Source organism: Streptomyces mashuensis, assembly GCF_014654785.1.
GTDB classification, from domain to species: domain Bacteria; phylum Actinomycetota; class Actinomycetes; order Streptomycetales; family Streptomycetaceae; genus Streptomyces; species Streptomyces mashuensis.
On record NZ_BNBD01000009.1, the window covers coordinates 113,194 to 168,266 of the forward strand.

At 70.0% G+C, this 55,073-nt stretch carries 62 protein-coding genes and 4 tRNA genes (2 of these 66 only partly in view); 56 read left to right on the top strand and 10 right to left on the bottom strand.

Going from position 1 to position 55,073, the window contains the following annotated elements:
* The 11 genes from IE305_RS21300 to htpX form a co-directional block, all read left to right on the top strand.
* Positions 1–44: the 3' portion of an NADH-quinone oxidoreductase subunit A gene (locus IE305_RS21300; RefSeq protein WP_190131286.1), read on the top strand. The gene continues 373 nt to the left of window position 1, outside the view; only the last 44 of its 417 coding nucleotides appear in the window; its start codon lies off the left edge, out of view; the stop codon is at positions 42–44.
* Positions 45–88: 44 nt separating this feature from the next.
* Positions 89–601, top strand: coding sequence for a NuoB/complex I 20 kDa subunit family protein (locus IE305_RS21305; protein WP_229891328.1), 513 nt, complete (start codon positions 89–91; stop codon positions 599–601).
* A complete protein-coding gene (locus tag IE305_RS21310; protein WP_190131288.1) occupies positions 598–1,755 on the top strand; it encodes an NADH-quinone oxidoreductase subunit C in 1,158 nt (385 codons plus the stop codon). The genes IE305_RS21305 and IE305_RS21310 overlap by 4 nt, the downstream gene beginning before the upstream one ends.
* A complete protein-coding gene (locus IE305_RS21315; protein ID WP_190131289.1) occupies positions 1,752–2,720 on the top strand; it encodes a complex I subunit 1/NuoH family protein in 969 nt (322 codons plus the stop codon). The genes IE305_RS21310 and IE305_RS21315 overlap by 4 nt, the downstream gene beginning before the upstream one ends.
* Positions 2,721–2,722: 2 nt before the next feature.
* Positions 2,723–3,319 carry a NuoI/complex I 23 kDa subunit family protein gene (locus tag IE305_RS21320; RefSeq protein WP_190131290.1) on the top strand — a complete coding sequence of 199 codons (597 nt, stop codon included), beginning with the start codon at positions 2,723–2,725 and terminating at the stop codon, positions 3,317–3,319.
* Positions 3,316–3,918: an NADH-quinone oxidoreductase subunit J family protein gene (locus tag IE305_RS21325; protein WP_190131291.1), complete on the top strand. Its 603-nt coding sequence runs from the start codon at positions 3,316–3,318 to the stop codon at positions 3,916–3,918. Before IE305_RS21320 ends, IE305_RS21325 begins: the two co-directional genes overlap by 4 nt.
* Positions 3,918–4,274, top strand: coding sequence for an NADH-quinone oxidoreductase subunit NuoK (nuoK, locus tag IE305_RS21330; protein WP_190131292.1), 357 nt, complete (start codon positions 3,918–3,920; stop codon positions 4,272–4,274). Before IE305_RS21325 ends, nuoK begins: the two co-directional genes overlap by 1 nt.
* On the top strand, positions 4,271–6,271 hold the full coding sequence (locus tag IE305_RS21335; protein ID WP_190131293.1) for an NADH-quinone oxidoreductase subunit 5 family protein: 2,001 nt from the start codon (positions 4,271–4,273) through the stop codon (positions 6,269–6,271). The genes nuoK and IE305_RS21335 overlap by 4 nt, the downstream gene beginning before the upstream one ends.
* A gap of 17 nt (positions 6,272–6,288) precedes the next feature.
* Positions 6,289–7,851 (top strand): complex I subunit 4 family protein, encoded by a 1,563-nt coding sequence (locus IE305_RS21340; RefSeq protein WP_190131434.1) that lies wholly within the window; start codon positions 6,289–6,291, stop codon positions 7,849–7,851.
* Positions 7,851–9,383, top strand: a complete 1,533-nt coding sequence (locus IE305_RS21345; protein WP_190131294.1) for an NADH-quinone oxidoreductase subunit N — start codon at positions 7,851–7,853, stop codon at positions 9,381–9,383. Before IE305_RS21340 ends, IE305_RS21345 begins: the two co-directional genes overlap by 1 nt.
* A 166-nt stretch (positions 9,384–9,549) precedes the next feature.
* Positions 9,550–10,413, top strand: a complete 864-nt coding sequence (gene htpX, locus IE305_RS21350) for a zinc metalloprotease HtpX (RefSeq protein WP_190131295.1) — start codon at positions 9,550–9,552, stop codon at positions 10,411–10,413.
* 31 nt (positions 10,414–10,444) lie between these two features.
* Here htpX and IE305_RS21355 read toward each other — a convergent pair whose 3' ends face one another.
* Positions 10,445–10,687 carry a hypothetical protein gene (locus IE305_RS21355; protein WP_190131296.1) on the bottom strand — a complete coding sequence of 81 codons (243 nt, stop codon included), beginning with the start codon at positions 10,685–10,687 and terminating at the stop codon, positions 10,445–10,447.
* Positions 10,688–10,754: 67 nt separating this feature from the next.
* Complete coding sequence (locus IE305_RS21360; protein WP_190131297.1) at positions 10,755–11,315, bottom strand: DUF1697 domain-containing protein; 561 nt, start codon at positions 11,313–11,315, stop codon at positions 10,755–10,757.
* 167 nt (positions 11,316–11,482) lie between these two features.
* On the opposite strand from IE305_RS21360, the gene IE305_RS21365 reads away from it, so the two are divergent.
* On the top strand, positions 11,483–11,875 hold the full coding sequence (locus tag IE305_RS21365; RefSeq protein WP_190131298.1) for a YccF domain-containing protein: 393 nt from the start codon (positions 11,483–11,485) through the stop codon (positions 11,873–11,875).
* A gap of 103 nt (positions 11,876–11,978) precedes the next feature.
* Here IE305_RS21365 and IE305_RS21370 read toward each other — a convergent pair whose 3' ends face one another.
* Positions 11,979–12,467, bottom strand: coding sequence for a YajQ family cyclic di-GMP-binding protein (locus IE305_RS21370; RefSeq protein ID WP_190131299.1), 489 nt, complete (start codon positions 12,465–12,467; stop codon positions 11,979–11,981).
* A 189-nt stretch (positions 12,468–12,656) separates the two neighbouring features.
* Between IE305_RS21370 and IE305_RS21375 the strand changes: the two genes are divergently transcribed.
* Positions 12,657–12,738: transfer RNA gene (locus IE305_RS21375), tRNA-Tyr, on the top strand.
* A 61-nt stretch (positions 12,739–12,799) separates the two neighbouring features.
* Here the strand turns inward: IE305_RS21375 and IE305_RS21380 are convergent.
* Together IE305_RS21380 and IE305_RS21385 are read right to left on the bottom strand one after the other, a co-directional pair.
* Positions 12,800–13,468, bottom strand: coding sequence for an NAD(P)H-binding protein (locus IE305_RS21380; protein WP_190131300.1), 669 nt, complete (start codon positions 13,466–13,468; stop codon positions 12,800–12,802).
* A 21-nt stretch (positions 13,469–13,489) separates the two neighbouring features.
* Complete coding sequence (locus IE305_RS21385; protein WP_190131301.1) at positions 13,490–14,749, bottom strand: amidohydrolase family protein; 1,260 nt, start codon at positions 14,747–14,749, stop codon at positions 13,490–13,492.
* 231 nt (positions 14,750–14,980) lie between these two features.
* Between IE305_RS21385 and IE305_RS21390 the strand changes: the two genes are divergently transcribed.
* The 8 genes from IE305_RS21390 to IE305_RS21425 all read left to right on the top strand — a co-directional run bounded on the left by IE305_RS21390 (position 14,981) and on the right by IE305_RS21425 (position 19,806).
* A tRNA-Thr gene (locus IE305_RS21390) sits at positions 14,981–15,053 on the top strand.
* A 50-nt stretch (positions 15,054–15,103) separates the two neighbouring features.
* Positions 15,104–15,176, top strand: a tRNA-Met gene (locus IE305_RS21395).
* 86 nt (positions 15,177–15,262) lie between these two features.
* Positions 15,263–15,427: a 50S ribosomal protein L33 gene (gene rpmG / locus IE305_RS21400; RefSeq protein ID WP_004571794.1), complete on the top strand. Its 165-nt coding sequence runs from the start codon at positions 15,263–15,265 to the stop codon at positions 15,425–15,427.
* 98 nt (positions 15,428–15,525) lie between these two features.
* Positions 15,526–15,981 carry a MaoC family dehydratase N-terminal domain-containing protein gene (locus IE305_RS21405; protein WP_190131435.1) on the top strand — a complete coding sequence of 152 codons (456 nt, stop codon included), beginning with the start codon at positions 15,526–15,528 and terminating at the stop codon, positions 15,979–15,981.
* Positions 15,981–16,415: a MaoC family dehydratase gene (locus IE305_RS21410; RefSeq protein ID WP_190131302.1), complete on the top strand. Its 435-nt coding sequence runs from the start codon at positions 15,981–15,983 to the stop codon at positions 16,413–16,415. The genes IE305_RS21405 and IE305_RS21410 overlap by 1 nt, the downstream gene beginning before the upstream one ends.
* Before the next feature lie 159 nt (positions 16,416–16,574).
* Positions 16,575–17,123: a TetR/AcrR family transcriptional regulator gene (locus tag IE305_RS21415; RefSeq protein ID WP_190131436.1), complete on the top strand. Its 549-nt coding sequence runs from the start codon at positions 16,575–16,577 to the stop codon at positions 17,121–17,123.
* Between the two features lie 114 nt (positions 17,124–17,237).
* Complete coding sequence (locus IE305_RS21420) at positions 17,238–18,680, top strand: DHA2 family efflux MFS transporter permease subunit (protein WP_229891306.1); 1,443 nt, start codon at positions 17,238–17,240, stop codon at positions 18,678–18,680.
* Positions 18,681–18,750: 70 nt separating this feature from the next.
* On the top strand, positions 18,751–19,806 hold the full coding sequence (locus IE305_RS21425; protein WP_190131303.1) for a UDP-N-acetylmuramate dehydrogenase: 1,056 nt from the start codon (positions 18,751–18,753) through the stop codon (positions 19,804–19,806).
* Here IE305_RS21425 and IE305_RS21430 read toward each other — a convergent pair whose 3' ends face one another.
* Together IE305_RS21430 and IE305_RS21435 are read right to left on the bottom strand one after the other, a co-directional pair.
* Complete coding sequence (locus IE305_RS21430; RefSeq protein ID WP_190131304.1) at positions 19,807–20,829, bottom strand: adenosine deaminase; 1,023 nt, start codon at positions 20,827–20,829, stop codon at positions 19,807–19,809.
* An 88-nt stretch (positions 20,830–20,917) separates the two neighbouring features.
* Complete coding sequence (locus tag IE305_RS21435; protein WP_190131305.1) at positions 20,918–22,165, bottom strand: pyridoxal phosphate-dependent aminotransferase; 1,248 nt, start codon at positions 22,163–22,165, stop codon at positions 20,918–20,920.
* A 197-nt stretch (positions 22,166–22,362) separates the two neighbouring features.
* Here IE305_RS21435 and IE305_RS21440 point away from each other — a divergent pair.
* The 13 genes from IE305_RS21440 to tuf all read left to right on the top strand — a co-directional run bounded on the left by IE305_RS21440 (position 22,363) and on the right by tuf (position 39,666).
* Positions 22,363–22,435 (top strand) — tRNA-Trp (locus tag IE305_RS21440).
* Between the two features lie 109 nt (positions 22,436–22,544).
* Positions 22,545–22,835, top strand: a complete 291-nt coding sequence (gene secE, locus IE305_RS21445) for a preprotein translocase subunit SecE (protein WP_190131306.1) — start codon at positions 22,545–22,547, stop codon at positions 22,833–22,835.
* A gap of 81 nt (positions 22,836–22,916) precedes the next feature.
* Complete coding sequence (gene nusG / locus IE305_RS21450; RefSeq protein WP_190131307.1) at positions 22,917–23,804, top strand: transcription termination/antitermination protein NusG; 888 nt, start codon at positions 22,917–22,919, stop codon at positions 23,802–23,804.
* A 153-nt stretch (positions 23,805–23,957) separates the two neighbouring features.
* Positions 23,958–24,392, top strand: coding sequence for a 50S ribosomal protein L11 (gene rplK / locus IE305_RS21455; RefSeq protein ID WP_030412999.1), 435 nt, complete (start codon positions 23,958–23,960; stop codon positions 24,390–24,392).
* 77 nt (positions 24,393–24,469) lie between these two features.
* The gene (gene rplA, locus IE305_RS21460; RefSeq protein ID WP_190131308.1) at positions 24,470–25,186 is read left to right on the top strand and encodes a 50S ribosomal protein L1; all 717 of its coding nucleotides are present in this window, start codon (positions 24,470–24,472) and stop codon (positions 25,184–25,186) included.
* A gap of 440 nt (positions 25,187–25,626) precedes the next feature.
* Positions 25,627–26,157, top strand: a complete 531-nt coding sequence (rplJ, locus tag IE305_RS21465) for a 50S ribosomal protein L10 (protein ID WP_190131309.1) — start codon at positions 25,627–25,629, stop codon at positions 26,155–26,157.
* A 106-nt stretch (positions 26,158–26,263) separates the two neighbouring features.
* Entirely contained in the window at positions 26,264–26,650 is a 387-nt protein-coding gene (rplL, locus tag IE305_RS21470; protein ID WP_190131310.1) for a 50S ribosomal protein L7/L12, read from the top strand.
* 704 nt (positions 26,651–27,354) lie between these two features.
* Positions 27,355–30,837, top strand: a complete 3,483-nt coding sequence (rpoB, locus tag IE305_RS21475) for a DNA-directed RNA polymerase subunit beta (protein WP_190131311.1) — start codon at positions 27,355–27,357, stop codon at positions 30,835–30,837.
* Between the two features lie 127 nt (positions 30,838–30,964).
* Positions 30,965–34,864: a DNA-directed RNA polymerase subunit beta' gene (locus IE305_RS21480; RefSeq protein ID WP_190131312.1), complete on the top strand. Its 3,900-nt coding sequence runs from the start codon at positions 30,965–30,967 to the stop codon at positions 34,862–34,864.
* 426 nt (positions 34,865–35,290) lie between these two features.
* The gene (gene rpsL / locus IE305_RS21485) at positions 35,291–35,662 is read left to right on the top strand and encodes a 30S ribosomal protein S12 (protein WP_003948652.1); all 372 of its coding nucleotides are present in this window, start codon (positions 35,291–35,293) and stop codon (positions 35,660–35,662) included.
* A 2-nt stretch (positions 35,663–35,664) separates the two neighbouring features.
* Positions 35,665–36,135: a 30S ribosomal protein S7 gene (gene rpsG / locus IE305_RS21490; protein WP_190131313.1), complete on the top strand. Its 471-nt coding sequence runs from the start codon at positions 35,665–35,667 to the stop codon at positions 36,133–36,135.
* A gap of 39 nt (positions 36,136–36,174) precedes the next feature.
* On the top strand, positions 36,175–38,298 hold the full coding sequence (gene fusA, locus IE305_RS21495) for an elongation factor G (protein ID WP_190131314.1): 2,124 nt from the start codon (positions 36,175–36,177) through the stop codon (positions 38,296–38,298).
* A 174-nt stretch (positions 38,299–38,472) separates the two neighbouring features.
* Positions 38,473–39,666 carry an elongation factor Tu gene (tuf, locus tag IE305_RS21500; protein ID WP_190131315.1) on the top strand — a complete coding sequence of 398 codons (1,194 nt, stop codon included), beginning with the start codon at positions 38,473–38,475 and terminating at the stop codon, positions 39,664–39,666.
* An 82-nt stretch (positions 39,667–39,748) separates the two neighbouring features.
* On the opposite strand, the gene IE305_RS21505 is transcribed toward tuf, so the two are convergent.
* The 3 genes from IE305_RS21505 to IE305_RS21515 form a co-directional block, all read right to left on the bottom strand.
* Positions 39,749–40,600 (bottom strand): metallophosphoesterase family protein, encoded by an 852-nt coding sequence (locus tag IE305_RS21505; protein ID WP_190131316.1) that lies wholly within the window; start codon positions 40,598–40,600, stop codon positions 39,749–39,751.
* A gap of 56 nt (positions 40,601–40,656) precedes the next feature.
* Complete coding sequence (locus tag IE305_RS21510) at positions 40,657–41,664, bottom strand: ArsR/SmtB family transcription factor (protein WP_229891308.1); 1,008 nt, start codon at positions 41,662–41,664, stop codon at positions 40,657–40,659.
* A 139-nt stretch (positions 41,665–41,803) separates the two neighbouring features.
* A complete protein-coding gene (locus tag IE305_RS21515; protein ID WP_308440266.1) occupies positions 41,804–43,933 on the bottom strand; it encodes a PIG-L family deacetylase in 2,130 nt (709 codons plus the stop codon).
* Positions 43,934–44,507: 574 nt separating this feature from the next.
* Between IE305_RS21515 and rpsJ the strand changes: the two genes are divergently transcribed.
* From rpsJ to secY, 22 genes are all read left to right on the top strand, one after another.
* Positions 44,508–44,816, top strand: coding sequence for a 30S ribosomal protein S10 (gene rpsJ, locus IE305_RS21520; protein WP_003948644.1), 309 nt, complete (start codon positions 44,508–44,510; stop codon positions 44,814–44,816).
* Positions 44,817–44,829: 13 nt separating this feature from the next.
* A complete protein-coding gene (gene rplC, locus IE305_RS21525; protein ID WP_190131317.1) occupies positions 44,830–45,474 on the top strand; it encodes a 50S ribosomal protein L3 in 645 nt (214 codons plus the stop codon).
* A gap of 8 nt (positions 45,475–45,482) precedes the next feature.
* Positions 45,483–46,133, top strand: a complete 651-nt coding sequence (rplD, locus tag IE305_RS21530) for a 50S ribosomal protein L4 (protein ID WP_190131318.1) — start codon at positions 45,483–45,485, stop codon at positions 46,131–46,133.
* A complete protein-coding gene (gene rplW, locus IE305_RS21535; RefSeq protein ID WP_190131319.1) occupies positions 46,133–46,456 on the top strand; it encodes a 50S ribosomal protein L23 in 324 nt (107 codons plus the stop codon). Before rplD ends, rplW begins: the two co-directional genes overlap by 1 nt.
* Before the next feature lie 40 nt (positions 46,457–46,496).
* Complete coding sequence (gene rplB / locus IE305_RS21540) at positions 46,497–47,333, top strand: 50S ribosomal protein L2 (protein WP_121801995.1); 837 nt, start codon at positions 46,497–46,499, stop codon at positions 47,331–47,333.
* A gap of 12 nt (positions 47,334–47,345) precedes the next feature.
* Positions 47,346–47,627, top strand: a complete 282-nt coding sequence (gene rpsS / locus IE305_RS21545) for a 30S ribosomal protein S19 (protein WP_049718670.1) — start codon at positions 47,346–47,348, stop codon at positions 47,625–47,627.
* A gap of 43 nt (positions 47,628–47,670) precedes the next feature.
* Complete coding sequence (rplV, locus tag IE305_RS21550) at positions 47,671–48,018, top strand: 50S ribosomal protein L22 (protein WP_190131440.1); 348 nt, start codon at positions 47,671–47,673, stop codon at positions 48,016–48,018.
* Positions 48,018–48,839 carry a 30S ribosomal protein S3 gene (rpsC, locus tag IE305_RS21555; protein WP_190131320.1) on the top strand — a complete coding sequence of 274 codons (822 nt, stop codon included), beginning with the start codon at positions 48,018–48,020 and terminating at the stop codon, positions 48,837–48,839. The genes rplV and rpsC overlap by 1 nt, the downstream gene beginning before the upstream one ends.
* Before the next feature lie 5 nt (positions 48,840–48,844).
* The gene (rplP, locus tag IE305_RS21560; protein ID WP_004950450.1) at positions 48,845–49,264 is read left to right on the top strand and encodes a 50S ribosomal protein L16; all 420 of its coding nucleotides are present in this window, start codon (positions 48,845–48,847) and stop codon (positions 49,262–49,264) included.
* Positions 49,264–49,488: a 50S ribosomal protein L29 gene (gene rpmC, locus IE305_RS21565; protein ID WP_065963002.1), complete on the top strand. Its 225-nt coding sequence runs from the start codon at positions 49,264–49,266 to the stop codon at positions 49,486–49,488. Before rplP ends, rpmC begins: the two co-directional genes overlap by 1 nt.
* Positions 49,488–49,769 carry a 30S ribosomal protein S17 gene (gene rpsQ, locus IE305_RS21570; protein WP_190131321.1) on the top strand — a complete coding sequence of 94 codons (282 nt, stop codon included), beginning with the start codon at positions 49,488–49,490 and terminating at the stop codon, positions 49,767–49,769. The genes rpmC and rpsQ overlap by 1 nt, the downstream gene beginning before the upstream one ends.
* Before the next feature lie 109 nt (positions 49,770–49,878).
* Positions 49,879–50,247: a 50S ribosomal protein L14 gene (gene rplN / locus IE305_RS21575; RefSeq protein ID WP_087927567.1), complete on the top strand. Its 369-nt coding sequence runs from the start codon at positions 49,879–49,881 to the stop codon at positions 50,245–50,247.
* 3 nt (positions 50,248–50,250) lie between these two features.
* Complete coding sequence (rplX, locus tag IE305_RS21580; protein ID WP_190131322.1) at positions 50,251–50,574, top strand: 50S ribosomal protein L24; 324 nt, start codon at positions 50,251–50,253, stop codon at positions 50,572–50,574.
* Complete coding sequence (gene rplE, locus IE305_RS21585; protein ID WP_190131323.1) at positions 50,574–51,134, top strand: 50S ribosomal protein L5; 561 nt, start codon at positions 50,574–50,576, stop codon at positions 51,132–51,134. Before rplX ends, rplE begins: the two co-directional genes overlap by 1 nt.
* 2 nt (positions 51,135–51,136) lie before the next feature.
* Entirely contained in the window at positions 51,137–51,322 is a 186-nt protein-coding gene (locus tag IE305_RS21590; RefSeq protein ID WP_071964550.1) for a type Z 30S ribosomal protein S14, read from the top strand.
* Between the two features lie 209 nt (positions 51,323–51,531).
* Positions 51,532–51,930, top strand: a complete 399-nt coding sequence (gene rpsH / locus IE305_RS21595; RefSeq protein ID WP_190131324.1) for a 30S ribosomal protein S8 — start codon at positions 51,532–51,534, stop codon at positions 51,928–51,930.
* Positions 51,931–51,950: 20 nt separating this feature from the next.
* Entirely contained in the window at positions 51,951–52,490 is a 540-nt protein-coding gene (rplF, locus tag IE305_RS21600; RefSeq protein WP_190131325.1) for a 50S ribosomal protein L6, read from the top strand.
* Positions 52,491–52,493: 3 nt separating this feature from the next.
* Complete coding sequence (gene rplR / locus IE305_RS21605; RefSeq protein WP_190131326.1) at positions 52,494–52,877, top strand: 50S ribosomal protein L18; 384 nt, start codon at positions 52,494–52,496, stop codon at positions 52,875–52,877.
* A 41-nt stretch (positions 52,878–52,918) separates the two neighbouring features.
* Positions 52,919–53,524: a 30S ribosomal protein S5 gene (gene rpsE, locus IE305_RS21610; RefSeq protein WP_190131327.1), complete on the top strand. Its 606-nt coding sequence runs from the start codon at positions 52,919–52,921 to the stop codon at positions 53,522–53,524.
* Positions 53,524–53,706 (top strand): 50S ribosomal protein L30, encoded by a 183-nt coding sequence (gene rpmD, locus IE305_RS21615; RefSeq protein ID WP_099199427.1) that lies wholly within the window; start codon positions 53,524–53,526, stop codon positions 53,704–53,706. The genes rpsE and rpmD overlap by 1 nt, the downstream gene beginning before the upstream one ends.
* Position 53,707: 1 nt before the next feature.
* A complete protein-coding gene (gene rplO, locus IE305_RS21620; protein ID WP_190131328.1) occupies positions 53,708–54,163 on the top strand; it encodes a 50S ribosomal protein L15 in 456 nt (151 codons plus the stop codon).
* A 202-nt stretch (positions 54,164–54,365) separates the two neighbouring features.
* A protein-coding gene (secY, locus tag IE305_RS21625) for a preprotein translocase subunit SecY (protein ID WP_190131329.1) crosses the window boundary here: on the top strand, positions 54,366–55,073 show its 5' portion. The gene runs 606 nt beyond the window's last position; only the first 708 of its 1,314 coding nucleotides appear in the window; the start codon lies at positions 54,366–54,368; its stop codon lies off the right edge, out of view.

Consider the following 55,073-nt stretch of genomic DNA (forward strand, 5'->3'; position numbering starts at 1 on the left):
GCCTGTTGTACGCATGGAAGAAGGGCGTCCTGGAGTGGACGTGACACGCAGGAGCCTCGGGCCGCTGGCCCGCCTGGCCCCGGAGCCGATGAAGGTGGTCCTGAACTGGGGCCGCCGCTACAGCCTGTGGGTGTTCAACTTCGGGCTCGCCTGCTGCGCGATCGAATTCATCGCCGCGTCCATGGCGCGGCACGACTTCATCCGCCTCGGTGTCATCCCCTTCGCACCCGGGCCGCGCCAGGCCGACCTCATGATCGTCTCCGGCACGGTGACGGACAAGATGGCACCGGCGGTCAAGCGCCTGTACGAGCAGATGCCCGAGCCGAAGTACGTGATCTCCTTCGGCGCCTGCTCGAACTGCGGCGGCCCCTACTGGGACTCGTACTCCGTCACCAAGGGCGTCGACCAGATCATCCCGGTGGACGTGTACGTCCCCGGCTGCCCACCGCGGCCGGAGGCGCTGCTCCAGGGCATCATCAAGCTCCAGGAGAAGATCGCGAACGAGTCGCTGGCCGAGCGGTACGGCACGGCGCCGTCGGTGACGCAGCTCCGCAGCGGCCTGGTGCCGCCGCCGGCGCCCCCGGGGGAGGCCGGACGATGAGCTGGCTGCCCGCCTCCGTGGAGGAGCTGTTCGGCGAGGGCGCGACGGAGGAGGAGGCGTACGACCTCCTGACGGTGGACGTGCCGGCCTCGTCGTGGCTCGCGGCCCTGACGACCGCCCGCGACCGCCTGACCTGCACCTACTTCGACTGGCTGAGCGCGGTCGACGAGCCCGGCACGGGCTTCCGGGTGTGCGCGCACGTGGCGGCGCTGTCCCCGGTCCGCCGCCTGCTGCTGCGCACGACGGTGCCGCACGGGGCGCCGGTGCTGCCGTCCGCGGTGGACGTGTACGCGGGCGCCGCGTGGCACGAGCGCGAGACGCACGAGATGTTCGGCGTGACCTTCGAGGGCCACCCGCACCTCGCGCCGCTGCTGCTCCCCGACGGCTTCGAGGGCCACCCCCTGCGCAAGGACTTCGTCCTGGCGGCACGCGTGGCCAAGGCGTGGCCGGGCGCGAAGGAGCCGGGCGAGTCGGCGGAGGGCGGCCCCAAGCGCCGCCAGATGCTGCCGCCGGGCGTCCCGGACCCGAACGAATGGGGCCCCCTCAAGGGCCAGCTCCCCCCGGCCCCGGCCCGTCCGGCCCGCACGGCCCGCGCGGCAGCGGGCGAACGCCCGGTGCGCCGCACGCGCAGCGTGACCGAGGGCTCGGCGAGCCAGGCCCCGGAGACCGCCGCCCCGGAGTCCGCCGCCCCGGCGGCGCCGCGGCGTACGCGCAGCGCGTCGGAGGGCTCGGCGAGCCAGGCGGCGCCGCGCCGTATGCGCAGCGCGAGCGAGGGTTCGGCGAGCCAGACCCAGCCGGAGTCCGCGCCCCCGCGGCGTGCCCGTAGTGCGGGCGAGGGTTCGGCGAGCCGGCGCACCGAGGGCGCCGGTGGGACGCCGGCCCCGGAACGCCCCCGCCCGGCCCCCCGCTCGTCGGACGCCCCCTGGCACCACGCCCGCCCGGCGTACGACGCCGGAACGGCACCGGAGGAGCCGCAGGCCGGCACCGAGCCGGCCCCGGCACAGGCGGACGCACCGGCCCCCGAGCCGACCGCGCCCCCCGCGCCGGAGGCGCACCCCGCGCACCCCGCGCCGGAGGCGCCCCAGGCGCGCCCCCGCACCACCGGCGACGCGCCGGAGAACGACACCGACCCCGCCGGAGGCGACAGCGCATGAGCAGCGGCATTGTCGACGTCGTCGTGCGCCTGCTCGCCGTCTTCGTCGCGTTCCTCGTGCTGCCCCTCGTCGTCGGGCAGACCGAGCACAAGGTGATGGCCCACATGCAGGGGCGCCTCGGCCCCATGTACGCCGGTGGTTTCCACGGGTGGGCGCAGCTCGTCGCGGACGGGGTGAAGTTCGCGCAGAAGGAGGACGTCGTCCCCGCCGACGCGGACCGGCGGGTGTTCCAGCTCGCGCCCGCCGTCGCCCTCCTCCCGTACCTCCTCGTCCTCCTCGCCGTCCCCCTCGGACCCGGCGGGGCCGTCGGCCAGGTGCTGGACGCCGGCGTGTTCTTCGTCCTGGCCGTGATGGGCGTCGGAGTCCTCGGCTCCCTCATGGCCGGCTGGGCGTCGGCCAACAAGTTCTCCCTGCTCGGCGGCCTCCGCACCGCCGCGCAGCTGCTCGCCTACGAGCTGCCGATGCTGCTCGCCGCGGCGTCCGTCGCCATGGCCGCCGGCACCGTCTCGCTGCCCGGCATCGTCGACGCCTTCCACTGGTGGTGGGTGCCGTGGCAGATCGTCGGCGGGCTCGTGTTCTTCACCGCCGGCCTCGCCGAGCTCCAGCGGCCGCCGTTCGACATGCCCGTCGCCGACTCGGAGATCATCTTCGGTGCGTACACCGAGTACACCGGTCTGCGTTTCGCGCTGTTCCTGCTCGCCGAATACGCCGGCATCGTCGTCCTGTGCGGCCTGACCACCGTCCTCTTCCTCGGCGGCTGGCACGGCCCGTTCGGCGCCGACGGCCTGGGCTGGCTGTGGACGCTGCTCAAGACGGCCGTCCTCGCCTTCGTCGTCATCTGGCTGCGCGTGAGCTATCCGCGCCTGCGCGAGGACCAGCTGCAGAAGCTGGCCTGGACCGTCCTCATCCCGCTCGCCCTGGCGCAGATCGCGCTCACCGGCGTCGTCAAGGTGGTGATCCAGTAGCCATGGGTGTCCCCGGATCCGGCCTCGCCAAGGGCCTCGCCGTCACCCTCCGCACGATGACGCGCCGCTCGCGCACGCTCCAGTACCCGGACGTGCAGCCGGAGCTGCCGCCGCGCACCCGCGGCGTCATCGGGCTGTTCGAGGAGAACTGCACGGTCTGCATGCTGTGCGCCCGCGAGTGCCCCGACTGGTGCATCTACATCGACTCCCACAAGGAGACGGTGCCCCCGGCCGCCCCGGGCGGCCGTGAGCGCAGCCGCAACGTCCTCGACCGCTTCGCGATCGACTTCTCGTTGTGCATGTACTGCGGCATCTGCATCGAGGTGTGCCCGTTCGACGCCCTCTTCTGGTCGCCGGAGTTCGAGTACGCCGAGACCGACATCCGCGACCTCACCCACGAGCGCGACAAGCTGCGCGAGTGGATGTGGACGGTGCCGGAGCCGCCGGCCCTCGACCCGGCGGCCGAGGAGCCGAAGGAGATCGCCGCGGCCCGCAAGACCGCCGACAAGCTCGCGGCCCAGGCCGCAGCTCAGGCCGCCGCCCAGGACGGGACGCAGAACGGGACGCAGAACGAGACGCAGAAGGAGGACGACGCATGACGAGCGCACTCGTCACGGCCGCGCAGCCGGTGACGACGCACGGCTTCCTCTCCTCCTCCGGCGTCGAGATCGCCTTCCTCCTGGTCGGCCTGGTCACCCTCGGCGCGGCGGTCGTCACCGTCACCACGCGCCAGCTGGTGCACGCCGCCCTGTGGCTGGTGGTCGCGCTGGGCGGGCTCGCCGTGGAGTACCTGCTGCTGACGGCCGAGTTCATCGCCTGGGTGCAGGTACTGATCTACGTGGGCTCGGTCGTCGTCCTCCTCCTCTTCGGCCTCATGCTCACCAAGGCCCCCATCGGGCGCTCCCCGGACGCGAACGTCCCGAACCGCCTGCCCGCCCTCGGCGTCGCCGCCGCGGCCGCGGCGGCGCTCGTCTGGGTGGTCGCCGACGCCTTCCGCACGACGTGGATCGACCTCGACGGCGCGCCGCAGGGCACCACCAAGGTCTCCGGCGAGATCCTCTTCCGGCACTGGGTGCTGCCCTTCGAGGCGCTGTCCGTCCTGCTGCTGGCGGCGCTCGTCGGCGCCGTCGTCCTCTCCCGCCTCCGCAACCAGCAGGAGCAGCAGGAACAGGGGCAGCAGGAAGAGGAGCAGAGCTGATGCACCTTCTCTACCCGGCCGTCCTGGCCGCCCTCCTCTTCTGCACCGGTCTGTACGGCGTGCTCGCCCGCCGCAACGCGATCCTGGTGCTCATGTCGGTCGAGCTCATGCTCAACGCCGTCAACCTCAACCTCGTCGCCTTCGACGTCTGGCTGCGCGACGCCCTGCACGCCGGCCAGGCCCTCACCCTCTTCACCATCGCCATTGCCGCCGCCGAGATCGGCATCGGCCTGGCGATCGTCCTGCTCGTGTACCGCAACCGCGGCACCGCCGACGTCGACCGGCTCCGCGACCTCAAGGAGAGCGCGGCAGCCCCCGACCCCGACCACGAGCAGAAGGCGGAGGCCGCCGCGTGACCCTCACGACCACCGCCGTCCTGGTGCCCCTGCTGCCCTTCCTCGGGGCCGTCGCGGGCCTGTTCGGCGGGCGCCGGGCGCCCGGCCTCGTCCGTCCCCTGGCCGTCCTGCCCACCCTCGCCTCCGCCGTCCTCGCGGCCGTCGTGGCCTGGCGGCAGGGCGGCGGCACCGGCGAGCACGCCGTGGACGCCGCCACCCGGCTGACCCCCACCGGCTCCGTGCCCGTCGACCTCGCGCTCCACCTCGACGGCTTCGCCGTCCTCGTCGCCGTGCTCGTCGGCGCGGTCGCCACCTGCGTGCAGGTGTACTCGACCGCCTACCTGCGCAACGATCCGCGCTACCCCTCCTACGCGGCGCTCGTCTCCCTCTTCACCGCCGCGATGCTGCTCGTCGTCTACTCCGGCGACCTGATGGTGCTGCTGGTGGGCTGGGAGGTCATGGGCGTCTGCTCGTACTTCCTCGTCGGCCACTACTGGGAGACCGAGGCCGCCCGCGCCGCCTCCCTCAAGGCGTTCCTCGTCACCAAGCTCGGCGACGTGCCGTTCCTGATCGGCGTCTTCGCGCTGGCCGCCGACGCCGGAACGTTCCGCATCAACGGCATCCTCACCATCGCCGCCTCCGGCGGCCTGCACCACCCCACCCTCGTCGCGCTGCTGCTCCTGGCGGGCGTCGCGGGCAAGTCCGCGCAGTTCCCGCTGCACACCTGGCTCCCCGACGCGATGGCGGGTCCCACGCCCGTCTCCGCGCTGATCCACGCCGCGACGATGGTCGCCGCCGGCGTCTACCTCGTGGCGCGCCTCCTCCCCGTCTTCGCCGCCTCCACCGCGGCCCTGGCGGTGCTCGCCGTCATGGCCGCCGTGACCATGGTCGGCTCGGCGCTCGCCGCGCTCGCCCAGGACGACATCAAGCGCGTGCTCGCCTACTCCACCGTCGGCCAGCTCGGCTACATGACCGGCGCCCTCGCCGTCGGCGACCGCGGCGCCGCCGTCTTCCACCTCGTCTCCCACGGCGCCTTCAAGGCGCTCCTCTTCCTCGCCGCCGGTGTGATCATCCACGCCGCCGGCACCAACTCGCTGGCCGCCACCGCCCGCATGAACGGCCTGGCGCGCCGCGTGCCCGACGCGTTCTGGACGATGACCGTCGCCCTCCTCGCGCTCGCCGCCGTCCCCCCGTTCAGCGGCTTCTTCTCCAAGGAGGCCGTGCTGGGCGCCGCCGAGCACGCCGCCGGCGGGCACACCCCCGGCGTCCCCGGCGCCGTCGGCTGGACCGTCCTCGTCGCCGGCCTGGTCACCGCCCTCCTCACCGCCGCGTACGCCACGCGGCTGTGGCTGCTGGCCTTCCGCGGCCGTGGCCCCGAGGCCGCCGACCACGGCAAGGAACCGGTGGCCATGAACGCCGTGCTGTGGGTGCTCTTCCTCCCCACCGCCGCCCTCGGCCTGGCCACCCCCTACCTGGCCGACTGGTTCGACGGCCGCTCGCTCACCCCCGGACTCACCACCTCCGTCCTCTCCACCGGCTGCGCCGTGGCCGGCGCCGCCGTCACCTACGCGGCCTGGCGCCGCACCGGCACGCTGGCCACCCGCATCCCGCTGGGCGCCGTCGCCGCCGACCCCGGCGCCGCCCCCGCCGTCTCCGAGGCCGAGGCCATCGCCAGCCACGTGCCCGCGTACGGCGGCATCGCCGCGGCCCCCGACCCCGGCGACCCGGGCAGGCTGCTGCTCGGCCCCCTGCACCGGCACGCCGTCACCGGCTTCCACCTCGACGCCGTGTACGCCGCGCTCGCCGTGCGGCCCGTCCGCGCCGCCGCCCGCCTCGCCCGCTTCCTCGACCGCGAGGTCGTCGACGCGTACGTGCGCGGCGCCGGTGCCGCCCCCCGCCTGCTGGGCACCCTGGTCCGCCGCACCCAGACCGGGAACGTGCAGACCTACCTCGGCGCCCTGTTCGCCGGCTCCGTCGTCCTGGCCGTCGCCGCCGTCCTCGTCGCCACCGGAGCCTGATCATGAGTCACACCGTCATGCAGAGCCTCCTCGCCGCGATCGTCGTCCTCCCCCTCGTCGGGGCCGTCGCCGCGCTGCTGCCCGCCCCGCCCGGCCTCAAGGGCCGCGACCCGGGCCAGGCCGTACTGCGCCACGGCGTCACCGTCACGGGCGCCGTCCTCGCCCTGACCGTCGCCCTCGCCGCCGGCTTCGACCACGACCACCCGGCCCGTATGCAGGCCACCACCGACCTCAGCTGGATCCCGGCCCTCCACATCCGGATCCACCTCGGCGTCGACGGCATCTCGCTCCCCCTCCTGCTGCTGACCGCCCTGCTGACCTTCCTCGGCGCGCTCTACTCGTACTTCCGCCCGCCCACGGGCCCCGGGGCCCCCTCCCCGAAGGCGTACGTCGCCCTGCTCCTGGTCCTGGAGGCCGGCTCGCTCGCCAGCTTCGCCGTCCTCGACCTGGTGCTCTTCTTCCTCGCCTTCGAGACGGTGCTCATCCCGATGTACTTCCTCATCGCCCGCTGGGGCGGCGAGGACCGCGAGCGGTCCGCCTGGCGGTTCGTGCTCTACACGCTGCTCGGCTCCGTCGTGATGCTGCTCGGCCTCCTCCTCGTCGGAATCAAGGGCGGCACGTTCGACATGGTGGCACTCGCCACTGACAACGGCGCCGGCCTCAGCCACTCCACGCAGCTCCTCGCCGTCCTCGCCATCGGCACCGGACTGGCCGTCAAGGCCCCCATGTGGCCCCTCCACACCTGGCTGCCCGACGCCCACACCGCCGCCCCCACCGTGGGATCGGTGCTGCTCGCGGGCGTGCTGCTGAAGATGGGCACCTACGGGTTCGTCCGCATCCTGCTGCCGGTGGCACCCGACGGCATGCACGCCTTCGCCCCCTACCTGGCGGCGTTCGCGGCGGTCGGGATCATCTACGGCTCCCTCGTCTGCCTCGCATTGGCGCGCAAGGGGGCGCGTGGCGACCTCAAGCGCCTCATCGCGTACTCGTCCGTCGGCCACATGGGCTTCGTCCTCCTGGGCATCGCCACCCTCACGCCCACCGGCGTCAACGGCGCGCTCTTCGCCAACGTCGCCCACGGCCTCATCACCGGCCTCCTCTTCTTCCTCGTCGGCGCCCTCAAGGACCGCTACGGCACCAGCGACCTCGACAGCCTCTCCGGCACCACCGGCGCCGCACTCTACGGCCGCGCGCCCCGCCTGGGCGGCCTCCTCGCCTTCGGCGCCGTCGCCTCCCTCGGCCTGCCCGGCCTCGCCGGCTTCTGGGGCGAGATGCTCGCCATGTTCGGCGCCTTCCGCCCCGCCGACGGGCTGAGCCGGCCCGCGTTCGTCACCTTCATGGCCCTCGCCGGCCTCGGCACCCTCCTCACCGCCGCCTACCTGCTGGTGGTCGTGCGCAGGGTGTGCATGGGTGAGCAGAAGGAGCACAATGCGGTGCCGGCCTTCGCCGACGTCCAGGCGTACGAATTCGCCGCCTGGTCCCCGCTCGTCGCCCTGACCGTCGTCGCGGGCCTGTGGCCCGCCGTGCTCCTCGGCCTCACCGACCCGGCCGTCCAGCAGCTCCTCGGAGGTGGCAACTGATGGGCTCCCTGGCCCAGTCCGTCGACTGGCTCGCCATCGCCCCGCCCACCGTCACCGCCGTCGTGGCGCTGGCGGTCCTGGTCGCCGACCTCTTCCTGCCCGAGGCCCGCAAGCCGCTCCTCGGCGCCATGGCCGTCGGCGGCCTGGTCCTGGCCGGGCTCAGCCTGCTGCCGCTGCACGACGGCGACCGGTCCACCTTCTGCCTCACCGGCCCCGGCACCGGTATGGGCGCCGGCGCGCACGCCACGTGCAGCTACGCCGCCGACCACTTCACGCTCGTCATCCAGCTCCTCGTGCTGGGCGGCGCCCTCCTCGCGGCGCTGCTCTCCCTCAGCACCGTCGCCGACACGGCGCTGCCCGCGGGCGAGTTCTGGTTCCTGCTGCTGTCCTCCGCCGCGGGCGCCGCCCTGCTGCCCGCCTCCCGCGACCTCGCGACGCTCGTGGTGGCCCTGGAAGTGGCGTCCCTGCCGGCCTTCGCCCTCGTCGGCCTGCGGCGCGGCGACAGACGCTCGTCCGAGGCGGCGCTGAAGTTCTTCCTCTCGTCCGTCACCGCCACCGCCGTCACCCTGCTCGGCGCGAGCTTCGTCTACGCGGCCACCGGCACCCTGCACCTCACCCGCATCGCCGACGGCCTCGCCCACACCGACCCGCGGCTGACCGTCCTCGCCGAGGCCGGCGTGGCCCTCACCCTCGTCGGCTTCGCGTTCAAGACCGCCGCCGTCCCCTTCCACTTCTGGGTCCCCGACACCTACGTCGGCGCCCCCCTCCCCGTCGCCGCCTACCTGTCGGTCGTCGGCAAGGCGGTCGGCTTCACCGGCCTCATCCTCGTGACGGTCGTCGCCTTCCCGTCGTACGCCGACGTGTGGGGCCCGGCCCTCGCCGTCCTGGCCGCCCTCACGATGACCGCCGGCAACGTGGCCGCGCTGCGCCAGCGCCCCGACCGCCGCTCCAGCGCCGTACGCCTGCTGGCCTGGTCCTCCGTCGGCCAGGCGGGCTACCTGCTCGTGCCCATCGCGGCCGCCGGCTACACCGACGACCCGGCGCGCGCCATCGGCTCCACCGTCGCGTACGCCCTGATGTACGCCGCCGTGAACCTCGGCGCCTTCGCGGTCGCGGCACTCGTCGCCCGGACGAAGCCGCACAACCGGATCACCGACTACCGCGGCCTCTACGCCCGCCGCCCGCTGGCCGCGCTCGCGCTCGGCTTCTTCCTGCTGTGCCTGGCCGGCCTGCCGCCGGGCGTCATCGGCCTGTTCGCCAAGGTGACGGTGTTCTCGGCGGCCGTCGACGCGGGCCTGGGCTGGCTGGCGGTCGTCATGGCGGTCAACGTCGTGATCGCCCTGTACTACTACCTCCACTGGACGGCGATCCTCTTCCGCGTCCCGGAGGCCGAGCCGGCGGGCGCCGAGGCGGAGCCCGTGCGGGTGCCCGCGCCCCTCACCGCGGCCATCGCGGTGACCGCCGTCGCCGGCGTGGCCCTGTCGGGCGCCCCGGAGCTCGTGCTGCGGTTCGCGTCGAAGGCGCTGCTCTAGAGCGCTCCGGCGGGTCCGGAGCAGGGCCGCAGCAGGGCCGCGGGGCTGCCCCCCAGGCGGGTGCACAAGGGAACTAGCGCCGTTGCTGTGGCGTTGACCAGGGCGAAGGGTTCCACTGAAGAAGGTGGCCCCGAAGGTCCCCGCCGCACCACTTGGAGGGCGTACCGTGCACCGCCGGCACAACGGGCTGAGGACCGCCCTGCTCCTCGGAGGGCTGTCCGCGCTCATCATCGTCATCGGCAGCGCCTTCGGGCGCACGGGCCTGGTCGTCGCGGTCCTGGTGGCGCTCGCCACGAACGCGTACGCGTACTGGAACAGCGACAGGATCGCGCTGCGCGCGATGCGGGCCCGCCCGGTGAGCGAGTTCGAGGCGCCCCAGCTCTACCGCATGGTCCGCGAGCTCTCCACCGCCGCCCGCCAGCCGATGCCGCGGCTCTACATCTCCCCGACGGAGGCACCGAACGCCTTCGCCACCGGCCGCAACCCGCGCAACGCCGCCGTGTGCTGCACCGAGGGCATCCTGCGCCTGCTGGACGAGCGGGAGCTGCGCGGCGTCCTCGGCCACGAGCTCAGCCACGTCTACAACCGGGACATCCTGATCTCGTCGGTGGCAGGTGCGCTCGCCTCCGTGATCATGTTCCTGGTCAACTTCGCCTGGCTGATCCCGTTCGGCCGGTCGGAGGACGACGACGAGGGCCCGGGGCTCGCGGGCATGATCATGATCATGCTGCTGGGGCCGGTGGCGGCGTCACTGATCCAGCTGGCCGTGAGCCGCTCGCGGGAGTACGAGGCCGACGCCTCCGGCGCCCGGCTCACGGGCGACCCGCTGGCCCTGGCCGGCGCCCTGCGGAAGCTGGAGGCGGGCACGCAGCGGCTCCCGCTGCCGCCGGAGCCGCGCCTGGAGACGACGAGCCACCTGATGATCGCCAACCCGTTCCGGGCGGGCGAGGGCATGACCAAGCTGTTCTCCACCCACCCGCCGATGCGCGAGCGGATCGCCCGCCTGGAGCAGATGGCGGGCCACCGCTGAAGGACGCCGGCGCCGGCGCCGCCGGCCGGCGCTACGGCTGCGCGCCGACGCTGAGGATGAGCTCGCCGTCGTGCTTCCCGCCCTTGCACTGCTGGGTGACGGTGGGGGAGAGCAGCCCCCCGGAGAGCTGGTGAACGACCGTCCCGTGGCCGTCGACGCAGTCGTGGACGGTGGTGTCGCGCGGCGCGGCCGGGGCCGGGGTGCCGGCGAGGACGACGGCGACGGCGGCGAGGCCGGCTGCCACCAGATGACGAGTGATCAGTCGAGGGTTCATGGGACCACCATGCGGGGCTCGCGCCGCGGTGGCACGCCGCGTTGACCCGTCGGCGGGAGGCCGCCCGTCAGGGCGCGGTCAGTTCGGCGAGCCTGGTGACGGTGTTCCAGTTGCGGCTGGTGGCCACGGTGCCCGCGGGCAGCCGGCAACGCCCCAGCGCCTCCGCCAGCTTGGACCGGCCGAGCCCGTCGGGTGCGAGGAGGTACAGCACGCGGTCGCCGAGGCGGAACTCCTCGGGGAGGAAGGCCGCCGGGTCGAGAGAGGCGTATACCGATATGTCGACCGGGCCGGAGAAGTAGGTGGCGTGCAGCTGCCGGCCCTCCAGCTCCGCGGCGGGGAAGGGGCAGGAGTCGACGACGCCCTTCAGATACGCGTGGTCGCGGACGACGACGTCGACGGGGAAGCCGAACCGGTCCTCCACGACGCGCGCGACGCACCCGGCGAGTACCCCGGCGTCGCCCTCCTCGCCCTCCGGCGGGGCGAACACGACGTTTCCGCTCTGCAGATGCGTCCGCACCCCGCGGAACCCCTTGCCGGTGAGCGCGGCACGCAGCTCGGCCATCGGCACCTTGCGGTGCCCGCCGACGTTGATGCCGCGCAGGAGCGCGGCGTACGAGGTGGTGGTCATGGGGCCACGGTAGGAGGAGGCACTGACAGCCGTGCGGGCGGCCGCGCGTCCCCTAGGGGACCTTCTGCGGGGTCTTTCAGGGTCGGGACCGGTCGCCGACGGGAACTGCGGTTCGATCACCCTTCGTCCACCAGGCAGAACAATCGTGGCGGTGGGAGGCTGAAGGCATGAGGCTGATCCTGAACCTGATCTGGCTGGTTCTCTGTGGATTCTGGATGGCCGTGGGCTACGTGGTGGCCGGGATCATCTGTTGTGTACTGATCGTGACGATCCCCTTCGGCATCGCCTCGTTCCGGATCGCCAGTTACGCCCTGTGGCCGTTCGGCAGGACGACCGTCGAGCGGAGGGACGCGGGGGCCGGCTCCCTGCTGGGCAACGTCATCTGGATCGTCTTCGCCGGCTGGTGGCTGGCCCTGGGGCACATCGTCACGGGCCTCGCCCTGTGCGTGACGATCATCGGCATTCCGCTGGGCATCGCCAACTTCAAGCTGATACCGGTCTCGCTGATGCCGCTGGGCCGGGAGATCGTGCCCACCGACCGGCCGTTCGCCACCCGCTGACCGCCCTCCGCCGGAACGGAGGACGGCGCGCCGGTGGCGGCCCCGGTGGGCCGCCCTGGCGCGCCGTCCTCGCGTGGAGCCGGAGGAGCCGACAGGCGGTGGACTAGCGGTAGTTCACGAACTGGAGCGCGAAGTCGAAGTCCTTGCCCTTGAGCAGGGCGATGACCGCCTGGAGGTCGTCACGGCTCTTGGAGCTGACGCGCAGCTCCTCACCCTGGACCTGGGCCTTGACGCCCTTGGGGCCCTCGTCACGGATGATCTTGGCGACCTTCTTCGCGTTCTCCTGGGAGATGCCCTCCTGGAGAGTCGCGAAGATCTTGTACTCCTTGCCGGAGAGCTGCGGCTCGCCGGCCTCCAGGGCCTTGAGCGAGATGCCGCGCTTGATCAGCTTGGACTGGAAGACGTCGAGGACGGCCTTGACCCGGTCCTCGCCGTTGGCGCGCATCTCGATCTTGTCGCCGGACCAGGAGATGGAGGCGTCGGCGCCCTTGAAGTCGTAGCGCTGGGAGATCTCCTTGGCGGCCTGGTTGAGGGCGTTGTCGACCTCCTGCCGCTCGACCTTCGAGACGATGTCGAAACTGGAGTCGGCCATATTGAGTTGGCTCCTCGTACGTAGATCCATCGGGGGAGCGGCCCCGCGGGTGGGCCGCGTTGCCAGCCTAGTCACCCGGGGGCCCGCGGGGTGCCCGTGAACCGAGTGGCGGACCACCCCTGGTCATCGGGTATGGTTTACGTCGTTGCCACGGAGCGGCTCGAAAGAGCGGCCGAGGCGACAGCCCATGGCGGTGTGCCCGAGTGGCCAATGGGAGCGGACTGTAAATCCGTCGGCTTAGCCTACCCAGGTTCGAATCCTGGCGCCGCCACAGTGAGAGGCCCCCGACCTTCCGAGGTCGGGGGCCTCTGGCGTTCCGGCAGCTCCCGCCGTCAGCCCGCGGCCTTCGCGGCCGCCGCGACCGCGTCCGCCACGGGCGTGTCGCCCCCGACGAGCTCCAGCGTCAGCCCGGCCGTCCCCGGCTCCTCCAGCAGGGCCGCCAGCACCGCCGCCACGTCGTCGCGCGTCACGTCCCCGCGGCCCGTGGCGGGCGCCAGCCGCACCAGGCCCGTCCCGGGCCCGTCGGTGAGCCGCCCCGGCCGCAGAATCGTCCAGTCCAGGCCGGCGCGGGCCCGTACGTCGGCGTCCGCGGCGCCCTTGGCGCGCAGGTAGGCGGCGAAGACCGGGTCGGTGCCCTCCGGCGGCTCCCGGTCGGCGCCCATCGACGAGACGACCACGAAGCGCCGCACCCCCGCCGCCTCGGCGGCGTCGGCGAACAGCACCGCCGCACCGCGGTCGACGGTCTCCTTCCGCCCGGCGCCGCTGCCGGGCCCCGCACCGGCCGCGAAGACCGCCGCGTCGGCGCCCTCCAGATGCCGGGCGACGTCCGTGACGGACGCCGTCTCCAGGTCGCACACGACCGGCTCCGCGCCGGCCGCCAGCAGGTCCCCCGCCTGTCCCGGACGGCGGATGACGCCCGCCACCTCGTCACCGCGCGCGGCGACCAACCGCTCCAGCCGCAGCGCGATCCGACCATGTCCTCCAGCGATGACAATGCGCATGATCCGACCGTACGCCTGGGATCACGCCGGGTCCTCGCGGCGCGGCGACTGCCGGGGCAGGTCGAGCGGGACGGCGCCCTGGACGTCGCCGTACTCGCGCACCGCGCTCGTCCGGGCCACCACGCGGCCCCGGTGGACCACGAGCCGGCTGTAGCCCAGCGACAGGACCCCCGCGATCCCGCCGCCGCGCACGGCCAGCAGCTCGGCCGGGAAGCCGGTCTCGACCCGCACCTCCGGCAGCCCCAGGGCCGCCCGGGCGCCGCCGCTGACCGCCTCGTAGGCCGCCTCCGGGTCCAGTTCGCCGCGCGAGGCGAGCAGGAACGCGGCCTCCAGCGGGTCGCCGCGCCCCACGGGGTTGGCGGCGTCCCGCAGGGCGCCGCTGCCGGCGGCGACCCGCACCCCGGCCGAGCGCAGCAGCCGCACCGGCGCCGTCCACGGGCCGCGGGCGGCGCCGGAGCCGCCGCAGTCGCCCTGCGGCAGGCAGACGACGGTGACGCCGGCGGCGGCGAGCTGCTGGCCGGCGCGCACGGCCTGGTCGTGCGGGAGCCGGGCGAGGCCCGCGCAGGGGCCGATGGTCACGCCGGGGCGCAGCCCGCCGGCCATGGCGGCGAGCCGGGCCAGGCGGGCGGGGTCGGCGCCGTCCGTGTGCAGGTCGACCGAGCAGCCGTGCTCGGCGGCGACGGCGAGGACGGTCTCGGCGTACCCGGCGGGGTCGGGGTCGAGGTCGGGGCAGCCGCCGACGACGGTGGCGCCCATCTTGACCGCGTCCCGCAGCATGGCCAGCCCGTCGGCGCCGGCCGCGCCGGTGAGGAGCCGTGGCACGGCGACGGCGCTGAGCTCGGTGAGGCCGCGGAGCGCCCGCCGGGCCTGGAGGACGGCCTCCAGCGAGCGCAGTCCCTGCACGTCGCCGATGCGGACGTGCGAACGGACGGCGGTGGCGCCGTGCCCGAGCTGGAGCAGGGCGGCCTCGGTGGCCCGGCGCTGGACGTCCTCGACGGAGTACGGGACGGGGCCGCCCAGGTCGGCTGTGAGGGCGGTGTCGCCGTGCGCGTGGGGCTCGGCGGGGGCGGGCAGCAGTACGTAGCCGCTGAGGTCGATGCGGGGCCCGGGGGCGAGGCTGCCGGCGGTGCCGACGGCCTCGATCCGGCCGCCGCTGAGGCGGACGTCCACCACGCGGCCGTCGGCGAGCCGGGCGCCGCTGAGCACCAGGGCGCCGTCGCCGGGCGGGGCGGCGGCGTCGCCGTCGGGGCTTCTGGCGGGCTGCGGCTGACTGTCGGGCATCGCGATCCTCCGGTGGGCCGGGGCGGGCATGATCACGCAGCGTGGTCCGAGCGTAGGACGTGTGCGAAGCCGGTTCGAGCAGGCGGCGAATAGTCGTACCGGCTGTGGTGCCCGTGTGACGGGCGGCGCGGGAACGCAGAGGTCTCCGGGGCCGCGGACAGGGGGCCGGGAGGGGGCCGCCGGGTACGGATTTCACCTTCGGCGGCAGACCGTGTAATGTCTTCCTCGCTCGCCCCAATAGCTCAGTCGGCAGAGCGTCTCCATGGTAAGGAGAAGGTCAACGGTTCGATTCCGTTTTGGGGCTCTGGTGCAAGAGGTTTCCTCACCCTCGGGTGGGGAAGTCTCCCGCATCAAAGCGGCGTAGCTCAGTCGGTAGAGCAAGCGGCTCATAATCGCTGTGTCACCGGTTCAAGTCCGGTCGCCGCTACACACAGTAGCCGATTGCGGGGTCGGTCCTCCGGTCGGCTACTCTTGTCTGCGTTACATCCGTCCCGTCCGTCAAGGAGCACTCACGTGGCTGCCACCGACGTCCGCCCGAAGATCACGCTGGCCTGCGTGGAGTGCAAGGAGCGGAACTACATCACCAAGAAGAACCGGCGCAACGACCCGGACCGCCTGGAGATGAAGAAGCACTGCCCGCGCTGCAACGCGCACACCGCGCACCGCGAAACGCGCTGACGCGAATAACCGTTCATGAGGCCGCCCCCATCCCGGGGGCGGCCTCATGGCATATTCGCCCCCGGAAACCGATGTCCACCCTGGAGGTGTCCGAGCCCATGGCGCTCGACCAGTCCTTCGTCGGACGGACTTACCCGGCCACCGAGCCCTACGAGGTCGGCCGGGAGAAGATCCGTGAATTCGCCGAGGCGATCGGCGATGCGAATCCGGCGTACACCGACCCCGAGGCCGCCGCCTCGCTCGGCCACCCCGATGTGATCGCCCCGCCCACTTTTGTGTTCGCCATCACGTACAAGGCCGCGGGCCAGGTGGTGCAGGACCCGCAGCTGGCCCTGGACTACAGCCGCGTGGTGCACGGCGACCAGAAGTTCGCCTATTCCCGCCCGGTGCGCGCGGGCGACCGGCTGGCGGTGACGTCCACCGTGGAGTCGATCAAGTCCCTGGCGGGCAACGACGTCCTCACGATCCGCGGCGAGGTGCACGACGCGGCCGGCGAGCACGTCGTGACCGCCCACACGACGCTGGTGGTGCGCGCCGCCACCGAGGAGGCGTGATGGCTGCCGAGATCAAGTACGCGGACGTCGAGGTCGGCACCGAGCTGCCGGAGCAGGTCTTCCCCGTGACGCGCGCCACGCTGGTGCAGTACGCGGGCGCCTCGGGCGACTTCAACCCGATCCACTGGAACGAGAAGTTCGCCAAGGAGGTGGGCCTGCCGGACGTGATCGCGCACGGCATGTTCACCATGGCCGAGGCGATCCGCGTGGTGACCGACTGGGTGGGCGACCCGGGCGCGGTCGTGGAGTACGGGGTGCGCTTCACCAAGCCGGTCGTCGTGCCCAACGACGACGAGGGCGCGACGATCGAGGTCAGCGGCAAGGTCGCGGCCAAGCTGGACGACGAGGCGCGCACGGTGCGCGTGGACCTCCTGGCGCGCAGCGCCGGCCAGAAGGTGCTCGGCATGTCCCGCGCGGTGGTCCGCCTGGCGTGACGCCGTGAGCGGTGGGTGAGTCGTACGTCTCACTTGTCAGTCCTACGTCTCACTCGTCATACGTCTCACTCGTAAGGGGCGGGCCTCCACGGAGACCCGCCCCTTACAACGCCCTTGCGCCGCTAGTGATTGACCACTAACCTCTCTCCCATGCCCAGGATGACCGCCGAGGAGCGCCGCGAGAGCGTCGTGCGCGCCGCCATGACCGAGTTCGCGCGGGGCGGCTACAACGGCACGTCCACCGAGGCGATCGCCCGCCGGGTGGGCGTCTCGCAGCCGTACCTCTTCCGGCTCTTCCCCAACAAGCAGGCCATCTTCGTCGCGGCGGCCGTCCGCTGCATGGAGGAGACCCGCGACGTCTTCGTGAAGGCGCGCGAGCGCGCGGCGACGCCCGAGGACGCCCTCTCCGAGATGGCGGCCGCCTACCAGAGCCTGATCGCCGAGAACCCCGACATGCTGCTCCTGCAGATGCAGGTGTACGTGGCGGTCGCCTCGGCGGAGGCCGCGGGGGACGACGCGTTCGGCCGCACGATCCGGGACGCCTGGCTCGACCTGTGGGACTCCGTCCACCTCTCCTTGGGGGCCGACGAGGAGCAGACCACGGAGTTCCTGGCGTACGGCATGCTCATCAACACGCTGGTCTCCCTGGGCTTCCCGGCCGGCCACCGCGTATGGCGGGCGTTCCACATCGCCGCACGGCCGGAGTGAGGCACGCCACCCGGCGCGCCCCTGGGGGCGCCGTCTCCACGCACCCCAGCAAGTTAGTAACCAATCACTAAACAATCTGTCACTCGTCAACCGCCGAACACCCGGGGGGAACCCGTGCGGGACACCACACGCCACGCACCCGTCTGGGCGCTGGTCATCACCAGCGTCGCGGGCTTCATGGCAGCCCTGGACAACCTCGTCGTCACCACCGCCCTGCCGACCATCCGCAAGGACCTCGGCGGCGCGCTGGAGGACCTCGAATGGACCGTCAGCGCCTACACGCTCACCTTCGCCGTCCTGCTGATGTTCGGCGCCGCCCTCGGCGACCGCTTCGGCCGCCGCCGGCTCTTCTGCGCCGGCCTGGCGGTCTTCACCGCCGCCTCCGCCGCGGCGGCCCTCGCACCCGGCATCGGCACCCTCATCGCCGCCCGCGCCGTCCAGGGCGTCGGCGCCGCCGTCATGATGCCGCTCACCCTCACGCTCCTCACCGCCGCCGTACCGGCCGAACGACGCGGCGTCGCCTACGGCATCAAGGGCGCCGTCGACGGCATGGCCGTCGCCAGCGGCCCCCTCATCGGCGGCTCGCTCACCGAACACATCTCCTGGCACTGGATCTTCTGGCTGAACGTTCCGCTGGGCCTCGCCCTCATACCCCTCGCCCGGCTGCGCCTGGCCGAGTCCACCGCCCCCGGCGCCCGCCTCGACGGCCCGGGCACGCTCCTCGTCAGCGGCGGCCTCTTCGGCATCGTGTACGGCCTCGTCAACGCCCACAGCGACGGCTGGACGGACCCCGTGATCCTCACCAGCCTGATCGCCGGCGGTGTGCTCCTGGCCGGCTTCGCGCTGCACGGCACGCTCCACCCGCGGCCGATGCTGCCGATGCGGATGTTCCGCAGCAGGGCCTTCACGGCCGTCAACGCGGCCAGCACGCTGATGTTCCTCGGCATGTTCGGCTCGATCTTCCTGCTCAGCCAGTTCCTGCAGAACGTGCTCGGCTACTCGCCGACCGAGGCCGGGCTGCGCATGCTGCCGTGGACCGCCATGCCGATGGTGGTGGCCCCGCTCGCCGGCTACCTCGCCGACCGCACCGGCCCCCGCCCCGTCGTCACCACCGGCCTGGCCCTCCAGGCCCTGGGCCTGGCCTGGTTCGCCGCGGTCCTCGCACCCGACGTGACGTACGCCGCACAGCTGCCGGGCCTGGTCCTCAGCGGCGCCGGCATGGCGATGTTCTTCGCACCGGCCGCCAAGCTCGTGATGTCGAGCGTGCGCCCGGCGGAACAGGGCATCGCCTCGGGCGCCAACAACGCCCTCCGCGAGGTCGGCGGAGCCCTGGGCGTCGCCGTGCTCTCGTCGGTCTTCTCGGCGCAGGGCGGCTACGAGACCCCCGCACGGGTCGTGGACGGCGTCGTCCCGGCCCTGTGGGCAGGAGCGGTCGCCGTCGCCCTCGGCGCCGCCGCCGCGGCCCTCACGCCGCGCAAGGCCCGCCCCGCCGCCGCCCCGGCCCCGCACCCGGCCGAGGCAGCCGCCGTACCGGCCGGCCACGCCCCCGACGCCTGACACGCCCCGCCCGCCGCGGCCGGGCCCCCGCCCCCGGGGTGCCCCGGCCGCACCCCCGTACCCTGGTGCGGTGCAGGTACGACACGACGCCCCCCTCGCCCCCCTGACCACCTTCCGGCTCGGCGGGCCCGCGCGACGGCTCGTCACGGCCACCACCGACGACGAGGTGATCACCGCCGTCCGCGAGGCCGACGACGCCGGGACGCCGCTGCTGCTCATCGGCGGCGGCAGCAACCTCGTCATCGCCGACAAGGGCTTCGAGGGCACCGCCCTGCGCATCGCCACCACCGGCTTCCGCCTCGACGGCACCCGCCTGGAGCTCGCCGCCGGCGAGAACTGGTCCGACGCCGTCGCCCGCACCGTCGAGGCCGGCCTCGCCGGCATCGAGTGCATGGCCGGCATCCCCGGCTCCGCCGGCGCCACGCCCATCCAGAACGTCGGCGCGTACGGCCAGGAGGTCGCCACCACCGTCACCGAGGTCGTCGCCTACGACCGGCACACCCGCGAGACGGTCACGATCCCGGCCGCCGACTGCGGCTTCTCCTACCGGCACAGCCGCTTCAAGCAGGACCCCACCCGCTTCGTCGTGCTGCGCGTCCGCTTCGAGCTGGAGGACGCCGGCGGCCTGTCCGCGCCCCTCCGCTACGCCGAGACCGCCCGCGCCCTCGGCGTCGAGGCCGGCGACCGCGTCCCGCTGGCCCGCGCCCGCGAGACCGTCCTCAAGCTGCGCGCCGGCAAGGGCATGGTCCTCGACCCCGAGGACCACGACACCTGGTCCGCCGGGTCGTTCTTCACCAACCCGGTCCTCACCGCCGCCGAACACGAGGCGTTCCTGCGCCGCGTCGCCGAGCGCCTCGGCCCGGACGCGGCGCCGCCCGCGTACCCCGCCGGCGACGGCCTGTTCAAGACCTCCGCCGCCTGGCTGATCGACAAGGCCGGCTTCACCAAGGGCTACGGCACGGGCCCCGCCCGCATCTCCACCAAGCACACCCTCGCCCTCACCAACCGCGGCGCGGCCACCACCGAGGACCTCCTCGCGCTCGCCCGCGAGGTGCGCGCCGGCGTCCACGAGGCGTTCGGCGTGACCCTCGTGAACGAGCCCGTCACGGTCGGCGTCAGCCTGTAGTCACCCGACGGCCAGCCACTTGTCGATGCCGTCCAGCAGCTCCTGCCGGACGGCGGCCGGCGCCGCCGAGGCGCGCACCGACTGCCGCGCCAGCTCCGCCAGCTCGGCGTCGGTGAAGCCGTGGTGCTCGCGCGCCAGCTCGTACTGCGCCGCGAGGCGCGAGCCGAACAGCAGCGGGTCGTCGGCGCCCAGCGCCATGGGCACACCGGCCTCGAACAGCGTCCGCAGCGGCACGTCGCCCGGCTTCTCGTAGACGCCCAGGGCGACGTTGGACGCGGGGCACACCTCGCACGTCACGCCGCGCTCGGCCAGCTTGCGCAGCAGCCGCGGGTCCTCCGCGGCCCGCACGCCGTGCCCCACACGGACCGCGTGGAGGTCGTCCAGGCAGTCGCGGACGCTGCTGGGCCCCGAGAGCTCGCCGCCGTGCGGAGCGGCCAGCAGGCCGCCCTCGCGGGCGATCTGGAAGGCGCGGTCGAAGTCGCGGGCGAGACCGCGCCGCTCGTCGTTGGAGAGGCCGAAGCCGACGACGCCGCGGTCGGCGTAGCGCACGGCGAGGCGGGCGAGGGTGCGGGCGTCCAGGGGGTGCTTCATGCGGTTCGCGGCGACGAGGACGCGCATCCCGAGGCCCGTGTCCCGCGAGGCGCTCTCCACCGCGTCCAGGATGATCTCCAGCGCGGGGATGAGGCCGCCCAGGCGCGGCGCGTAAGAGGTGGGGTCGACCTGGATCTCCAGCCAGCCGGAGCCGTCCCTGACGTCCTCCTCGGCGGCCTCCCGGACCAGGCGCCGGATGTCGTCGGGGGAGCGCAGGCAGGAGCGGGCGATGTCGTAGAGCCGCTGGAAGCGGAACCAGCCGCGTTCGTCCGTCGCCCGCAACCTGGGCGGTTCGCCGCTGCTGAGCGCCTCGGGCAGGTGCACGCCGTACTTGTCGGCCAGTTCCAGCAGGGTGGAGGGCCGCATCGACCCGGTGAAGTGCAGGTGCAGGTGGGCCTTCGGCAGCTTACGGACGTCCCGAACGTTCTCCATTCAGGGATTTTGCCGTACCGGTCCGTCAACCGGAAGGCCCCTTCCCCATAGGGGGAAGGGGCCGAAAACAGGTGCGGGGCGGCGCGGGTTACGCCTTCGCCTCCGCCAGCAGCTTCTGGATCCGGGACACGCCCTCCACCAGGTCCTCGTCGCCCAGCGCGTACGACAGCCGCAGGTAGCCCGGGGTGCCGAACGCCTCACCGGGGACGACCGCGACCTCGGCCTCGTCGAGGATCAGCGCGGCCAGCTCCACCGAGGTGGCCGGCCGCTTGCCGCGGATCTCCTTGCCCAGCAGGCCCTTCACCGACGGGTACGCGTAGAACGCGCCCTCCGGCTCGGGGCAGTAGACGCCCTCGATCTCGTTGAGCATCGAGACGATCTTCCGGCGGCGGCGGTCGAAGGCGACCTTCATCTCCTCCACGGCGGCGAGGTCGCCGGAGACCGCGGCCAGGGCCGCGACCTGTGCGACGTTGCTCACGTTGGAGGTGGCGTGCGACTGGAGGTTCGTCGCGGCCTTCACCACGTCCTTCGGGCCGATGATCCAGCCCACCCGCCAGCCGGTCATGGCGTACGTCTTGGCGACGCCGTTGACGACGATGCACTTGTCGCGCAGCTCCGGCACGACCACCGGCAGGGAGGAGAACTCCGCGTCGCCGTAGACCAGGTGCTCGTAGATCTCGTCGGTCAGCACCCACAGGCCGTGCTCGGCGGCCCAGCGGCCGACGGCCTCCACCTGCTCGCGCGAGTAGACCGCGCCGGTGGGGTTGGAGGGGGACACGAAGAGCAGCACCTTGGTGCGCTCCGTGCGCGCGGCCTCCAGCTGCTCGACCGAGACCCGGTAGCCGGTGGTCTCGTCCGCCACGACCTCCACCGGCACACCGCCGGCCAGCCGGATCGACTCCGGGTACGTGGTCCAGTACGGCGCGGGGACGATGACCTCGTCGCCCGGGTCCAGGATCGCCGCGAACGCCTCGTAGATGGCCTGCTTGCCGCCATTGGTGACCAGCACCTGGGAGGCGTCGACCTCGTAGCCGGAGTCGCGCAGCGTCTTCGCAGCGATGGCGGCCTTCAGCTCGGGGAGGCCGCCGGCCGGCGTGTAGCGGTGGTAGCGCGGGTCGCGGCAGGCCTCGACGGCCGCGTCGACGATGTAGCCCGGGGTGGGGAAGTCGGGCTCACCGGCGCCGAAACCGATGACGGGACGGCCGGCCGCCTTGAGGGCCTTCGCCTTGGCGTCCACGGCGAGCGTGGCGGACTCGGAGATCGAACCGATGCGGGCCGACACCCGGCGCTCGGTGGGGGACTGTGCGGGAGGGACTGGAGGAGTCGCAGCGGTCATGCAGGCATCGTCGCAGACCGGCCGCGGAGGGGTCACACAAGTGGCCCGGACCCCTCTTCCGGCCGGTCGCGGCCATACCTGTTCGACGGGGAGCGCGTGAGCACGTACACTCATGCCTCGTTGGTCCCCACCGGCGAACCCGCTCCGTGCGTGCACTCCGTGCATCCGGGTGGATGCGGTACGTTGGGGGAACACAAAGGGTCGTAGCTCAATTGGTAGAGCACTGGTCTCCAAAACCAGCGGTTGGGGGTTCAAGTCCCTTCGGCCCTGCTACACGCATCGTCACCAGGGTGCGTGCGTGCGTACGTACTGAAGTGCACCGCCGTGCGGCTCGACCCGGGCGCGGCACGGCCACGACCCGGATTCAGGTGAGGACGTAGTGACGGAAGCCCTTGGCTCCACCGCGACGCCTGAGAGCGGTCGTCCCGAGGACCAGGTGGCCGCCAAGAAGGGCCGCCGTGGTGGCAAGCGCGGGAAGAAGGGCCCCCTGGGCCGCCTCGCGCTCTTTTACCGTCAGGTCGTCGCCGAGCTCCGCAAGGTCGTCTGGCCTTCCCGTGGCCAGCTGTCCACGTACACCACTGTGGTGATCGTCTTTGTCGCCATCGTCATCGGTCTCGTGACCGTGATTGACTATGGGTTCGAGCAGGCCGTCAAGTACGTCTTCGGCTGAGCCCGCGCGTAAGGCGGCCTTCCTCGGAAGGTCCGCCTCTTCGCCCGTTCCACCCCCTTGAAGCCAGGAAGAAGCAGCCAAGTGTCTGACCCGAACCTGAACGACGCCGCCGAGCCCGTCGAGGCGACGGAGGCCGACGTGGACGCTCCGGCTCCGGCTGCCTCGGAAGAGGTCGGCGAAGACACCGAGACGCAGATCGTCGAGAACGCCGACGGCGCCGACGAGATGGACGCGGCCGAGGCCGCCGCGGGCGAGCCGGCCGAGGAGGCCGCCGTGCGCGTCGAGGACGAGACCGCGATCGCCGCCGACGAGGCCGGGGCCGAGGAGGAGGCCCCCGTCGAGGAGGCCGCCCAGGACCCGGTCGAGAAGCTCCGCGAGGAGCTGCGCGGCCTGCCCGGCGAGTGGTACGTCATCCACACCTACGCCGGCTACGAGAACCGCGTGAAGACCAACCTGGAGCAGCGCGCCGTCTCGCTGAACGTCGAGGACTACATCTTCCAGGCCGAGGTGCCGCAGGAAGAGGTCGTCCAGATCAAGAACGGCGACCGCCGCACCGTCCGCCAGAACAAGCTCCCCGGCTACGTGCTGGTGCGCATGGACCTGACGAACGAGTCCTGGGGCGTCGTCCGCAACACCCCGGGCGTCACCGGCTTCGTGGGCAACGCCTACGACCCGTACCCGCTGACCCTGGACGAGATCGTCAAGATGCTCGCCCCGGAGGCGGAGGCCAAGGCCGCCAAGGAGGCCGCCGAGGCCGAGGGCCGTCCGGCCCCCGCCCGCAAGGTCGAGGTCCAGGTGCTGGACTTCGAGGTCGGCGACTCGGTCACCGTCACCGACGGCCCGTTCGCGACGCTCCAGGCGACGATCAACGAGATCAACGCCGACTCGAAGAAGGTCAAGGGCCTCGTCGAGATCTTCGGTCGCGAGACCCCGGTCGAGCTGAGCTTCGACCAGATCCAGAAGAACTGATCCACGGTTTTCCGAGACAGGTCAGGCCGGCTGCACAGCCGTCCTGACCTGCTCGGTTTCAGGCCGTACGGCGGTACCCGTTATCGTGGTGCGGTATGCCTGCGTCCCATGGGCGCACGGCAGGAAAACTCTCACTAGGACCCGGAGAGAGCAATGCCTCCCAAGAAGAAGAAGGTCACGGGGCTGATCAAGCTCCAGATCCAGGCCGGTGCCGCCAACCCGGCTCCGCCGGTCGGCCCCGCGCTGGGTCAGCACGGCGTCAACATCATGGAGTTCTGCAAGGCCTACAACGCCGCGACCGAGTCGCAGCGTGGCATGGTCGTGCCGGTGGAGATCACGGTCTACGAGGACCGTTCCTTCACCTTCGTGACCAAGACTCCGCCGGCCGCGAAGCTGATCCTCAAGGCCGCGGGTGTGGAGAAGGGCTCCGGCGAGCCGCACAAGACCAAGGTCGCCAAGATCACCCGCGACCAGGTCCGTGACATCGCCACCACCAAGATGCCCGACCTGAACGCCAACGACCTGGACGCCGCCGAGAAGATCATCGCCGGCACCGCCCGTTCCATGGGCATCACGGTCGAGGGCTGACCTCCACCCCTTCAGCACCCGTGGAAGGGCCAGGCGCTGGCCCGGACCACGACTCCAATCACCACTGAGGAGTTTCAGTGAAGCGCAGCAAGACTCTTCGCAACGCGGACGCGAAGATCGACCGGGAGCGTCTGTACGCCCCGCTCGAGGCCGTCCGTCTGGCGAAGGACACGTCCTCCGTCAAGTTCGACGCGACCGTCGAGGTCGCCCTGCGTCTGGGTGTCGACCCGCGCAAGGCCGACCAGATGGTCCGCGGCACCGTGAACCTTCCGCACGGCACCGGTAAGACCGCCCGGGTCCTGGTCTTCGCGACCGGCGACCGTGCCGAGGCCGCGCGTGCCGCCGGCGCCGACATCGTCGGTGCCGACGAGCTCATCGACGAGGTCGCCAAGGGCCGTCTGGACTTCGACGCCGTCGTCGCCACCCCGGACCTCATGGGCAAGGTCGGCCGCCTCGGCCGCGTGCTCGGTCCCCGTGGCCTGATGCCGAACCCGAAGACCGGCACGGTCACCCCCGACACGGCCAAGGCCGTGACGGACATCAAGGGCGGCAAGATCGAGTTCCGCGTCGACAAGCACTCGAACCTGCACTTCATCATCGGCAAGGTCTCGTTCGACGAGAAGGCGCTGATCGAGAACTACAGCGCGGCGCTGGAGGAGATCCTCCGTCTGAAGCCGTCCGCCGCCAAGGGCCGCTACGTCAAGAAGGCGACCCTGACCACCACGATGGGCCCCGGCATCCCGCTGGACCCGAACCGCACCCGCAACCTGCTGGTCGAGGACGAGACCGTCTGAGGACCGCTGTAGCGCGCGTGTGACGCTCGTGGGCCGGGCCCCGCACCCTTTCCGGGTGCGGGGCCCGGCCGCGTCGTAGGCGGCGCCCAGCGGGGCGTACAGCGGCGCGCACCGGGCTCCCGACCTGCGGCTCGGCCGGCCCGGACGCCCGTTCGGGGCCCGATTTGCAATCGGAAGCCCGCTTCCCGTACCTTGTGGCGGAAGCCAAAGACCGCTGGTCGTTGCTGCGCCTCCACCTGGGGGTGTGGTGACCGAAGGATCCGCTAGCTGCGGGCGACCTGCGCAGGTGACATCGGAATTGCACTCCCGTCGAGGCGTGCGCGACAGCGCGCCCCCACGGTCGAGTCACGCCCCGTGCACCTGTGCCGGGGCGTTTCGTTTTGCCCAGGCCCCTTCTCGCGCCTATGCGGTCCGAATCACCCGGAAGGAGGCCGAGGCTCATGGCGAGGCCCGACAAGGCTGCCGCGGTTGCCGAGCTGACGGACAAGTTCCGCAGCTCCGGCGCCGCTGTGCTGACCGAGTACCGCGGTCTCACCGTGGCGCAGCTCAAGCAGCTGCGCCGTTCGCTCGGTGAGAACGCGCAGTACGCCGTGGTGAAGAACACGCTGACCCAGATCGCGGCCCGTGAGGCCGGGATCACGCTGGACGACCAGCTCTTTGCTGGTCCGACGGCCGTTGCCTTCGTCACCGGTGACCCGGTGGAGTCGGCGAAGGGTCTTCGTGACTTCGCCAAGGAGAACCCGAATCTCATCATCAAGGGCGGTGTCCTTGATGGCAAGGCGATGTCCGCCGATGAGATCAAGAAGCTTGCGGACCTCGAGTCCCGCGAGGTTCTGCTCAGCAAGCTGGCCGGTGCCATGAAGGGCAAGCAGTCCCAGGCTGCCTCGCTCTTCCAGGCGCTGCCGACGAAGCTCGTCCGCACCGTGGACGCGCTCCGCGCCAAGCAGGCCGAGCAGGGCGGTGCCGAGTAATTCGGCTCGCGCATTGATCCGCGCCGCACGGCGCTGATCGCAGCGGGCCGCACGCCCGCCGACATGTACATTTCGGCACCTGCCGATTAGTGGAAGGACCGCCATCATGGCGAAGCTGACCAAGGACGAGCTGCTCGCGCAGTTCGAGGAGATGACCCTCATCGAGCTGGCCGAGTTCGTCTCCGCCTTCGAGGAGAAGTTCGACGTCACCGCCGCTGCCGCCGCCCCGGTCGTCGTTGCCGGCGGTGCCGCCGGTGGCGCCGCCGAGGCCGTCGAGGAGAAGGACGAGTTCGACGTCATCCTCACCGGCGCCGGCGACAAGAAGATCCAGGTCATCAAGGTCGTGCGCGAGCTGACCTCCCTCGGCCTGAAGGAGGCCAAGGACCTGGTCGACGGCACCCCGAAGCCGGTCCTGGAGAAGGTCAACAAGGAGACCGCCGACAAGGCTGCCGAGTCCCTCAAGGGCGCCGGCGCCACCGTCGAGGTCAAGTAAGACCTCGGAGGTCCGCTGAGACCTCCTGGAGCCCCCGTGGCTCCCTCGGCTCCGGCCGGACCCCGGTCCGGCCGGAGCCGGCAACCAAGGGCGATCACCCGTGCGGGTGGTCGCCCTCGGTCGTTCCCGGGGCGGATGCGCGCGGCCGGGCCGGAGGAAGAGTATGGTGATCTTCCATGTCGCCGGTGCGCGCCCTCCGGGCGTGTCGCCGGCACCCGTGGACCGTGCGCCGGGCGTGCGCGGCGGGGCCGCTGCGAGGGGCGGCCGGGCCGCCGCGGCAGGCGGCCGGAGGCCGAGGGGCCTTGACGAACGGCACGTCGCGCGCGATTCTCAGGACGCGAAAACGGACGCGTCGCCACATCGGTCCTCCGTACAGGCATGGATCGAGGGCGGAGAGGGAAGTATCGTCATGCGCTCGCGGCGCATGGCCGGCGTCGGGCGGGCGCCAGGCGATGTGAACAACGGGATCCCGGAGGGAGAGATTGGTATCGCACCGCTCTCCGGAAATCCGCTCTGGACATCAGTGGGCCTTGTGGCTACACTGACCCTTTGCGCTGCCTGTTAGCTGCTCCCTGCCCGTCACCAGGGGCATGCCCACTCTCCCACACAGTTGATGAAACCCCGCTGACCTGGGATTTCTTCCCTCTGTACGGAGTGGGACCGGTACGCGCGTAGTGAGTCCGAGCCCTCGGAAGGACCCCCTCTTGGCCGCCTCGCGCAACGCCTCGACCGCCAATACGAACAACGGCGCCAGCACCGCCCCGCTGCGCATCTCCTTTGCGAAGATCAAGGAGCCCCTCGAGGTTCCGAACCTCCTTGCGCTGCAGACCGAGAGCTTCGACTGGCTGCTCGGCAACGCCGCCTGGAAGGCTCGCGTCGAGGCAGCGCTGGACAGTGGTCAGGACGTCCCCACCAAGTCCGGTCTGGAGGAGATCTTCGAGGAGATCTCCCCGATCGAGGACTTCAGCGGGTCGATGTCGCTGACCTTCCGCGACCACCGTTTCGAGCCCCCGAAGAACTCCATCGACGAGTGCAAGGAGCGCGACTTCACGTACGCGGCCCCGCTCTTCGTCACGGCCGAGTTCACCAACAACGAGACCGGCGAGATCAAGTCCCAGACGGTCTTCATGGGCGACTTCCCGCTCATGACGAACAAGGGCACCTTCGTCATCAACGGCACCGAGCGTGTCGTGGTCTCCCAGCTGGTCCGCTCGCCGGGTGTCTACTTCGACTCGACGATCGACAAGACCTCGGACAAGGACATCTTCACCGCCAAGATCATCCCCTCCCGGGGTGCCTGGCTGGAGATGGAGGTCGACAAGCGCGACATGGTCGGTGTCCGCATCGACCGCAAGCGCAAGCAGTCCGTCACCGTCCTCCTGAAGGCGCTCGGCTGGACCACCGAGCAGATCCTCGAGGAGTTCGGCGAGTACGAGTCCATGCGCGCCACCCTGGAGAAGGACCACACCCAGGGCCAGGACGACGCGCTGCTCGACATCTACCGCAAGCTGCGCCCGGGCGAGCCCCCGACGCGTGAGGCCGCGCAGACGCTGCTCGAGAACCTCTACTTCAACCCGAAGCGCTACGACCTGGCCAAGGTCGGCCGCTACAAGGTCAACAAGAAGCTGGGCGCGGACGCCCCGCTCGACGCCGGTGTGCTGACCGTCGACGACATCATCGCGACGATCAAGTACCTGGTGAAGCTGCACGCCGGTGAGACCGAGACCGTCGGTGAGAACGGCACCTCGATCGTCGTCGAGACCGACGACATCGACCACTTCGGCAACCGTCGTCTGCGCAACGTCGGCGAGCTCATCCAGAACCAGGTCCGTACCGGCCTGGCCCGTATGGAGCGCGTCGTCCGCGAGCGGATGACCACCCAGGACGTCGAGGCGATCACGCCGCAGACCCTGATCAACATCCGGCCGGTCGTCGCCTCCATCAAGGAGTTCTTCGGCACCAGCCAGCTGTCCCAGTTCATGGACCAGACCAACCCGCTGTCGGGTCTGACCCACAAGCGCCGTCTGTCGGCGCTGGGCCCGGGTGGTCTCTCCCGTGAGCGGGCCGGCTTCGAGGTCCGGGACGTCCACCCGTCGCACTACGGCCGCATGTGCCCGATCGAGACGCCCGAAGGCCCGAACATCGGTCTGATCGGCTCGCTCGCCTCGTACGGCCGGGTCAACGCGTTCGGCTTCGTCGAGACCCCGTACCGCAAGGTCGTCGACGGCCAGGTCACCGACGAGGTGCACTACCTGACCGCCGACGAGGAGGACCGCTTCGTCATCGCCCAGGCGAACGCGCCCCTCACCGAGGAGCTGCGCTTCGCCGAGGCCCGCGTGCTGGTCCGCCGCCGTGGCGGCGAGATCGACTACATCGCGCCGGACGAGGTCGACTACATGGACGTCTCGCCGCGCCAGATGGTGTCGGTCGCGACCGCCATGATCCCGTTCCTCGAGCACGACGACGCCAACCGCGCGCTCATGGGATCGAACATGATGCGCCAGGCCGTGCCGCTGATCAAGGCGGAGTCCCCGCTGGTCGGCACCGGCATGGAGTACCGCTGCGCGGTCGACGCCGGCGACGTCATCAAGGCGGAGAAGGACGGTGTGGTCCAGGAGGTCTCCGCGGACTACATCACCGTCGCCAACGACGACGGCACGTACAACACGTACCGCGTCGCCAAGTTCAACCGCTCCAACCAGGGCACGTCCTTCAACCAGAAGGTCGTCGTCGACGAGGGTGACCGCGTGGTCACCGGCCAGGTGCTGGCCGACGGCCCGTCCACCGAGAACGGTGAGATGGCGCTCGGCAAGAACCTGCTCGTGGCGTTCATGCCGTGGGAGGGCCACAACTACGAGGACGCGATCATCCTGTCGCAGCGCCTCGTGCAGGACGACGTCCTCTCCTCGATCCACATCGAGGAGCACGAGGTCGACGCCCGTGACACCAAGCTGGGCCCCGAGGAGATCACCCGGGACATCCCGAACGTCTCCGAGGAGGTCCTCGCCGACCTCGACGAGCGCGGCATCATCCGCATCGGTGCCGAGGTCGTGGCCGGCGACATCCTGGTCGGCAAGGTCACCCCGAAGGGTGAGACCGAGCTGACGCCGGAGGAGCGCCTGCTCCGCGCGATCTTCGGTGAGAAGGCCCGTGAGGTCCGTGACACCTCGCTGAAGGTGCCGCACGGCGAGATCGGCAAGGTCATCGGCGTGCGCGTCTTCGACCGCGAGGAGGGCGACGAGCTGCCGCCGGGCGTGAACCAGCTGGTCCGCGTCTACGTCGCGCAGAAGCGCAAGATCACCGACGGTGACAAGCTCGCCGGCCGTCACGGCAACAAGGGTGTCATCTCCAAGATCCTCCCGGTCGAGGACATGCCGTTCCTCGAGGACGGCACCCCGGTCGACATCATCCTCAACCCGCTCGGTGTCCCGTCCCGAATGAACCCGGGACAGGTCCTCGAGATCCACCTCGGCTGGCTCGCCAGCCAGGGCTGGAAGGTCGAGGGCGACGAGGACTGGATGAAGCGGCTCCAGGCGATCGGCGCCGACGAGGTCGCCCCGGGCACCAACGTCGCGACCCCGGTCTTCGACGGTGCCCGCGAGGACGAGCTGGCCGGTCTGTTCGAGCACACCGTGCCGAACCGCGACGGCGAGCGCATGGTGCTCCCGTCCGGCAAGGCCCGGCTGTTCGACGGCCGCTCCGGCGAGCCGTTCCCGGACCCGATCTCGGTCGGGTACATGTACATCCTCAAGCTGCACCACCTGGTCGACGACAAGCTGCACGCCCGTTCGACCGGCCCGTACTCCATGATCACCCAGCAGCCGCTGGGTGGTAAGGCCCAGTTCGGTGGCCAGCGCTTCGGTGAGATGGAGGTGTGGGCGCTGGAGGCGTACGGCGCCGCCTACGCCCTGCAGGAGCTCCTGACCATCAAGTCCGACGACGTCACCGGCCGTGTGAAGGTCTACGAGGCGATCGTCAAGGGCGAGAACATCCCCGAGCCCGGCATCCCCGAGTCCTTCAAGGTGCTCATCAAGGAGATGCAGTCCCTCTGCCTCAACGTGGAGGTGCTGTCCTCGGACGGCATGTCCATCGAGATGCGGGACACCGACGAGGACGTCTTCCGCGCGGCGGAGGAGCTCGGTATCGACCTGTCCCGGCGCGAGCCGAGCAGCGTCGAAGAGGTCTGACGGGTCTGGCCGGGGCCTCCCACCAGGAGGCCCCGGCAGTCCCCGGACCCCCAGACCACTGATGTAGAGCCCATGTCCCGCTCCGGCGGGAGGGCGCACGAACCCTGAAAGAGGGATTGACGACAAAGTGCTCGACGTCAACTTCTTCGACGAGCTGCGGATCGGCCTGGCGACCGCGGACGACATCCGAACCTGGTCCCACGGCGAGGTCAAGAAGCCGGAGACCATCAACTACCGCACCCTGAAGCCGGAAAAGGACGGGCTCTTCTGCGAGAAGATCTTCGGCCCCACCCGGGACTGGGAGTGCTACTGCGGCAAGTACAAGCGTGTCCGCTTCAAGGGCATCATCTGTGAGCGCTGTGGTGTCGAGGTCACTCGCGCCAAGGTGCGTCGTGAGCGGATGGGCCACATCGAGCTGGCCGCTCCCGTCACCCACATCTGGTACTTCAAGGGCGTCCCGTCGCGCCTGGGCTACCTGCTGGACCTGGCCCCGAAGGACCTCGAGAAGGTCATCTACTTCGCCGCCTACATGATCACGTGGGTGGACGAGGAGCGCCGGCAGCGCGACCTGCCCTCGCTGGAGGCCCACGTCTCCGTCGAGCGTCAGCAGATCGAGCAGCGCCGCGACGCCGACCTGGAGGCCCGTGCCAAGAAGCTCGAGGCCGACCTGGCCGAGCTCGAGGCCGAGGGTGCCAAGGCCGACGTGCGCCGCAAGGTGCGCGAGGGTGCCGAGCGTGAGATGAAGCAGCTGCGCGACCGTGCGCAGCGCGAGATCGACCGCCTGGACGAGGTCTGGAACCGCTTCAAGAACCTCAAGGTCCAGGACCTCGAGGGCGACGAGCTGCTCTACCGTGAGCTGCGCGACCGCTTCGGCACCTACTTCCAGGGTGCGATGGGCGCCGCGGCGCTGCAGAAGCGCCTCGAGTCCTTCGACCTGGACGAGGAGGCCGAGCGCCTCCGCGAGATCATCCGGACCGGCAAGGGCCAGAAGAAGACCCGTGCGCTCAAGCGCCTCAAGGTCGTCTCCGCCTTCCTGCAGACCCGCAACAGCCCCAGCGGCATGGTGCTGGACTGCATCCCCGTGATCCCGCCGGACCTGCGTCCGATGGTGCAGCTGGACGGTGGCCGCTTCGCGACCTCCGACCTGAACGACCTGTACCGCCGTGTGATCAACCGCAACAACCGTCTGAAGCGTCTGCTCGACCTCGGTGCCCCCGAGATCATCGTGAACAACGAGAAGCGGATGCTCCAGGAGGCGGTCGACGCCCTCTTCGACAACGGCCGTCGTGGTCGCCCGGTCACGGGCCCCGGCAACCGTCCGCTGAAGTCCCTCAGCGACATGCTGAAGGGCAAGCAGGGTCGATTCCGTCAGAACCTGCTCGGTAAGCGTGTCGACTACTCGGCCCGTTCCGTCATCGTCGTCGGCCCGCAGCTGAAGCTGCACCAGTGCGGTCTGCCCAAGGCCATGGCGCTGGAGCTCTTCAAGCCGTTCGTGATGAAGCGCCTGGTCGACCTGAACCACGCGCAGAACATCAAGTCGGCCAAGCGCATGGTCGAGCGCGGCCGCACGGTCGTGTACGACGTGCTCGAAGAGGTCATCGCCGAGCACCCGGTTCTGCTGAACCGTGCGCCCACGCTGCACCGCCTCGGCATCCAGGCCTTCGAGCCGCAGCTGGTCGAGGGCAAGGCCATCCAGATCCACCCGCTCGTCTGCACCGCGTTCAACGCGGACTTCGACGGTGACCAGATGGCCGTCCACCTGCCGCTCTCCGCGGAGGCGCAGGCCGAGGCCCGCATCCTGATGCTGTCCTCGAACAACATCCTCAAGCCGGCCGACGGCCGTCCGGTCACCATGCCGACCCAGGACATGGTGCTCGGTCTGTTCTTCCTCACCACCGACGAGGAGGAGCGCGAGGTCATCGGCGAGGGCCGGTCCTTCGCGTCCGTCGCCGAGGCGATCATGGCGTTCGACGCCCGGGAGCTCTCGCTCCAGGCGAAGGTCGACATCCGCTTCCCGATCGGCACCGTCCCGCCGCGTGGCTGGACCCCGCCGGCCGAGGAGGAGGGCGAGACCACGTGGCAGCAGGGTGACAGCTTCCGTCTGCGCACCACGCTGGGCCGCGCGCTCTTCAACGAGCTGCTGCCCGAGGACTACCCGTTCGTCGACTACTCGGTGGGCAAGAAGCAGCTCTCCGAGATCGTCAACGACCTCGCCGAGCGCTACCCCAAGGTTGTCGTGGCGGCGACGCTGGACAACCTGAAGGCGGCCGGCTTCCACTGGGCGACCCGTTCCGGCGTCACCGTGGCCATCTCCGACGTCGTGGTCCCCGAGGCCAAGAAGGAGATCGTCGCGGGCTACGAGGCCCAGGACGAGAAGGTCCAGAAGCAGTACGAGCGCGGTCTGATCACCAAGGACGAGCGCACGCAGGAGCTCATCGCGATCTGGACCAAGGCGACCAACGAGGTCGCCGAGGCGATGAACGCGAACTTCCCCAAGACGAACCCCATCTTCATGATGGTTGACTCGGGTGCCCGAGGAAACATGATGCAGATGCGGCAGATCGCCGGTATGCGTGGTCTGGTGTCGAACGCGAAGAACGAGACCATCCCGCGTCCGATCAAGGCCTCGTTCCGCGAGGGTCTGTCCGTGCTGGAGTACTTCATCTCCACGCACGGTGCCCGTAAGGGTCTCGCCGACACCGCCCTCCGTACCGCCGACTCGGGTTACCTGACCCGTCGTCTGGTGGACGTCTCCCAGGACGTGATCATCCGCGAGGAGGACTGCGGCACCGACCGTGGCCTGAAGCTGACGATCGCGACCCGCGGCGAGGACGGCGTCCTGCGCAAGGCCGAGGACGTCGAGACGAGCGTCTACGCCCGCATGCTGGCCGAGGACGTCGTCGTCGACGGCAAGGTCATCGCGCCGGCCAACGTCGACCTCGGTGACGTGCTCATCGACCAGCTCGTCGCGCACGGCGTCGAGACGGTCAAGACCCGCTCGGTCCTCACCTGCGAGTCCGCGGTCGGCACCTGTGCCTTCTGCTACGGCCGCTCGCTGGCGACCGGCAAGCTGGTGGACATCGGTGAGGCGGTCGGCATCATCGCCGCCCAGTCCATCGGTGAGCCCGGTACCCAGCTGACGATGCGTACCTTCCACACCGGTGGTGTGGCCGGTGACGACATCACCCAGGGTCTGCCCCGTGTCGTCGAGCTCTTCGAGGCCCGTACGCCCAAGGGTGTCGCCCCGATCTCGGAGGCGGCCGGCCGCGTCCGGATCGAGGAGACCGAGAAGACCAAGAAGATCGTCGTCACCCCCGACGACGGCTCCGACGAGACCGCCTACGCGATCTCCAAGCGAGCCCGTCTGCTGGTGGGCGAGGGCGACCACGTCGAGGTGGGCCAGAAGCTCACCGTGGGTGCCACCAACCCGCACGACGTGCTGCGCATCCTCGGTCAGCGGGCCGTCCAGGTCCACCTGGTCGCCGAGGTCCAGAAGGTCTACAACTCGCAGGGTGTGTCGATCCACGACAAGCACATCGAGATCATCATCCGGCAGATGCTGCGCCGCGTGACGATCATCGAGTCCGGCGACGCGGAGCTGCTGCCGGGCGAGCTCGTGGAGCGCTCGCGCTTCGAGTCCGAGAACCGTCGTGTGGTCACCGAGGGCGGTCACCCCGCCTCCGGCCGTCCGCAGCTGATGGGTATCACCAAGGCCTCGCTGGCGACGGAGTCCTGGCTGTCGGCCGCCTCCTTCCAGGAGACGACCCGAGTCCTGACGGACGCGGCGATCAACGCCAAGTCCGACAGCCTCATCGGCCTCAAGGAGAACGTCATCATCGGTAAGCTCATCCCGGCCGGTACGGGCCTGTCCCGCTACCGCAACATCCGGGTGGAGCCCACCGAGGAGGCCAAGGCCGCGATGTACTCGGCCGTCGGTTACGACGACATCGACTACTCGCCCTTCGGCACCGGCTCCGGCCAGGCGGTCCCGCTGGAGGACTACGACTACGGTCCGTACAACCAGTAGGACCGGTTGGGCCAGTAGGCAGTAGCGATCACGCACAGGGCGGCCACCCCCTCGGGGGTGGCCGCCCTGCGGCGTGATTTCACCCATACGGCGGTCGCGGAACGGGCCCGGCGTGCCAACTACCTGCTCATCAGCGACATTTGCAGCACATCGGGTCGTCCAGCGCGTGTGCATTTGTTTTGACCGCAGCCCATGCGGTAGGTACGCTCTGACCTTGTGCCTGGGGTGTCCCTGGGCTCTTGTGCGTGCCGTCAGACCGCACGGGAGACCCGGAGCCGGACGGTTTCCGACCGGCCGGAAGACACCGAAATCTGCGTGATCCGCCGCTCCGCGGAGGTCTGCAGCCTTCGACACGCCCGACCGCGTGGGTCGGCCGACGTTCCAGGTTAGTTTTATCGTGATCGGCACACAGAAACCGGAGAAACGGTGCCTACGATCCAGCAGCTGGTCCGGAAGGGCCGGCAGGACAAGGTCGAGAAGAACAAGACGCCCGCACTCGAGGGTTCGCCCCAGCGCCGTGGCGTCTGCACGCGTGTGTTCACGACCACCCCGAAGAAGCCGAACTCGGCGCTCCGTAAGGTCGCGCGTGTGCGTCTGACCAGCGGCATCGAGGTCACCGCTTACATTCCGGGTGAGGGCCACAACCTGCAGGAGCACTCCATCGTGCTCGTGCGTGGCGGTCGTGTGAAGGACCTGCCGGGCGTTCGCTACAAGATCATCCGTGGCTCGCTCGACACCCAGGGCGTCAAGAACCGCAAGCAGGCTCGCAGCCGCTACGGCGCCAAGAAGGAGAAGTAAGAATGCCTCGTAAGGGCCCCGCCCCGAAGCGCCCGGTCATCGTCGACCCGGTCTACGGCTCTCCTCTGGTGACGTCCCTCATCAACAAGATCCTCCTGCACGGCAAGCGCTCCACCGCCGAGCGCATCGTGTACGGCGCCATGGAGGGTCTGCGCGAGAAGACCGGCAACGACCCGGTCATCACCCTCAAGCGCGCCCTCGAGAACGTGAAGCCGGCTCTCGAGGTCAAGTCCCGCCGCGTCGGTGGCGCCACCTACCAGGTGCCGGTCGAGGTCCGTCCGGGCCGCGCCAACACCCTGGCGCTCCGCTGGCTGGTCGGTTACTCCCGCGCCCGTCGCGAGAAGACCATGACCGAGCGCCTCATGAACGAGCTGCTGGACGCCTCGAACGGTCTCGGCGCCTCGGTCAAGAAGCGCGAGGACACGCACAAGATGGCCGAGTCCAACAAGGCCTTCGCGCACTACCGCTGGTAGTCGCAACCCCATCGAGAACCGAGAGAAGACTGAAGCCTTATGGCTACCACTTCGCTTGACCTGGCCAAGGTGCGCAACATCGGCATCATGGCCCACATCGACGCGGGCAAGACGACCACCACCGAGCGCATCCTCTTCTACACCGGTGTTTCCTACAAGATCGGTGAGGTCCACGACGGCGCTGCCACGATGGACTGGATGGAGCAGGAGCAGGAGCGCGGCATCACCATCACGTCCGCCGCGACGACCTGCCACTGGCCGCTCGAGAACGTCGATCACACGATCAACATCATCGACACCCCGGGTCACGTCGACTTCACCGTCGAGGTGGAGCGCTCCCTGCGCGTGCTCGACGGTGCCGTGACCGTGTTCGACGGTGTCGCCGGTGTCGAGCCGCAGTCCGAGACGGTGTGGCGTCAGGCCGACCGTTACGGCGTGCCGCGCATCTGCTTCGTCAACAAGCTGGACCGTACCGGTGCCGAGTTCCACCGCTGCGTCGACATGATCGTCGACCGCCTGGGTGCTCAGCCGCTGGTCATGCAGCTGCCGATCGGTGCCGAGGCGGACTTCAAGGGCGTCATCGACCTGGTCCGCATGAAGGCTCTGGTCTGGTCCGCCGAGGCCGCCAAGGGCGAGATGTACGACGTCGTCGACATCCCCGACACGCACGTTGAGGCCGCCGAGGAGTGGCACAACAAGCTGATCGAGGCCGTCGCCGAGAACGACGAAGAGGTCATGGAGCTCTTCCTCGAGGGCCAGGAGCCCTCCGAGGAGCAGCTGATGGCCGCGATCCGTCGCATCACCATCGAGTCCGGCCGCACCACCGAGGGCACCACGGTGACCCCGGTGTTCTGTGGCACCGCGTTCAAGAACAAGGGCGTCCAGCCCCTGCTCGACGCGGTCGTGCGCTACCTCCCGTCGCCGCTCGACATCGAGGCCATCGAGGGCCACGCGGTCAACAACGCCGACGAGGTCGTCAAGCGCAAGCCGAGCGACGAGGAGCCCCTCGCCGCGCTCGCGTTCAAGATCATGAGCGACCCGCACCTCGGCAAGCTCACCTTCGTCCGCGTGTACTCCGGCCGCCTGGAGTCGGGTTCTCAGGTGCAGAACTCGGTCAAGGGCAAGAAGGAGCGCATCGGCAAGATCTACCGCATGCACGCCAACAAGCGTGAGGAGATCGAGTCGGTGGGCGCCGGCGACATCGTCGCCGTCATGGGCCTGAAGCAGACCACCACCGGTGAGACGCTCTGCGACGCCGCCAGCCCGGTGATCCTCGAGTCCATGGACTTCCCGGCGCCGGTCATCCAGGTCGCCATCGAGCCCAAGTCCAAGGGCGACCAGGAGAAGCTGGGTGTCGCCATCCAGCGTCTGGCCGAGGAGGACCCGTCCTTCCAGGTCCACACGGACGAGGAGACGGGCCAGACCATCATCGCGGGTATGGGCGAGCTGCACCTCGAGGTGCTGGTCGACCGTATGAAGCGTGAGTTCAAGGTCGAGGCCAACGTCGGCAAGCCGCAGGTCGCGTACCGCGAGACGATCCGCAAGGCCGTCGAGCGCATCGACTACACGCACAAGAAGCAGACTGGTGGTTCCGGCCAGTTCGCCAAGGTGCAGATCGCGGTCGAGCCCCTCGAGGGCGACGGCTACGAGTTCGTCAACCAGGTCACCGGTGGCCGTATCCCGCGGGAGTACATCCCGTCCGTGGACGCGGGTTGCCAGGAGGCCATGGAGTTCGGTGTTCTGGCCGGCTACCCGCTGACCGGCGTCAAGGTGACGCTGCTCGACGGTGCCTACCACGACGTCGACTCCTCCGAGCTCGCGTTCAAGATCGCCGGTTCCATGGCGTTCAAGGAGGCGGCCCGCAAGGCGTCGCCCGCCCTGCTCGAGCCGATGATGGCCGTCGAGGTCACCACGCCCGAGGACTACATGGGTGACGTGATCGGCGACATCAACTCCCGCCGTGGCCAGATCCAGGCCATGGAGGACCGGGCCGGCGCCAAGGTCGTCAAGGGCCTGGTGCCGCTGTCGGAGATGTTCGGCTACGTCGGCGACCTCCGCAGCAAGACGTCGGGTCGCGCAAGCTACTCGATGCAGTTCGACTCCTACGCCGAGGTTCCGCGGAACGTCGCCGAGGAGATCATCGCGAAGGCCAAGGGCGAGTAAGGGACTCTCGTCTCCCCTGACGAGACCCACGCCGTAGGCTTGACACCGCCCCCGGGGCATATCGCGGCAAACCGAGAGGAATGCCGCGGCGTGCCCCGGTGGACGGCACCCCAGCAAAGATCCCTGGCGCCGACCGAATCAAGGCGTACAGAACCACTCCACAGGAGGACCCCAGTGGCGAAGGCGAAGTTCGAGCGGACTAAGCCGCACGTCAACATCGGCACCATCGGTCACGTCGACCACGGTAAGACCACTCTTACCGCGGCGATCACCAAGGTGCTGCACGACGCGTACCCGGACCTGAACCCCTTCACGCCGTTCGACGAGATCGACAAGGCGCCGGAGGAGCGTCAGCGCGGTATCACCATCTCCATCGCGCACGTCGAGTACCAGACCGAGTCGCGTCACTACGCCCACGTCGACTGCCCGGGTCACGCGGACTACATCAAGAACATGATCACCGGTGCCGCCCAGATGGACGGCGCGATCCTCGTGGTCGCCGCGACCGACGGTCCGATGCCGCAGACCAAGGAGCACGTGCTCCTGGCCCGCCAGTCCGGCGTTCCGTACATCGTCGTCGCCCTGAACAAGGCCGACATGGTGGACGACGAGGAGATCCTGGAGCTCGTCGAGCTCGAGGTCCGTGAGCTCCTCAACGAGTACGAGTTCGACGGCGACAACGCTCCGGTCGTCCAGGTCTCCGCGCTGAAGGCGCTGGAGGGCGACAAGGAGTGGGGCGAGAAGCTCCTCGGCCTGATGAAGGCTGTCGACGAGCACATCCCGCAGCCGGAGCGCGAGACCGACAAGCCGTTCCTGATGCCGATCGAGGACGTCTTCACGATCACCGGTCGTGGCACCGTCGTCACCGGCCGCATCGAGCGTGGTGTCCTGAAGGTCAACGAGACCGTTGACATCATCGGCATCAAGCAGGAGAAGACCACCACCACGGTCACCGGCATCGAGATGTTCCGCAAGCTCCTCGACGAGGGCCAGGCGGGCGAGAACGTCGGTCTGCTCCTCCGCGGCATCAAGCGCGAGGACGTCGAGCGCGGCCAGTGCATCATCAAGCCGGGTTCGGTCACCCCGCACACCGAGTTCGAGGCCAAGGCCTACATCCTCTCCAAGGACGAGGGTGGCCGCCACACGCCGTTCTTCAACAACTACCGTCCGCAGTTCTACTTCCGTACGACTGACGTGACCGGTGTTGTGACCCTCAAGGAGGGCACGGAGATGGTCATGCCCGGCGACAACGCCGACATGACCGTCCAGCTCATCCAGCCCGTCGCGATGGAGGAGAACCTCCGCTTCACCATCCGCGAGGGTGGCCGCACCGTCGGTGCCGGCCAGGTCACCAGGATCATCAAGTAATTGATGCTCGCGCTCTGACCTGAGCGAAACGGGCCCGCACATCTCACGATGTGCGGGCCCGTTCTCATGTCCGGGGTCCGGTTCAGCCCGTGTACGGCAGGATCTGCCGCAGCAGCCCCTTCGGGTGGCCCCGGCGCTGCCACTCCCGCGGGTAGCCGATCGACACCTCCTCGAACCGCACCCCGTCGTGCCAGGTCGTGCGCGGGATGTGCAGGTGCCCGTAGACCACCGCGGCCACGTTGAACCGCCGGTGCCAGTCCGCCGTGCGGACCGTGCCGCACCACTGGGCGAACTCCGGGTACCGCAGTACGTCGGTGGGCTCGCGGACGAGCGGGTAGTGGCCGGCCAGCACCAGCGGCACCGCCGGGTCGTGCGCGGCCAGCCGGGCCTCGGTGGCCGCCACCCGGGCCCGGCACCAGGCGTCGATGCCGGGGTACGGGTCGGGGTGCAGCAGGTACTCGTCGGTGCAGACGATGCCCGCCTCGTGGGCCTGGGCCAGCGACTGCTCCTTCGTCGCCGCCGTGGGCGTACGGAAGGTGTAGTCGTACAGCGTGAACAGCGGGGCCACCGCCACCGGGCCGCCCTCGCCCTCCCACACCGGCCAGGGGTCCTCGGGCGTGGCGATGCCGAGGCCGCGGCAGAGCTCCACCAGCCGGTCGTAGCGGTCGACGCCGCGCAGCTGCACCGGGTCGCTCTTCGGCGTCCACAGCTCGTGGTTGCCCGGCGTCCAGACGACCTTGGCGAACCGGCCGGCCAGCAGCTTCAGCGTCCGTTCGACGTCCTCGAAGTGCTCGGCCACGTCGCCCGCGACGATCAGCCAGTCCCCCTCCTCGCCGGGGCGCAGCGACTCGGCGAGGGCCACGTTGGCCGACATGCCGGTGTGCAGGTCGCTGACGGCCAGCAGGCGTCCGCCGGACGTGTTCGGTCGGTGCATCGGTCCCCCGGAGTGCGCTGTTCGAAGCTGTACGAAGGGTGGTGCGGATACGCAATCTACCCGTCCCCCGAGCGGATGATCATCGGTCGCCGTCCGTTGAGCAGGTCCCGGCCCAGGACGCTGAGCGTGTGATAGGCCCGGCCGCCGGTGCGGTGCGTGGTGATCAGGCCGGCGTCGCGCAGCACGGTCGCGTGGTGGCTGGCGGTGGCGATGGCGATGCGGACCCGGCGGGCCAGTTCGCTGGTGGTGCAGCCGCGGGCGGTGGCCTCCAGCACCTCGGCCCGGGTCCGGCCGAGCAGGGCGGCGAGCGGCGGCTCCTGCCGCGTACCGGCGGGGGCGTGCACGTCGAGCAGCCAGGCGGGGTCGTGCACGATCGGGTAGACCACGACCGGGGGCAGCTCGGGGTCGCGCAGGATCGTGGGGGCGCGCCAGCAGAAGAAGGAGGGTACGAGCCGGAGCCCGCGCCCCTCCAGATGGACGTCCTCGGTGGTGCCCGGTACGGCGACCTCCAGGACGGGCGGGTCCCAGCGGATGGCGGGGTGCAGGGTGTTGAGGACGTGCTCGCCGCCGTGGGCGAGGATCGCCTGGGACCGGGAGGCGCGGTCGGCGGCGATGTGCTCGCGGATCTTCTCCAGGTAGGGCGCGACGGCGGTGTCGTGGAAGGCCGTGATGCCGTCGCCGAGGGCGTGCAGGGCGGGCGCCTCGCCGTCGGCGAGGGCGCGGACGAAGCGTCCCTCGCGGCGCTCGGGGGCGAGCAGCTCCAGGTCGCGGAGCAGCTGCTGCCGGGGCAGCGACAGCATGGCGTCGAGGCCCTCGGTGAGCCCGGCGGCGCCCTCGGGCGGGGTGAGGAAGTCGGGGGAGTAGCCGCGGGGCGGTGCCAGGGTGAGCAGCCGGCGCATGGGCGGGGTGAGCCGGGGGCGGACCCGGTTGCGCCACTCGCTGAAGATCAGGGGGGCCTGCCCCGTCTGGACCATGTGGGCGGCCAGCAGCGTCTCCCACAGGATGTCGGGTTCCGCGGCCAGCCGGATGCGGCCAAGGTCGACGCTGGTGAAGTGAATGCGCACGTTCCTGCCCTGCCCTCTGGGGAGGGGCTTGAACGTCCGGATCCGGGGTCGTACCCGCGCGTGGGGGCTCGCGCGGACCCCGTGCGCCCCTGAGCCCCCGTGCGCCCCTGGGGCGTGTCCGGCGGGCCGGACCCGCGCCCTACGCCCCCTCGCCCGGCTCCGGCCGCCACAGCCAGGGGGCGGCGTCCGGGCCCAGGCCGACCGCGCACGGCCGGTGGTCGGCGTCGGCCAGCAGCGCGGGGCTGCCGACGGCGACGGTGGTGTCCGGCGCCTTGACGGGGGAGCCGCCGTCCTCGGCGTCGACGAGCTGGACGCGGCCGTCCAGGGCCCGGCCGAGGACCACGAGCGAGTCGCGGCCGCCGCGGCGCGGCACGGTGACGGCCTCCAGCGCGCCGTAGCCGGTGAAGGTGCGCAGGCCGGCGCCGGCGGTGGGCTCGGTGGCGTCGCTGTCGGGCCGCAGCCGGTGGGCGGCGGGCTCGGCGGTGGCCGGCGGGCGGTAGACGACGGTGAGCGCGCCGTCGTCGCCCAGGGCGGCGCCGACGCGGTCGCCGCCGGGGCCGGGCAGTCCCTTGAGCGGCATGTGCTGCACCGGCTTGCCCGGGTCGTCCTGGGACCAGTGGTGGACGGTGTCGCGGCCGGCGGCGAAGACGTGTACGCGCTGCTGCCGGTCCAGGGCGGCCGTGAGGCCCTCCTGGACCTCCTGGCCGTGCAGGCTGCGCCAGGGGCCCCAGTGGCCGTCGGGTTCGCGGATGCGGCTGGAGAGGCCCTTGCCGGCGTTGCGGACGAAGAGGTGGACGCGGCCGTCGGGGGTGGCGACGGCCACGGGCGGGCCCGTGCGCCGGCCGCGCTCGGCCTTGTGCTCGGGGTTGCCGAGGCCCTGCCAGGGCTTGAAGGCCCCGCCGGGGGTGCGCTGCTCCAGGACGACGATCTCGCGGCTGTTGGCGCGGCCCTGGCCCTCCAGGGCGGAGAAGCGCAGGCCGAACACGAGGTGGTGGCCCGCGGTGTCCTTGACGGCGGCCAGGGCGGGCGCGAGCGGCCCGCCGCCGAGGTTCTGCGGCTCGCCCCAGCGGCCGCTGCCGGGCCCGGTCTCCTGCCAGCGGACGGCCTGGAGGCCGAGCACGCCGTACGCCTCCAGGCGCCCGGTGCGGTCGGTGCCGGCGACGACGGCGGTGCCGGGGTACCGGGGGTGGGTGGAGCGGATCCAGCCCTTGCGGTTCTTCAGCGGGCGGTCGCCGCCCTGGCCGTAGTCGCCGCAGCCGGCGGCGTTGCCGCAGTTCCAGGAGGGGTGGCCGCCGTACGCCTCGACGAAACGGTGCTTCTCGGTGACCGTCTGCGGCGGGAGGTTGTGCGGCCAGCGCTGGTTGTAGTAGCCGCGGAAGGCGGCGACGGTGAAGCGGGGCGGGTGGCCCTCGCTGCGGGTGGTGTCGGCCACCCACTGGGACATCGCCTTCCAGGTGAAGAGGGCGGTGGGGGTGTGGTCGCGGTGGTCCGAGCACGCTCCGTAGTCGTTGTCCTTGGGGTGTGTGGCGTCGTGGACCTGGTAGTCGGGGTCGGGGTCCATCGTGTGGATCACGGTGGGCCGGTACCGGTCCATGATCGTGGCCAGCGCGTCGACCAGCGTGTCGTGCCGGTAGGTGGAGACGGTGGTGCAGGGGGAGCCGGTGGCGACCAGGGACTGCATCACGGCGTAGGGGCGGTCCCAGAGCTGGGGGAGCCGGGTGTTGCCGGCCGAGAGCATGGCGATGTTGAGGAAGATCAGCCGGGCGCTGCGCCGGCCGTCGGTGAGCTCGTTCGTCTCGGCCCGGACGCCGCCGGGGAGCTCCAGCACGGACTTCTTCCAGGGGGTGAACCGGTCCTTGCCGAGCAGCTCGGCGTAGGCCTGGCGCAGGCCCTGGTGGCGGGCGGAGGAGTAGCCGGGCTTGTCGGGCCTGCTGCGCGGCATGCCCTCGATCCAGTTCTGCCCGACGGCCTCGCCGGCGGTGACGTAGACGGAGACGACGGGGACGCCGGCCTCGACGAGGCGCAGGGCGTCGGGGTTCATGAAGTAGAGGTCGTCGTCCGGGTGGGCCATGACCTGGAGCAGCAGGGCGCCCTTGGCGGCGGCGAAGGACTGGGTGGCGTGCGGGTCGACGGCCCGGGTGCGGTCGGGCGGCGCGGCGGAGCCGCCGCCGGAGCCGCTGCTGCACCCGGCGGCCGTGACGGCCGTGGCGGCGACGGTACCCATCAGTACGGCCCGGCGTGACACGTTCCTGCGCTGTGTGATGTTCACCCCTACGACTCCGTCCCGTCGTGCGGCGCGCCGTTCCCGGCGGCCCCACCGTGACAGAGGACGGCTGAGCTCCGTACCGGGTTGCCCCGGACGGGACAAAGCCTGCTGGGGGGTGACGGCCGTGACGCCAGGTGTTCCAGGCTCTTCGCGACCATAGTGTCCCTTATGTCGGCGGGGTGGTTTGACAAGTGGGCCGGCCGGGGTACCGTCTTTGGCTTCGATTGGCGCCCGTTCGGACGCGTATGGCACACTGTTCAGGTTGCTCGGTTGAGTACCGATGCTGCGCGCCTCCCGCCGGGAGGACTGGAAGCGAGTCCCGCAGTACTCGTCACCCCTCATCAGGGGTGGAAGTACGGGAATCTTCCGGGAAGCGTGAGCGGGGTGCCAGCCAGGCACTCGGTGGGTGTCATCCCCCACAACCCCCTTCATCAGGGATCTCCTCCAGGGGAGAGCTGCTGGAAGGGGTGCGACACGCCCGACCGCGTGGGTCGGAGGTGGAGCGGGGAGGACAGCGCTTCGCGGCGCAGCCGGCCGAGTCCCAGAGCGTTACGAGAGACAGGACTACGAAGTAGCCATGGCGGGACAGAAGATCCGCATCCGGCTCAAGGCCTACGACCACGAGGTCATCGACTCCTCGGCGAAGAAGATCGTCGAGACGGTGACCCGCACGGGTGCGTCGGTCGCGGGCCCGGTGCCGCTGCCCACTGAGAAGAACGTGTACTGCGTCATCAAGTCGCCGCACAAGTACAAGGACTCGCGCGAGCACTTCGAGATGCGCACGCACAAGCGCCTCATCGACATTCTCGACCCCACGCCGAAGACGGTTGACTCGCTGATGCGTCTCGACCTGCCGGCCGGCGTCGACATCGAGATCAAGCTCTGAGGTGACGCGCGAGATGGCTAAGCAGATCAAGGGCATCCTGGGCGAGAAGCTCGGCATGACTCAGGTCTGGGACGAGAACAACCGTGTCGTTCCCGTGACCGTCGTCAAGGCCGGGCCCTGCATCGTCACCCAGGTCCGCACCAACGACACCGACGGCTACGAGTCGGTCCAGATCGCCTTCGGCGAGATCGACCCGCGCAAGGTGAACAAGCCCCTCAAGGGCCACTTCGCCAAGGCCGACGTGACCCCCCGCCGCCACCTGGTGGAGATCCGCACCGCGGACGCCTCCGAGTACACCCTCGGTCAGGAACTGACCGCCGAGGTGTTCGAGGCCGGCGTCAAGGTCGACGTCACCGGCAAGAGCAAGGGCAAGGGCTTCGCCGGTGTCATGAAGCGCCACAACTTCCGTGGCCTGGGCGCCGGACACGGCACCCAGCGCAAGCACCGCTCGCCCGGTTCCATCGGTGGCTGCGCCACCCCGGGCCGCGTGTTCAAGGGCCTCCGCATGGCTGGCCGCATGGGCAACGAGCGGGTCACCACCCAGAACCTGACCGTCCACGCCGTTGACGCGGAGAAGGGCCTGCTCCTCATCAAGGGTGCTGTCCCCGGTCCGAACGGCGGCCTCGTCCTGGTCCGTACCGCGGCCAAGGGGGCCTGAGGTAACCGATGAGCACCATTGACATCCTTTCGCCGGCGGGCGACAAGGCCGGGACCGTCGAGCTCCCCGCGGAGATCTTCGACGCCAAGGTCAGCATTCCGCTGATCCACCAGGTCGTCGTCGCGCAGCTGGCCGCTGCCCGCCAGGGCACGCACAAGACGAAGACCCGCGGCGAGGTCCGCGGCGGTGGCAAGAAGCCGTACCGCCAGAAGGGCACCGGCCGCGCCCGTCAGGGTTCGACCCGTGCGCCGCAGTTCGCCGGTGGTGGCGTCGTCCACGGCCCCGTGCCGCGTGACTACTCGCAGCGGACCCCGAAGAAGATGAAGGCCGCCGCCCTGCGTGGCGCCCTCACCGACCGGGCCCGCCACTCCCGCATCCACGTCGTTTCCGGCGTGGTCGAGGGTGCGATCTCCACGAAGGCCGCCAAGGCCCTCCTCGGCAAGATCTCCGAGCGCAAGAACGTGCTCCTGGTCGCCGAGCGCGCCGACGAGGCCGCGTGGCTGTCCGCCCGCAACCTGCCCCAGGTGCACATCCTGGAGCCGGGCCAGCTGAACACGTACGACGTGCTCGTCTCGGACGACGTGGTCTTCACCAAGGCCGCCTTCGAGTCCTTCGTGTCTGGCCCCAAGGCCGCCGAGACCGAAGGGAGCGACGCCTGATGACTGAGGCCGTTGCCACCAGCAAGACCTTCACGGACCCGCGCGACCTCCTGGTCAAGCCGGTTGTCTCCGAGAAGAGCTACGCGCTGCTGGACGAGAACAAGTACACGTTCATCGTCGACCCGCGCGCCAACAAGACCCAGATCAAGCAGGCCGTCGAGGCGGTCTTCTCGGTCAAGGTCACCGGGGTCAACACGATCAACCGTCAGGGTAAGCGCAAGCGCACCAAGACCGGTTTCGGCAAGCGCGCCAACACCAAGCGCGCCATCGTGACCCTCGCCGAGGGCGACCGTATCGACATCTTCGGCGGCCCGGTCTCCTAACGGAGTTCCGAGTCGTCCGATATCGGACGAGGACTGAGAAATGGGTATCCGCAAGTACAAGCCGACGACGCCGGGCCGCCGCGGCTCCTCCGTCGCCGACTTCGTCGAGATCACGCGGTCCACGCCGGAGAAGTCGCTGGTCCGCCCGCTGCACAGCAAGGGCGGTCGCAACAACGCCGGTCGCGTGACCGTTCGCCACCAGGGTGGTGGCCACAAGCGCGCCTACCGCGTGATCGACTTCCGTCGTCACGACAAGGACGGCGTGCCGGCCAAGGTCGCTCACATCGAGTACGACCCCAACCGCACCGCGCGCATCGCGCTCCTGCACTACGCGGACGGCGAGAAGCGCTACATCATCGCTCCGCGTGGCCTGAACCAGGGCGACCGGATCGAGAACGGCCCCACGGCCGACATCAAGCCCGGTAACAACCTGGCGCTGCGCAACATCCCGGTCGGTACGACCATCCACGCCATCGAGCTGCGTCCCGGCGGCGGCGCCAAGTTCGCCCGCTCCGCCGGTGCGTCCGTGCAGCTGCTGGCGAAGGAGGGCCAGATGGCCCACCTGCGCATGCCGTCCGGTGAGATCCGCCTGGTCGACGTCCGCTGCCGCGCCACTGTCGGCGAGGTCGGCAACGCCGAGCAGTCGAACATCAACTGGGGCAAGGCCGGCCGTATGCGCTGGAAGGGCGTCCGCCCGACCGTCCGCGGTGTGGCCATGAACCCTGTCGACCACCCGCACGGTGGTGGTGAGGGCAAGACCTCCGGTGGTCGTCACCCGGTGTCGCCGTGGGGTCAGAAGGAGGGTCGTACTCGTTCTCCCAAGAAGGCGAGCAACAAGTACATCGTCCGCCGCCGCAAGACGAACAAGAAGCGCTAGGAGCGGGTTTAGATGCCGCGTAGTCTCAAGAAGGGACCCTTCGTCGACGACCACCTCATCAAGAAGGTGGACGCTCAGAACGAAGCCGGTACCAAGAACGTCATCAAGACCTGGTCCCGTCGCTCCATGATCGTGCCGGCCATGCTCGGCCACACGCTCGCGGTGCACAACGGCAAGACCCACGTCCCGGTGTTCGTCACCGAGTCGATGGTCGGCCACAAGCTCGGCGAGTTTGCGCCGACCCGCACCTTCCGCGGCCACGTCAAGGAAGACCGGAAGTCGAAGCGCCGCTAATCGCGGGGTGTGAACGACTATGACTGACACCGAAGGGACAACCATGGAAGCCAGGGCCCAGGCGCGGTACATCCGCGTCACGCCCATGAAGGCCCGCCGAGTGGTGGACCTCATCCGTGGCATGAATGCCACGGAGGCTCAGGCGGTCCTGCGTTTCGCCCCGCAGGCCGCGAGCGTGCCGGTTGGCAAGGTGCTGGACAGCGCCATTGCCAACGCCGCGCACAACTACGACCACACCGACGTCGACTCTCTCTACGTCGCTGAGGCGTACGTCGACGAGGGCCCGACCCTGAAGCGGTTCCGTCCGCGTGCGCAGGGTCGCGCCTACCGGATCCGTAAGCGGACCAGCCACATCACCGTGGTCGTCGCCAGCAAGGAAGGAACCCGGTAATGGGCCAGAAGGTTAACCCGCACGGGTTCCGGCTCGGTGTGACCACGGACTTCAAGTCCCGCTGGTACGCCGACAAGCTGTACAAGGACTACGTCAAGGAAGACGTTGCCATTCGTCGCATGATGACGAAGGGCATGGAGCGGGCCGGCATCTCCAAGGTGGAGATCGAGCGCACCCGCGACCGCGTCCGCGTTGACATCCACACCGCCCGCCCGGGCATCGTCATCGGCCGCCGTGGCGCCGAGGCCGACCGCATCCGTGGCGAGCTGGAGAAGCTGACCGGCAAGCAGGTCCAGCTGAACATCCTCGAGGTCAAGAACCCCGAGGTCGACGCTCAGCTGGTGGCCCAGGCCGTCGCCGAGCAGCTGTCCTCCCGCGTCTCCTTCCGTCGCGCCATGCGCAAGAGCATGCAGTCGACGATGAAGGCCGGCGCCAAGGGCATCAAGATCCAGTGCGGTGGCCGTCTCGGCGGCGCCGAGATGTCCCGCTCGGAGTTCTACCGCGAGGGCCGTGTGCCCCTGCACACGCTCCGCGCGAACGTCGACTACGGCTTCTTCGAGGCCAAGACCACCTTCGGCCGCATCGGCGTGAAGGTCTGGATCTACAAGGGCGACGTCAAGAACATCGCCGAGGTCCGCGCCGAGAACGCCGCCGCCCGTGCGGGCAACCGCCCGTCGCGTGGCGCCGGCGACCGTCCGGCCCGTGGTGGCCGTGGCGGCGAGCGTGGCGGCCGCGGCCGCAAGCCGCAGCAGCAGAACGCCGAGGCCCCCAAGGCCGAGGCCACCGCTGCTCCGGCGGAGACCACCGGAACGGAGGCCTGACCGACATGCTGATCCCTCGCAGGGTCAAGCACCGCAAGCAGCACCACCCCAAGCGGAACGGCATGGCCAAGGGTGGCACCGAGCTGGCGTTCGGTGAGTACGGCATCCAGGCCCTGACCCCGGCCTACGTGACGAACCGGCAGATCGAGTCCGCTCGTATCGCCATGACCCGTCACATCAAGCGTGGCGGCAAGGTGTGGATCAACATCTACCCGGACCGTCCGCTCACGAAGAAGCCGGCCGAGACCCGCATGGGTTCCGGTAAGGGTTCCCCGGAGTGGTGGGTCGCGAACGTCAAGCCCGGCCGGGTGATGTTCGAGCTGTCCTTCCCGAACGAGAAGGTTGCGCGTGAGGCGCTCACCCGAGCCGCCCACAAGCTTCCGATGAAGTGCCGGATCGTCCGGCGCGAGGCAGGTGAGTCGTGATGGCCGCCGGTACCAAGGCGTCCGAGCTGCGCGAGCTGAACAACGAGGACCTCGTTGCCAAGCTGCGTGAGGCCAAGGAGGAGCTGTTCAACCTCCGCTTCCAGGCGGCGACCGGACAGCTCGAGAACCACGGCCGGCTGAAGGCCGTCCGCAAGGACATCGCCCGGATCTACACCCTGATGCGGGAGCGCGAGCTCGGCATCGAGACGGTGGAGAGCGCCTGATGAGCGAGAAGAACATGACTGAGAAGCAGGAGCGTGGCTTCCGCAAGGTCCGCGAGGGCCTGGTCGTCAGCGACAAGATGGACAAGACCGTCGTCGTCGCCGTCGAGGACCGTGTGAAGCACGCGCTGTACGGCAAGGTCATCCGCCGTACGAACAAGCTCAAGGCGCACGACGAGCAGAATGCTGCCGGCGTCGGTGACCGCGTCCTCCTCATGGAGACCCGGCCGCTGTCCGCCACCAAGCGCTGGCGCGTCGTCGAGATCCTCGAGAAGGCCAAGTAATTCCTGGGGGGAATTCCTCCCCCCGGGCCAGTTCCGCCAGGCTCGGCGAGGGGCCCCAGCTTCCGGCTGAGGCCCCCGCCGGGAACCGGCAGACAATCAGGAGATAGACGTGATCCAGCAGGAGTCGCGACTGCGCGTCGCCGACAACACTGGTGCCAAGGAGATCCTTTGCATCCGTGTTCTCGGTGGCTCGGGTCGCCGCTACGCGGGCATCGGTGACGTCATCGTCGCCACCGTCAAGGACGCGATCCCCGGTGGCAACGTGAAGAAGGGTGACGTCGTCAAGGCCGTCATCGTTCGCACCGTCAAGGAGCGCCGCCGTCCGGACGGCTCGTACATCCGCTTCGACGAGAACGCGGCCGTCATCCTCAAGAACGACGGTGACCCCCGTGGCACCCGCATCTTCGGCCCCGTGGGCCGGGAGCTGCGCGAGAAGAAGTTCATGAAGATCGTCTCGCTCGCGCCGGAGGTGCTGTAACCGATGAAGATCAAGAAGGGCGACCTGGTCCAGGTCATCACCGGTAAGGACAAGGGCAAGCAGGGCAAGGTCATCGCGGCCTTCCCCCGTGAGGACCGTGTCCTGGTCGAGGGTGTCAACCGGGTCAAGAAGCACACCAAGGCCGGCCAGACGGCCCGCGGTTCGCAGACCGGCGGCATCGTCACGACCGAGGCCCCCATCCACGTGAGCAACGTTCAGCTCGTCGTGGAGAAGGACGGCAAGAAGGTCGTCACCCGCGTCGGCTACCGCTTCGACGAGGCCGGCAACAAGATCCGCGTTGCCAAGCGGACCGGTGAGGACATCTGATGACTGCCACCACCAACGCACCGCGCCTCAAGCAGCGCTACCGCGAGGAGATCGTGGGCAAGCTGCGTGACGAGTTCCAGTACGAGAACGTCATGCAGGTGCCCGGCCTCGTCAAGATCGTGGTCAACATGGGTGTGGGCGACGCCGCCCGCGACTCCAAGCTGATCGAGGGCGCCATCCGCGACCTCACCACGATCACCGGTCAGAAGCCGGCCGTCACCAAGGCCCGCAAGTCCATCGCGCAGTTCAAGCTGCGTGAGGGCCAGCCGATCGGTGCCCACGTCACCCTCCGTGGCGACCGCATGTGGGAGTTCCTGGACCGCACCCTGTCGCTCGCGCTGCCGCGCATCCGCGACTTCCGTGGTCTGTCCCCCAAGCAGTTCGACGGCCGGGGCAACTACACCTTCGGTCTCACGGAGCAGGTCATGTTCCACGAGATCGACCAGGACAAGATCGACCGGGTCCGGGGCATGGACATCACTGTGGTGACCACGGCTTCCAACGACGACGAGGGCCGCGCCCTCCTTCGTCACCTCGGCTTCCCGTTCAAGGAGAACTGACCGTGGCGAAGAAGTCTCTGATTGCCAAGGCCGCGCGCAAGCCGAAGTTCGCCGTTCGCGCGTACACCCGCTGCAACCGCTGCGGTCGGCCGCACTCCGTCTACCGCAAGTTCGGCCTGTGCCGCGTGTGCCTCCGTGAGATGGCTCACCGTGGCGAGCTGCCGGGCGTGACCAAGAGCTCCTGGTAACAACCCAGTTGGGTTGACCAGGACTCTCGGTAAGCAATCTGGTTGGCGGGGCCCCACCCCGAGGCTCACGTAGAGTTGAAGGGTTGGGCCCCCGCCGCCCAATTCGTCTTACTACGCCGTAGGTCCCCGCGCCGCACCCGTCCCGACCCAGTTCGGGGAGAGGGATGGCGCAGATAGGAAACCCCGGCGAGAGAGGCCGAAGGCCAAACATGACCATGACCGATCCGATCGCAGACATGCTGACTCGTCTGCGGAACGCGAACTCGGCATACCACGACCGTGTGGCGATGCCGGCGAGCAAGATCAAGTCGCACATCGCGGAGATCCTCAAGCAGGAGGGTTACATCGCGGACTGGAAGGTCGAGGACGCCGAGGTCGGCAAGAGCCTCGTCATCGACCTGAAGTTCGGTCCGAACCGCGAGCGCTCGATCGCCGGTATCAAGCGGATTTCCAAGCCGGGCCTGCGGGTCTACGCAAAGTCCACCAACCTGCCGAAGGTTCTCGGCGGCCTGGGCGTGGCGATCATCTCCACGTCGCACGGTCTGCTCACCGGCCAGCAGGCGCAGAAGAAGGGCGTGGGTGGGGAAGTCCTCGCCTACGTCTGGTAACGGGAACAGGAGGTAAGGCTATGTCGCGTATTGGCAAGCAGCCCGTCCAGGTTCCCGCCGGCGTGGACGTCACCATCGATGGCCGTACGGTCCAGGTGAAGGGCCCCAAGGGTTCCCTCTCCCACACCGTCGCCGCCCCCATCGAGGTCGCCAAGGCTGAGGACGGCGCCATCGTCGTCACCCGCCCGAACGACGAGCGGCAGAACAAGGCCCTGCACGGTCTGTCCCGCACGCTGGTGGCGAACATGATCACCGGCGTGACCCAGGGCTACGTGAAGAAGCTCGAGATCAGCGGTGTCGGTTACCGCGTTGTCGCCAAGGGCTCGAACCTCGAGTTCTCCCTCGGCTACAGCCACCCGGTCCTGATCGAGGCGCCCGAGGGCATCACCTTCAAGGTGGAGTCCCCGACCAAGTTCTCGGTCGAGGGCATCGACAAGCAGAAGGTCGGCGAGGTCGCCGCGAACATCCGCAAGCTGCGGAAGCCCGACCCGTACAAGGCCAAGGGCGTCAAGTACGAGGGCGAAGTCATCCGCCGCAAGGTCGGAAAGGCGGGTAAGTAAGCCATGGCATTCGGTGTGAAGATCGCGAAGGGCGATGCCTACAAGCGCGCCGCCGCCAAGCGTCGCCACATCCGCGTCCGCAAGAAGGTCTCGGGCACCGCTGAGCGTCCGCGCCTCGTCGTGACGCGCTCCAACCGCCACATGGTCGCGCAGGTCATCGACGACATCCAGGGTCACACCCTGGCGTCGGCGTCGACCCTGGACGCCTCCATCCGCGGTGGCGAGGGCGACAAGAGCGCCCAGGCCAAGCAGGTCGGCGCCCTGGTCGCCGAGCGTGCCAAGGCCGCGGGCGTCGAGGCCGTCGTGTTCGACCGTGGTGGCAACAAGTACGCCGGCCGCATCGCGGCCCTGGCGGACGCCGCCCGCGAGGCCGGGCTCAAGTTCTGAGCCGGTTCCGTAGCTAGCGGACAAAGAGAGAGGTAAATCCAATGGCTGGACCCCAGCGCCGCGGTGGCGGCGCCGGTGGCGGCGAGCGGCGGGACCGGAAGGGCCGTGACGGTGGCGCTGCCGCCGAGAAGACCGCGTACGTTGAGCGCGTTGTCGCGATCAACCGCGTCGCCAAGGTTGTGAAGGGTGGTCGTCGCTTCAGCTTCACCGCGCTCGTCGTGGTGGGTGACGGTGACGGCACCGTGGGTGTCGGTTACGGCAAGGCCAAGGAAGTTCCCGCGGCCATCGCCAAGGGCGTGGAGGAGGCGAAGAAGAACTTCTTCCGCATTCCGCGCATCGCGGGCACCATCCCGCACCCCGTCCAGGGTGAGAAGGCTGCCGGCGTCGTGCTCCTGAAGCCCGCGTCCCCGGGTACCGGTGTTATCGCCGGTGGTCCGGTGCGTGCGGTGCTCGAGTGCGCCGGCGTCCACGACATCCTGTCGAAGTCGCTCGGTTCTTCGAACCCGATCAACATCGTGCACGCCACGGTGGAGGCCCTCAAGGGACTGTCCCGTCCCGAGGAGATCGCCGCCCGTCGTGGTCTGCCGCTCGAGGACGTCGCCCCCGCCGCTCTGCTGCGGGCGCGTGCCGCAGGGGTGAGCGCGTAATGGCTCGCCTCAAGGTCACGCAGGTCAAGTCCTACATCGGCAGCAAGCAGAACCACCGTGACACCCTGCGTTCGCTCGGTCTGAAGAAGATCAACGACGTGGTTGTCAAGGAGGACCGCCCCGAGATCCGCGGCATGGTGCACACCGTCCGCCACCTCGTGACGGTCGAGGAGGTCGACTGACATGGCGGAGAACAACCCGCTGAAGGTCCACAACCTCCGTCCCGCCCCGGGTGCCAAGACCGCCAAGACCCGTGTCGGTCGTGGTGAGGCGTCGAAGGGTAAGACGGCCGGCCGTGGTACCAAGGGCACGAAGGCCCGTTACCAGGTTCCGGAGCGCTTCGAGGGTGGCCAGATGCCCCTCCACATGCGCCTCCCGAAGCTGAAGGGCTTCAAGAACCCCGCCCACAAGCAGTTCCAGGTCGTGAACCTGGACAAGCTGGCCGCGCTCTACCCGCAGGGTGGCGAGGTCACGGTGGCCGACCTGGTCGCCAAGGGCGCGGTGCGCAAGAACGAGCTCGTCAAGGTCCTTGGCCAGGGCGAGATCTCCGTGGCGCTGCAGGTGACGGTGGACGCCGTCTCCGGCTCCGCCAAGGAGAAGATCGCCGCCGCGGGCGGCACCGTCACCGAGCTCGTCTGAGCTCGCTGACCGGACGACCGGGGATGTCCCAAAAGGGGCATCCCCGGTTGGTCGTTCCAAGGGGGGCACGGTCGCCGGTAAGGTGGCGTGCACTGTTAACCTTCGCGCGGCCTGCGCCGCCGCGGATTTTGACCGATACACATTCGTCGAACCTCAAGACCGTCACCTCTCACGTGGCTGCGTGGGAGGCGCAGGAGGCACCGTGCTCACCGCGTTCGCCCGGGCGTTCAGGACGCCCGACCTGCGCAAGAAGCTGCTGTTCACGCTGGGCATCATGGTGCTCTTCCGGCTCGGGGCACATGTCCCGGTGCCGGGTGTCGACTACCGCAATGTCCAGACGTGCATGGACCAGTCCAAGAGTGGGCAGGGCCTTTTCGGCCTCGTGAACATGTTCAGCGGTGGTGCGCTGCTGCAGATCACGATCTTCGCCCTCGGAATCATGCCGTACATCACGGCGAGCATCATCCTGCAGCTGCTCACCGTCGTGATTCCCCGGCTGGAGGCCCTCAAGAAGGAGGGCCAGACCGGCCAGGCCAAGATCACGCAGTACACGCGCTACCTGACCGTCGCCCTGGCCGTGCTGCAGGGCACCGGCCTCGTGGCCACCGCGCGCAGCGGTGCGCTCTTCGGCAACTGCACGGTCGGCAACCAGATCGTCCCGAACCAGTCGATCTTCACCACGATCGTCATGGTCATCACGATGACCGCCGGTACCTCGCTGATCATGTGGCTCGGTGAGCTGATCACCGACCGCGGCATCGGCAACGGCATGTCGATCCTGATGTTCACCTCCATCGCCGCCGGCTTCCCCGGCGCCCTGTGGGCCATCAAGCTCCAGGGCAAGCTGATGGGCGGCTGGCTGGAGTTCGGCCTGGTGATCCTCTGCGGTCTGGCGATGGTGGCCCTCGTC

Coding starts and splice junctions, on each gene's coding strand:
- rplX (WP_190131322.1), top strand. CDS start 50,251: ATGAAGATCAAGAAGGGCGACCTGGTCCAGGTCATCACCGGTAAGGAC.
- rpsS (WP_049718670.1), top strand. CDS start 47,346: ATGCCGCGTAGTCTCAAGAAGGGACCCTTCGTCGACGACCACCTCATC.
- IE305_RS21365 (WP_190131298.1), top strand. CDS start 11,483: ATGAGGCTGATCCTGAACCTGATCTGGCTGGTTCTCTGTGGATTCTGG.
- IE305_RS21415 (WP_190131436.1), top strand. CDS start 16,575: ATGACCGCCGAGGAGCGCCGCGAGAGCGTCGTGCGCGCCGCCATGACC.
- rpsE (WP_190131327.1), top strand. CDS start 52,919: ATGGCTGGACCCCAGCGCCGCGGTGGCGGCGCCGGTGGCGGCGAGCGG.
- rplD (WP_190131318.1), top strand. CDS start 45,483: ATGAGCACCATTGACATCCTTTCGCCGGCGGGCGACAAGGCCGGGACC.
- IE305_RS21435 (WP_190131305.1), bottom strand. CDS start 22,165: ATGACCGCTGCGACTCCTCCAGTCCCTCCCGCACAGTCCCCCACCGAG.
- IE305_RS21320 (WP_190131290.1), top strand. CDS start 2,723: ATGGGTGTCCCCGGATCCGGCCTCGCCAAGGGCCTCGCCGTCACCCTC.
- rplE (WP_190131323.1), top strand. CDS start 50,574: ATGACTGCCACCACCAACGCACCGCGCCTCAAGCAGCGCTACCGCGAG.
- IE305_RS21385 (WP_190131301.1), bottom strand. CDS start 14,749: ATGCCCGACAGTCAGCCGCAGCCCGCCAGAAGCCCCGACGGCGACGCC.
- IE305_RS21410 (WP_190131302.1), top strand. CDS start 15,981: ATGGCTGCCGAGATCAAGTACGCGGACGTCGAGGTCGGCACCGAGCTG.
- rpsH (WP_190131324.1), top strand. CDS start 51,532: ATGACCATGACCGATCCGATCGCAGACATGCTGACTCGTCTGCGGAAC.
- IE305_RS21505 (WP_190131316.1), bottom strand. CDS start 40,600: ATGCACCGACCGAACACGTCCGGCGGACGCCTGCTGGCCGTCAGCGAC.
- rplP (WP_004950450.1), top strand. CDS start 48,845: ATGCTGATCCCTCGCAGGGTCAAGCACCGCAAGCAGCACCACCCCAAG.
- fusA (WP_190131314.1), top strand. CDS start 36,175: ATGGCTACCACTTCGCTTGACCTGGCCAAGGTGCGCAACATCGGCATC.
- IE305_RS21355 (WP_190131296.1), bottom strand. CDS start 10,687: ATGAACCCTCGACTGATCACTCGTCATCTGGTGGCAGCCGGCCTCGCC.
- nuoK (WP_190131292.1), top strand. CDS start 3,918: ATGCACCTTCTCTACCCGGCCGTCCTGGCCGCCCTCCTCTTCTGCACC.
- rpmD (WP_099199427.1), top strand. CDS start 53,524: ATGGCTCGCCTCAAGGTCACGCAGGTCAAGTCCTACATCGGCAGCAAG.
- rpmC (WP_065963002.1), top strand. CDS start 49,264: ATGGCCGCCGGTACCAAGGCGTCCGAGCTGCGCGAGCTGAACAACGAG.
- IE305_RS21360 (WP_190131297.1), bottom strand. CDS start 11,315: ATGACCACCACCTCGTACGCCGCGCTCCTGCGCGGCATCAACGTCGGC.
- rplW (WP_190131319.1), top strand. CDS start 46,133: ATGACTGAGGCCGTTGCCACCAGCAAGACCTTCACGGACCCGCGCGAC.
- IE305_RS21310 (WP_190131288.1), top strand. CDS start 598: ATGAGCTGGCTGCCCGCCTCCGTGGAGGAGCTGTTCGGCGAGGGCGCG.
- rpsQ (WP_190131321.1), top strand. CDS start 49,488: ATGAGCGAGAAGAACATGACTGAGAAGCAGGAGCGTGGCTTCCGCAAG.
- rplL (WP_190131310.1), top strand. CDS start 26,264: ATGGCGAAGCTGACCAAGGACGAGCTGCTCGCGCAGTTCGAGGAGATG.
- rplB (WP_121801995.1), top strand. CDS start 46,497: ATGGGTATCCGCAAGTACAAGCCGACGACGCCGGGCCGCCGCGGCTCC.
- rplC (WP_190131317.1), top strand. CDS start 44,830: ATGGCTAAGCAGATCAAGGGCATCCTGGGCGAGAAGCTCGGCATGACT.
- rplO (WP_190131328.1), top strand. CDS start 53,708: ATGGCGGAGAACAACCCGCTGAAGGTCCACAACCTCCGTCCCGCCCCG.
- rplV (WP_190131440.1), top strand. CDS start 47,671: ATGGAAGCCAGGGCCCAGGCGCGGTACATCCGCGTCACGCCCATGAAG.
- IE305_RS21345 (WP_190131294.1), top strand. CDS start 7,851: ATGGGCTCCCTGGCCCAGTCCGTCGACTGGCTCGCCATCGCCCCGCCC.
- IE305_RS21340 (WP_190131434.1), top strand. CDS start 6,289: ATGCAGAGCCTCCTCGCCGCGATCGTCGTCCTCCCCCTCGTCGGGGCC.
- IE305_RS21305 (WP_229891328.1), top strand. CDS start 89: ATGAAGGTGGTCCTGAACTGGGGCCGCCGCTACAGCCTGTGGGTGTTC.
- IE305_RS21380 (WP_190131300.1), bottom strand. CDS start 13,468: ATGCGCATTGTCATCGCTGGAGGACATGGTCGGATCGCGCTGCGGCTG.
- IE305_RS21430 (WP_190131304.1), bottom strand. CDS start 20,829: ATGGAGAACGTTCGGGACGTCCGTAAGCTGCCGAAGGCCCACCTGCAC.
- rplF (WP_190131325.1), top strand. CDS start 51,951: ATGTCGCGTATTGGCAAGCAGCCCGTCCAGGTTCCCGCCGGCGTGGAC.
- IE305_RS21325 (WP_190131291.1), top strand. CDS start 3,316: ATGACGAGCGCACTCGTCACGGCCGCGCAGCCGGTGACGACGCACGGC.
- rplJ (WP_190131309.1), top strand. CDS start 25,627: ATGGCGAGGCCCGACAAGGCTGCCGCGGTTGCCGAGCTGACGGACAAG.
- IE305_RS21405 (WP_190131435.1), top strand. CDS start 15,526: ATGGCGCTCGACCAGTCCTTCGTCGGACGGACTTACCCGGCCACCGAG.
- IE305_RS21370 (WP_190131299.1), bottom strand. CDS start 12,467: ATGGCCGACTCCAGTTTCGACATCGTCTCGAAGGTCGAGCGGCAGGAG.
- rplR (WP_190131326.1), top strand. CDS start 52,494: ATGGCATTCGGTGTGAAGATCGCGAAGGGCGATGCCTACAAGCGCGCC.
- rpsG (WP_190131313.1), top strand. CDS start 35,665: ATGCCTCGTAAGGGCCCCGCCCCGAAGCGCCCGGTCATCGTCGACCCG.
- rpsJ (WP_003948644.1), top strand. CDS start 44,508: ATGGCGGGACAGAAGATCCGCATCCGGCTCAAGGCCTACGACCACGAG.
- rplK (WP_030412999.1), top strand. CDS start 23,958: ATGCCTCCCAAGAAGAAGAAGGTCACGGGGCTGATCAAGCTCCAGATC.
- rpsC (WP_190131320.1), top strand. CDS start 48,018: ATGGGCCAGAAGGTTAACCCGCACGGGTTCCGGCTCGGTGTGACCACG.
- IE305_RS21315 (WP_190131289.1), top strand. CDS start 1,752: ATGAGCAGCGGCATTGTCGACGTCGTCGTGCGCCTGCTCGCCGTCTTC.